General features: G+C 61.5%; 49 protein-coding genes (2 of these 49 running past the window's edge). 8 read left to right on the top strand and 41 right to left on the bottom strand.

What is annotated here, in order from left to right; genetic code table 11:
• From P0D96_RS21770 to P0D96_RS21700, 15 genes are all read right to left on the bottom strand, one after another.
• A protein-coding gene (locus P0D96_RS21770; RefSeq protein ID WP_408315263.1) for a sigma-54-dependent Fis family transcriptional regulator crosses the window boundary here: on the bottom strand, positions 1-498 show its start. The gene continues 1,494 nt to the left of window position 1, outside the view; only the first 498 of its 1,992 coding nucleotides appear in the window; it begins with the start codon at positions 496-498; its stop codon lies off the left edge, out of view.
• Between the two features lie 355 nt (positions 499-853).
• Complete coding sequence (locus P0D96_RS21765; protein WP_408181366.1) at positions 854-1,060, bottom strand: hypothetical protein; 207 nt, start codon at positions 1,058-1,060, stop codon at positions 854-856.
• Positions 1,061-1,160: 100 nt separating this feature from the next.
• Positions 1,161-2,798: a molecular chaperone GroEL gene (locus tag P0D96_RS21760; RefSeq protein ID WP_132377168.1), complete on the bottom strand. Its 1,638-nt coding sequence runs from the start codon at positions 2,796-2,798 to the stop codon at positions 1,161-1,163.
• 42 nt (positions 2,799-2,840) lie between these two features.
• Positions 2,841-3,725, bottom strand: a complete 885-nt coding sequence (locus P0D96_RS21755; protein ID WP_408315234.1) for an iron-sulfur cluster assembly protein — start codon at positions 3,723-3,725, stop codon at positions 2,841-2,843.
• Positions 3,722-4,747, bottom strand: coding sequence for an amidohydrolase family protein (locus tag P0D96_RS21750; RefSeq protein ID WP_408315232.1), 1,026 nt, complete (start codon positions 4,745-4,747; stop codon positions 3,722-3,724). The genes P0D96_RS21755 and P0D96_RS21750 overlap by 4 nt, the downstream gene beginning before the upstream one ends.
• An 82-nt stretch (positions 4,748-4,829) precedes the next feature.
• A complete protein-coding gene (locus P0D96_RS21745) occupies positions 4,830-5,183 on the bottom strand; it encodes an MmoB/DmpM family protein (protein ID WP_018434416.1) in 354 nt (117 codons plus the stop codon).
• A 44-nt stretch (positions 5,184-5,227) separates the two neighbouring features.
• The gene (locus P0D96_RS21740; RefSeq protein WP_408315230.1) at positions 5,228-6,310 is read right to left on the bottom strand and encodes an aromatic/alkene monooxygenase hydroxylase subunit beta; all 1,083 of its coding nucleotides are present in this window, start codon (positions 6,308-6,310) and stop codon (positions 5,228-5,230) included.
• A 60-nt stretch (positions 6,311-6,370) separates the two neighbouring features.
• Positions 6,371-7,453, bottom strand: coding sequence for an NADH:ubiquinone reductase (Na(+)-transporting) subunit F (locus P0D96_RS21735; protein ID WP_408285889.1), 1,083 nt, complete (start codon positions 7,451-7,453; stop codon positions 6,371-6,373).
• A 57-nt stretch (positions 7,454-7,510) separates the two neighbouring features.
• Positions 7,511-9,181, bottom strand: coding sequence for an aromatic/alkene/methane monooxygenase hydroxylase/oxygenase subunit alpha (locus P0D96_RS21730; protein ID WP_132377163.1), 1,671 nt, complete (start codon positions 9,179-9,181; stop codon positions 7,511-7,513).
• Positions 9,182-9,650: 469 nt separating this feature from the next.
• Positions 9,651-9,854, bottom strand: coding sequence for a hypothetical protein (locus tag P0D96_RS21725; protein ID WP_408181359.1), 204 nt, complete (start codon positions 9,852-9,854; stop codon positions 9,651-9,653).
• Between the two features lie 39 nt (positions 9,855-9,893).
• Positions 9,894-10,988: a WD40 repeat domain-containing protein gene (locus P0D96_RS21720; RefSeq protein WP_408315227.1), complete on the bottom strand. Its 1,095-nt coding sequence runs from the start codon at positions 10,986-10,988 to the stop codon at positions 9,894-9,896.
• On the bottom strand, positions 10,985-12,007 hold the full coding sequence (locus P0D96_RS21715; RefSeq protein ID WP_408315226.1) for a CobW family GTP-binding protein: 1,023 nt from the start codon (positions 12,005-12,007) through the stop codon (positions 10,985-10,987). Before P0D96_RS21715 ends, P0D96_RS21720 begins: the two co-directional genes overlap by 4 nt.
• Complete coding sequence (locus P0D96_RS21710) at positions 12,004-12,321, bottom strand: hypothetical protein (protein ID WP_408315224.1); 318 nt, start codon at positions 12,319-12,321, stop codon at positions 12,004-12,006. Before P0D96_RS21710 ends, P0D96_RS21715 begins: the two co-directional genes overlap by 4 nt.
• 36 nt (positions 12,322-12,357) lie before the next feature.
• A complete protein-coding gene (locus P0D96_RS21705) occupies positions 12,358-13,401 on the bottom strand; it encodes an NAD(P)-dependent alcohol dehydrogenase (protein ID WP_408315222.1) in 1,044 nt (347 codons plus the stop codon).
• A 1,082-nt stretch (positions 13,402-14,483) separates the two neighbouring features.
• Complete coding sequence (locus tag P0D96_RS21700; RefSeq protein ID WP_408181349.1) at positions 14,484-15,668, bottom strand: hypothetical protein; 1,185 nt, start codon at positions 15,666-15,668, stop codon at positions 14,484-14,486.
• Positions 15,669-17,424: 1,756 nt separating this feature from the next.
• On the opposite strand from P0D96_RS21700, the gene P0D96_RS21695 reads away from it, so the two are divergent.
• Positions 17,425-19,323, top strand: a complete 1,899-nt coding sequence (locus tag P0D96_RS21695) for a serine aminopeptidase domain-containing protein (protein WP_408315220.1) — start codon at positions 17,425-17,427, stop codon at positions 19,321-19,323.
• Between the two features lie 137 nt (positions 19,324-19,460).
• Here the strand turns inward: P0D96_RS21695 and P0D96_RS21690 are convergent, their stop codons facing one another.
• The 5 genes from P0D96_RS21690 to P0D96_RS21670 form a co-directional block, all read right to left on the bottom strand.
• Complete coding sequence (locus tag P0D96_RS21690; RefSeq protein ID WP_408315218.1) at positions 19,461-20,822, bottom strand: sigma-54-dependent transcriptional regulator; 1,362 nt, start codon at positions 20,820-20,822, stop codon at positions 19,461-19,463.
• The gene (locus P0D96_RS21685; RefSeq protein ID WP_408315261.1) at positions 20,812-22,677 is read right to left on the bottom strand and encodes a sensor histidine kinase; all 1,866 of its coding nucleotides are present in this window, start codon (positions 22,675-22,677) and stop codon (positions 20,812-20,814) included. The genes P0D96_RS21690 and P0D96_RS21685 overlap by 11 nt, the downstream gene beginning before the upstream one ends.
• 91 nt (positions 22,678-22,768) lie before the next feature.
• The gene (locus tag P0D96_RS21680; protein ID WP_408315216.1) at positions 22,769-24,160 is read right to left on the bottom strand and encodes a 2-hydroxycarboxylate transporter family protein; all 1,392 of its coding nucleotides are present in this window, start codon (positions 24,158-24,160) and stop codon (positions 22,769-22,771) included.
• Positions 24,161-24,230: 70 nt separating this feature from the next.
• Positions 24,231-26,936 (bottom strand): CoA-binding protein, encoded by a 2,706-nt coding sequence (locus P0D96_RS21675; protein WP_408179213.1) that lies wholly within the window; start codon positions 26,934-26,936, stop codon positions 24,231-24,233.
• A 42-nt stretch (positions 26,937-26,978) separates the two neighbouring features.
• Entirely contained in the window at positions 26,979-28,271 is a 1,293-nt protein-coding gene (locus tag P0D96_RS21670) for an ATP citrate lyase citrate-binding domain-containing protein (protein WP_408315214.1), read from the bottom strand.
• A 685-nt stretch (positions 28,272-28,956) separates the two neighbouring features.
• Here P0D96_RS21670 and P0D96_RS21665 point away from each other — a divergent pair.
• Complete coding sequence (locus P0D96_RS21665; RefSeq protein ID WP_408315212.1) at positions 28,957-30,921, top strand: APC family permease; 1,965 nt, start codon at positions 28,957-28,959, stop codon at positions 30,919-30,921.
• A gap of 31 nt (positions 30,922-30,952) precedes the next feature.
• Here the strand turns inward: P0D96_RS21665 and P0D96_RS21660 are convergent, their stop codons facing one another.
• From P0D96_RS21660 to P0D96_RS21625, 8 genes are all read right to left on the bottom strand, one after another.
• On the bottom strand, positions 30,953-31,873 hold the full coding sequence (locus tag P0D96_RS21660) for an alpha/beta hydrolase (protein ID WP_408315210.1): 921 nt from the start codon (positions 31,871-31,873) through the stop codon (positions 30,953-30,955).
• Between the two features lie 49 nt (positions 31,874-31,922).
• Positions 31,923-32,912, bottom strand: coding sequence for a substrate-binding domain-containing protein (locus P0D96_RS21655; protein WP_408315208.1), 990 nt, complete (start codon positions 32,910-32,912; stop codon positions 31,923-31,925).
• Between the two features lie 25 nt (positions 32,913-32,937).
• Entirely contained in the window at positions 32,938-34,299 is a 1,362-nt protein-coding gene (locus P0D96_RS21650) for an MFS transporter (protein WP_132377152.1), read from the bottom strand.
• Positions 34,300-34,313: 14 nt separating this feature from the next.
• A complete protein-coding gene (locus P0D96_RS21645) occupies positions 34,314-35,375 on the bottom strand; it encodes a porin (RefSeq protein ID WP_408285911.1) in 1,062 nt (353 codons plus the stop codon).
• A 135-nt stretch (positions 35,376-35,510) separates the two neighbouring features.
• Positions 35,511-36,500, bottom strand: a complete 990-nt coding sequence (locus P0D96_RS21640; protein ID WP_408315206.1) for an ornithine cyclodeaminase family protein — start codon at positions 36,498-36,500, stop codon at positions 35,511-35,513.
• A complete protein-coding gene (locus P0D96_RS21635; RefSeq protein WP_408179205.1) occupies positions 36,497-37,051 on the bottom strand; it encodes a hypothetical protein in 555 nt (184 codons plus the stop codon). Before P0D96_RS21635 ends, P0D96_RS21640 begins: the two co-directional genes overlap by 4 nt.
• Positions 37,052-37,094: 43 nt before the next feature.
• A complete protein-coding gene (gene dapA / locus P0D96_RS21630) occupies positions 37,095-37,988 on the bottom strand; it encodes a 4-hydroxy-tetrahydrodipicolinate synthase (RefSeq protein ID WP_408179204.1) in 894 nt (297 codons plus the stop codon).
• Between the two features lie 28 nt (positions 37,989-38,016).
• Positions 38,017-39,144, bottom strand: coding sequence for a cupin domain-containing protein (locus P0D96_RS21625; RefSeq protein WP_132377147.1), 1,128 nt, complete (start codon positions 39,142-39,144; stop codon positions 38,017-38,019).
• 266 nt (positions 39,145-39,410) lie between these two features.
• Here P0D96_RS21625 and P0D96_RS21620 point away from each other — a divergent pair, with 266 nt between their 5' ends.
• Entirely contained in the window at positions 39,411-40,646 is a 1,236-nt protein-coding gene (locus P0D96_RS21620) for a citrate synthase (RefSeq protein ID WP_408315259.1), read from the top strand.
• A 23-nt stretch (positions 40,647-40,669) separates the two neighbouring features.
• On the opposite strand, the gene P0D96_RS21615 is transcribed toward P0D96_RS21620, so the two are convergent.
• From P0D96_RS21615 to P0D96_RS21595, 5 genes are all read right to left on the bottom strand, one after another.
• On the bottom strand, positions 40,670-41,578 hold the full coding sequence (locus P0D96_RS21615) for a LysR substrate-binding domain-containing protein (RefSeq protein ID WP_408179202.1): 909 nt from the start codon (positions 41,576-41,578) through the stop codon (positions 40,670-40,672).
• Between the two features lie 75 nt (positions 41,579-41,653).
• A complete protein-coding gene (locus tag P0D96_RS21610; RefSeq protein ID WP_408315204.1) occupies positions 41,654-42,601 on the bottom strand; it encodes a PDR/VanB family oxidoreductase in 948 nt (315 codons plus the stop codon).
• A 22-nt stretch (positions 42,602-42,623) separates the two neighbouring features.
• Positions 42,624-43,988 (bottom strand): MFS transporter, encoded by a 1,365-nt coding sequence (locus P0D96_RS21605; RefSeq protein ID WP_132377144.1) that lies wholly within the window; start codon positions 43,986-43,988, stop codon positions 42,624-42,626.
• Between the two features lie 69 nt (positions 43,989-44,057).
• Positions 44,058-45,107: an aromatic ring-hydroxylating dioxygenase subunit alpha gene (locus tag P0D96_RS21600; protein WP_408315201.1), complete on the bottom strand. Its 1,050-nt coding sequence runs from the start codon at positions 45,105-45,107 to the stop codon at positions 44,058-44,060.
• A 161-nt stretch (positions 45,108-45,268) separates the two neighbouring features.
• Entirely contained in the window at positions 45,269-45,727 is a 459-nt protein-coding gene (locus P0D96_RS21595; RefSeq protein ID WP_408315200.1) for an MEKHLA domain-containing protein, read from the bottom strand.
• Positions 45,728-45,981: 254 nt separating this feature from the next.
• On the opposite strand from P0D96_RS21595, the gene P0D96_RS21590 reads away from it, so the two are divergent.
• Entirely contained in the window at positions 45,982-46,191 is a 210-nt protein-coding gene (locus P0D96_RS21590) for a DUF1059 domain-containing protein (protein ID WP_408179197.1), read from the top strand.
• A gap of 132 nt (positions 46,192-46,323) precedes the next feature.
• Here P0D96_RS21590 and P0D96_RS21585 read toward each other — a convergent pair whose 3' ends face one another.
• The 3 genes from P0D96_RS21585 to P0D96_RS21575 all read right to left on the bottom strand — a co-directional run bounded on the left by P0D96_RS21585 (position 46,324) and on the right by P0D96_RS21575 (position 49,156).
• Positions 46,324-46,698, bottom strand: a complete 375-nt coding sequence (locus tag P0D96_RS21585) for a tautomerase family protein (RefSeq protein ID WP_408179196.1) — start codon at positions 46,696-46,698, stop codon at positions 46,324-46,326.
• A 95-nt stretch (positions 46,699-46,793) separates the two neighbouring features.
• Positions 46,794-47,594, bottom strand: a complete 801-nt coding sequence (locus P0D96_RS21580; protein ID WP_408179195.1) for an acetoacetate decarboxylase family protein — start codon at positions 47,592-47,594, stop codon at positions 46,794-46,796.
• Positions 47,595-48,100: 506 nt separating this feature from the next.
• The gene (locus tag P0D96_RS21575) at positions 48,101-49,156 is read right to left on the bottom strand and encodes a methyl-accepting chemotaxis protein (RefSeq protein WP_408179219.1); all 1,056 of its coding nucleotides are present in this window, start codon (positions 49,154-49,156) and stop codon (positions 48,101-48,103) included.
• A 967-nt stretch (positions 49,157-50,123) separates the two neighbouring features.
• Between P0D96_RS21575 and P0D96_RS21570 the strand changes: the two genes are divergently transcribed.
• Entirely contained in the window at positions 50,124-50,564 is a 441-nt protein-coding gene (locus P0D96_RS21570) for a YkgJ family cysteine cluster protein (RefSeq protein ID WP_408315197.1), read from the top strand.
• 186 nt (positions 50,565-50,750) lie between these two features.
• The gene (locus P0D96_RS21565; protein WP_408315195.1) at positions 50,751-51,350 is read left to right on the top strand and encodes a short chain dehydrogenase; all 600 of its coding nucleotides are present in this window, start codon (positions 50,751-50,753) and stop codon (positions 51,348-51,350) included.
• Between the two features lie 176 nt (positions 51,351-51,526).
• Here P0D96_RS21565 and P0D96_RS21560 read toward each other — a convergent pair whose 3' ends face one another.
• The 4 genes from P0D96_RS21560 to P0D96_RS21545 form a co-directional block, all read right to left on the bottom strand.
• Positions 51,527-52,561, bottom strand: a complete 1,035-nt coding sequence (locus tag P0D96_RS21560; protein ID WP_408315194.1) for an alpha/beta hydrolase family protein — start codon at positions 52,559-52,561, stop codon at positions 51,527-51,529.
• A gap of 22 nt (positions 52,562-52,583) precedes the next feature.
• Positions 52,584-53,891, bottom strand: a complete 1,308-nt coding sequence (locus P0D96_RS21555; RefSeq protein ID WP_408315257.1) for an MFS transporter — start codon at positions 53,889-53,891, stop codon at positions 52,584-52,586.
• 124 nt (positions 53,892-54,015) lie between these two features.
• On the bottom strand, positions 54,016-55,197 hold the full coding sequence (locus tag P0D96_RS21550; RefSeq protein WP_408315193.1) for a CaiB/BaiF CoA transferase family protein: 1,182 nt from the start codon (positions 55,195-55,197) through the stop codon (positions 54,016-54,018).
• A 63-nt stretch (positions 55,198-55,260) separates the two neighbouring features.
• Positions 55,261-56,067, bottom strand: coding sequence for a citryl-CoA lyase (locus tag P0D96_RS21545; RefSeq protein WP_408315191.1), 807 nt, complete (start codon positions 56,065-56,067; stop codon positions 55,261-55,263).
• Positions 56,068-56,236: 169 nt separating this feature from the next.
• On the opposite strand from P0D96_RS21545, the gene P0D96_RS21540 reads away from it, so the two are divergent.
• Positions 56,237-57,199 (top strand): LysR substrate-binding domain-containing protein, encoded by a 963-nt coding sequence (locus tag P0D96_RS21540; protein WP_408315190.1) that lies wholly within the window; start codon positions 56,237-56,239, stop codon positions 57,197-57,199.
• Positions 57,200-57,227: 28 nt separating this feature from the next.
• Complete coding sequence (locus tag P0D96_RS21535) at positions 57,228-57,473, top strand: hypothetical protein (RefSeq protein ID WP_408315188.1); 246 nt, start codon at positions 57,228-57,230, stop codon at positions 57,471-57,473.
• A gap of 142 nt (positions 57,474-57,615) precedes the next feature.
• On the opposite strand, the gene P0D96_RS21530 is transcribed toward P0D96_RS21535, so the two are convergent.
• Positions 57,616-57,671 carry the final stretch of a hypothetical protein gene (locus tag P0D96_RS21530; RefSeq protein WP_408315187.1) on the bottom strand. The gene runs 1,339 nt beyond the window's last position, so the window shows 56 of its 1,395 coding nt (coding positions 1,340-1,395); its start codon lies beyond the right edge, outside the window; its stop codon occupies positions 57,616-57,618.

Here is a 57,671-nt window from a genome sequence, read left to right as displayed (position 1 = left end):
GGCATGGATATAGGTCGGCTCGCGGGTCGCCAGCGCGGTGCCGATCCCATTCGTGCCGGCTCTGCCCTCGCCCCAGTCGCCACCGATCGTCAGATGGATTTTTTCGCCCGCCGCCTGCGTGCGCAAATCGCCGGCCGCTTTGAGGATCACGCCGTCCTGATTCGTGAGCAGCAGGATTGAATGTGAATCGGCGAAAAGGTCGGCCGTGACCGTGAACAGGCGGTCGGCCGCTGCCAGCAGGTCGCGATGGCGCCAGCACAGCGCCGCAACCGCGTCGCCGTGTACCGCGATCGGCGCCGAGACCGCGGTCGGACTGACACCGGACTGCAAGCTGCGTTGCCATGAGTCGATGAGCGCCGGGGGAGCAGACGTGGACGGCTCGCCCGCCAGAAAACGTTCCCACGCGAGCATCGTACCCCGGTCGGAATGACGGAGATTGGCGCGCTGCGCGTTGGCCACGATGCTGCGCATCGCGGCCTGATTACCTAGACCCAACATGCTGCCAATCTGATGTCTCCTCGCCACAACTTTCCTCCTGGGCGATGGGTTAACGCGGAACCGGGCTCTACGGCTGGCTTCGTCTTGACTAGCTAGGATGTTATGGCTGGGCGTATCTGGTGGACTTCTATTTTTTCAAACCCAGCAGCTAACGCGCGTGCAGTATAGCCCTGGATCTTCAACATGTCTTTTGGGGGAAACACGGTCAGCGCACCGGATCGCGCCCCTTTCTTAGCTTCTTTTGTCGTGCCCCTGAATTCGTCACGCACGTTCGCTGAACGCGATCATCCAGGCGTGCGTTCTCCTTCTCGCCGCAATCCGCAAGAGCGACCGCCCAGGCAGGCAAGCATGTCGACTACGCCATTGCTTTAATGATCGCTCCGGCGACGCCGCGTAAAAACGGAGCGATCGTTGCGCTTACATCATTTACCAGAATACCTGTCCCACACAGTGTAATGCTCCAGCCCAGTGTGAGCTTGAGCAGGCGCGTCGAAGGCATCGCGCAAAGATAACGCGCAGTCATCGCAATTGCGCTGAAGTGGCGGGCCGTTCCTGTAGCCATCGTTCGTCTCCTTCTACCGGTGGCCGCCCGATTCGTGCCGGCAGCGGCCTTGCTGTGCCGGTCCCCGGATACGGAGACCGGCTATGTCGAACTCACGCATCTATTGGCGGCCGAGCAGTTCTGCGCCTGCGCCTAGTGCCGGTCCGGCGGTCGGATCGATCGTCTCCGGCTTCTTGGCGATCAGCGTCTGGGTGGTGAGAATCAACCCCGCAACCGATGCCGCATTGCGCACCGCGCTGTAGCTGACCTTTACCGGATCGATGATGCCAGCCTCGACGAGATTGACGAATGCGCCGCTACGCGCGTCGAGACCCATGCCGGGTTCTGCCCGCACCGCTTCACTTACGATGGCCGCGCCGTCGAGGCCGCAATTCGTCGCGATGTGAAAGAGCGGCTTTGCCAACGCGCGCTGCAAGAGCCGCGCGCCTTGCTGCACGCTGCCGTGGCTACGCGCAATGACGCCCTCCAGTTCGGACGAGACCCGCAACAGGGCCATGCCGCCGCCCGGCACGACGCCTTCGGCAATCGCCGCGCGCGCCGCGTGGATGGCATCGTCGATCAGATGCAGTCGACGCTTCTGTTCGACCGGCGTCGCTCCACCCGCGAGAATCAGCGCGGTGCCGCCCGACAGTTTTGCAAGGCGCACCTGAAACTTGTCGCGCTCAACGTTCTCCGGCGCCATCTCATACTGACGCGCCACCTGCTGACGGCGCGCCGCAACCGCCGACGGATCGCCCCCGCCGGCCGTGATGATGGTCTGGTTCGACGAAATGCGCACCTGCCGCGCGCTGCCGAGGTCGCGCAATTCGGTGGCTTCCAGCTTTCCGCCCAGGTCGCGGGCAACGACCTTACCGCCTGTGACGATCGCGATGTCCTCGAGCATCGCCTTGCGCCAGTGTCCGTACTCCGGTGGATGAATCGCGGCGACAGGCATGCCGCCGTTGTCGCGCCATGCGAGCAGCGTCATGACGCAGGCCGGCGCCACCTCCTCGGCAATGATCAGCAGCGGACGTTTACTCCGGCTCGCCAATGCCTGAAGCGCTGCGACTTCTTCCTGCGATTGCAGCCGCTGGTCGGTCATCAGAATGAGCGGGTTATCCAGCACCACCTGCATTCTCTCGATGTCCGTCACCATATGGTGTGACAGGTAGCCGCGATCGAAAGCCATCCCGTCTACTACTTCCAGACGGGTTTCGACGGTGGTGCCGTATTCCACATCGACAATCCCATCGGCGCCCACCCGCTCCAATGCTTCGGCCACCAGCTTGCCGGTGAATTCGTCGTTGGCTGCCACCACCGCCACGGCGCGCACTTCGTCACCGCTGCGCAGAGGCGTCGCAGCGCGTTTGAGCGCGTCGATTGCTTCGTTGACGGCTAGTTCCAGACCTTGCACTAGTTCGACCGGATTGGCGCCTTGCGCGAGGCAAGCGAGCCCGTCCTGGACCAGTGCGTCGGCCAGAACGGTCGCGGTGGTCGTGCCGTCCCCGGCAACTTCATTGGTCTGCTTGGACACTTCGCGGACGACTTGCGCACCGATATTCTCGAATGGATCTTCGAGTTCGATCTCGTTGGCAATGCTGACACCGTCGCGCGAAATGATCGGCGTGCCGATTGGCCGGTCGATGATCGCGTTCATTCCACGTGGGCCGAGCGTGCCTCGCACTGCCTTGGCCAGTTTCGCAACGCCTCGACCTAGCGCCATACGCGCGTCGTCGTCATGCAGCATGATATTCGGCATGATCCTGCTCCTCCTGATCCGGTTAGTTCGGATTGATGTTTTTTACTCTGCTGCGCCGCGTGTCTCTCGCGGTGGCGCGAACGTGCCTCCGGGCTTCGAACCGCCAGTGCGGACGAAATGCACCGGTTTGATCTCGACCGCTGACGCCGGAGTGCAGCTTTCGCCATAGCGGGCAGCCAGAAGACCGCGGCATAACGCGCCGTTGAATTCGGCATTGACGCCGACCCTTCGCAACGCGCGCAGGTATGCACCCAGCCCGTCAGGATTCAGCGGCGCACCTTCAGTGTCGATAAAAGCCGGTTCATCCGTCTGCTCTGCTTCGTCGATACAGCGCCCCACTACAAAACGCCGCTCGCGATATCGCGCGACCAGGCGCTGGGTTTTCCCGTCGTCGTCCGTGCTTGTGCTTGCGAGCGCAGACAGCTGCGCCATGTTCAAGCGCACCAGCATCGCAGGCTCGTTGCCTTGCGCCAGCAGCCAGCTTAAAAGCGCTTCCTGCCGCCGCTGAAAAGCCTTGACGAGAAAAATGCGCCGCACGTCCTCCACTTCGCCATTCGCTTCGTTGCCGAAGGTTTGCTGGAACGACCGTCCGGTGGCTACGCCTCGATTGATCTCGGCGGCATACATATGCTCGTCGAGTGTGATCGTGATGTCTGTCACCCATGGCAAGGCCGCTATCGCCTGTCGCATGTCGTCCGCCATCAGGTAGGCGAAGTTGGCCGCACACCAGTAGGTCGGCAGGCGAAAACCGATCGATACAGAGCCGCCGTCGACCTCCACCGCGGTGACGAAACCCAGCTCCGTCACCGACTCATCGAGTTCCGGGTCGTCGACCGCCGCCAGCCGGGACCAGACCTCGGCGACCCGGTCGACAGCGCTCCTCGACACGACGACAGCCGGTGCTTGCACAGCGCGCGCGGTGCTCATGCGCCGACCGCTGCCGGTTGCCGGACGTCCTCCAGCAGCGCCTTTTGCGCCTCGATGTCGATGCCGTACAACCGCGCCGCATTGAGCCCGAGGATCTTTTTCTTGGCCGTCAGCGACAACTGCACGCCGGTTTCCTTACTCACCGACTCGGGCAGTTCGAAGGCCATGAACTTCTCGATCAGCCATTTCGGCGACCAGATGCCATAGTCGCTGCCGTAGAGGATCTTGTCCTCGCCGATCCAGAACAGCAGTTCCGAGATCACGTGCGCGAAGTACTCAGGTCGGGTATGGATGAACGGTAGCACCACGGCGAGACCTCCGTAGACATTCGTCTCCTGGGTCGCGATCCAGCAGAAATCGTCAAGCCGTGGCAAGCCGCAGTGCTCGACGATGAAATTCAGGTTCTGAAAGCTGGTGGCGGCATCGTCAACATCGGCCACGTCGAACGCGTCGCGATTCAGCGGCAGAATCGTCGGTCCCTTGTGCACGTGGATGTTCTTGATGCCCAGCTTCTCGCAGCGTTCGAAATAACGCTGCACGCCGGGGTCCGATAGCTTGTAGCCCTTGCTGTCGCCGCGCCACTCCGCCGTGTAAAGCTTGACGCCCTGAATCTTGTAGAGGGACGCAAGCTCCTCGAGACGATCGAGTCCGGCTTCCCCATCGCGCGGATCGAATGCGCCGTTGACGATAAAGCGGTGCGGAAACTTCTGCTTGAGCAAGTAGTTGGCTTCGGTCGTGTTGAAGCCGTTCTTGTAGAAGTCCGTCAGATAGGTTGGCTGACAGATCGCCATGTCGTCGTAACCCGTGACGAACAGGTCGTTGTACATGGCTTCTTCGCCGTACTTGTCGAACTTCTCCTTCGGCCACAAATACTCCTTGGGGCTCAGGTTCGAGTGATACGCGTAGAAGCAGTCAATGAATTGCTGACCGTGCACGTTTTTAAGGTTGGCCTTGCTGCCGTCCCATAGATGAACGTGTCCGTCGATGACGAAGATTTCCTCACCGTCCGTGGTTCGATACATGGCATTCGTCTCCTTGGTTGCATGGGCGGCCCGTAGCCCTTTGAGGACACGCGGCCGCCTGATTAGCTGGCGGGGTGTTCGCTCACTCGTAAGCCATCGCATCGTCCATATTGCCGAACAGCACCACCGTCTCGTCGTCGATCATCACCATCCGCCCGTAGTGGGTCGAGGTGGAGATTTCGAACAGATGCGGCGTCATCTCGCGACCGAGCACTTCGCTGATCTCGCCCATCTTGAACTCGATCTTGCCCTGCCCGTCGATACGGATCATCGCGGGCAGATAGGTCACCGTGATGCCCGGCTTGGCGGACATCAGTTCGGCAATCGCCCGGGCCTCGACGCTGTCGTTCATCGTCACGCCGCATTGATGCGAAATGGTCTGTTCGAAGCGGACGTCCTTCATCGACTTGAAAATATTGTCGGTATGCACTGACATTGCGTACTCCTCTTCGCGGTTGGTTCGATGGGTTCGAGAAGCGCTCAGGCGCGGATCGACGACGGAAAGTGAACGCCGATTTCTCTCGCGATCATCTCCGCCCGCTCTATGGAACTGTTCAGACAGTCGTTGAACTGGGCCGTCTTCACGTGCGGAATCGACCAGATCGGCTGCAACTGTTTTGCTGCCGCCGAGGCCAGCGCACCGTGTTTTTCCAGCCACTCGCCGAACAGCTTGCGATTGGCTTCGCCGTGTTGCGGGTCGTTGGCGAGCATATGGAACAGTTCGACGGCATTGGCCAGATTGCGCTCATAGTCGCCTTCCGCCGCGGACACGACGGTCGGAGTCAGAAAATCGTTTTGCGAGGCGGCGAACTGCATGATGAATCCGCTGCGAAACAGATCTGCCACGAGCGGCTCGAATACGATGTTCACGGCGAAGTACTTCTCGAGAAAATCGGTGGCGCCGCCGATGGTCTCTATCGCCCGGCGCGTGTCCTGCCAGATTGGGTCGGTGAGCCAATGCTGCTTGCCGGCATCGAGGTCGAGGTTGGGCAGGTCCAACGCGATCTCGCCTAAATAAAGCGTCAGGTCCTGAGCAAAGCGCAGCTTGTACGACGCGTTCGTGAGGATGGCGCTATTGATCATCTGGGTGTAGCCGTAGCGCTGCGCATGCATCGTGGCCGTGCCCAAGCCGAACTCCGCATGCTTGTATGCGCCCAGATGCTGTTCCAGCACCTTGATCCAGGTTTTATCGAAGCGCTTTACCGCACCCGAGCGCCGCGCGTTCTGGATCGCGCCGGTGATCATGCCGACAATGGTCGACTGACGCTGGTAATGGGTGCGCTCCCACTCTTCGTCCACCGCGCGGAACCGATGCCAGTCCGAGCTTTTGGCCGCCGTCCAGGTTTTCGAATACGTTGGCGTGCCGTCAGCGAATGCAAGAATCCAGTCTTGCAGCAGATACCGATTCGGGTCCGGCTGTACATCCACTGTCATGTCTTCGTAGTGGCTCGCCTTGCGTCCCTTCGGCTCGAAGTAGTTGTACTTGCGGCTGTCCCAGCCGGAAAACTGGGCCGCGCCGGCCGCGCCCGACTTCACTGGCGACTGCTCTGCCAACGTACTCATGTTAGTCCTCCATCGTGTTTCGGTTATAGGCACTTCGAATAGGCGTGTTGCCAGATTCGGTCAGCGAACCGCCTGCGTAAACTTGTCGAAATAGAGCCGCTCTGGCGCGACACCCGCCATCTGAAGAACCGGCATCACCGCCTCGATCATCGGGGTGGGACCGCATGTGTAGGCGTCGATCTCGCCAGCGAGCGCCTCTTCGCGCAAGGTGCGGCTGAGCACCTCGTGGATGAAGCCGGTCTCACCCATCCAGCCGTCATCTGGTTCGGCATTCGAGAGCGCCGGAATAAAGCGGAAATCCGGCAGCTTTTGTTCCAGCTCCTCGAACTCGTCGAGATAGAACAGATCGCGACGGCTGCGCGCGCCGTAGAAAAAACGGATCGGTCGCTCTTCGCCGCTTTGCACGTGGTCGCTGAGGATCGACCACAGCGGCGACATGCCCGACCCTCCGCCCACCAGAATCATCGGTCCGGGTTGGTCCTCACGACGAAAACAGGTGCCGTACGGCCCCTTCGCGATCAGCCTGTCGCCCGGGCTCAGACCACCGTCAAGTTGCGACGAAAACGCGCCATTGGGATACTTCTTGATGATGAATTTCAGCGTCGATTCGCCGTCAGGCGTATTCGCCATCGAGAAAGATCGCGTGATGCCCGCGCCCGGAATCGTCAGGTCGACATACTGTCCGGCCCAAAAGCGCAACGGCCTCGACAACCTCACTTCCAGCAGCCTGATGTCGTGCGTGAGCGCGGTGATCTTCGTGAGCGTCGCATCATATTCGCTCACCGCGATCGAGCGGCGCATCAGGTCTTCGTCATAATTCAGTAGCTCGACGGTCAGATCGCTATAGGCGAGCGTGCGGCAAAGCAGGATGTGGCCGGATTCGCGTTCGTAGTCGGGCAGCGCGAACGTCGAGTACTTCTTGAGTTCGACATCGCCTTCGATCAACAGCGACTTGCAGCTGCTGCACTGCCCCTCCTTGCATCCATGCATAACCGCAATGCCCTGGCGAAACGCTGCATCGAGCACTGTCTCGCCTTCCGCCACCGACATCTGCACACCGACCGGCTCGAAGGAAACGGTATGGAATACTTTGTCGTCGCCTGTGTCCGTCATCTCGTGCCTCGTCTCTTGCGTGTCGCTCATCTTGTGCTCCTGATCCGTCCGGCGGCGATATAGGCGCCGCCGGATCGGATAGCTTCGTCAATTCACCGGATTGATCTTGAAGCCGGCGCGATACTCGGCAATGTGTTTCTCGCGCTGCTCCGGTGTCATGGCGCGCAGCAGCACGATCGGGCTCTGGATCGTGTTGCCGCGCACGTGGTCGAGCGTCCACATCTGCTTGTCGTCAAAGCGCAGATGGGGCTGCGGCACGAGCGTCTTGCCGTCGCTGCGCACAAAGCCGAGATCCTTGATGCAATCAGCCAGATCCCAGCCGTGGTAGCACTCTTCCCATTGGCGGCGTCCGCTGAAGCGGCCCATAGCCGGGGTCGGTCTGCCCTCGTATTCCGGCGCGAACGCCACCTTATGCGTCCAGCGGCACAGCTCCGAGCAATACGTATACAGTTGGCCGTCGACCTCGTCCACCACGAAGTCTTCACGGATCAGACAGGGCACCAGACAGCTCCAGCAACGGTGCGGATACACGTAACCGTTTTCCTGATCGAACAGCATGTTGGTTTCGCCCGGCACACTCTTCTTCGCGTACCACTTCCAGAAGTCGCCGAATTCGGCGTACCAGCCCGGGTACTTGTGTTCGAACCATTCGAAGTCTTTTTCGGTCTGCGCTTCAATGCGCCAGAAGTTGACGGGCCAGCCCACGGAGAAGAACTGTGCGACTTTGTGGACATAGTTCTGCTTGACAATGCGGTCCCAGGCGGCGGCTACGTCGTCGTGGTGAATCTTGATGCCGTACTTTTCCAGCGGCAGCATGTAGGTGCGGTAGTAATCCTCGTAGATCCACCGGTGCCACAACTCGGCGTACGATTCCTTGTTCTTGTCGCGGTCCGTGGTGCCGTACTCGATGAAGGTGCCAATAGCGGCATCGACGATCGCGTGGTTCTGCCAGAACGCATAGCGCAGGTCACGCTCGAGCAGCAGATGGTTGTCCGGATCGTTGATGATCGACATCACCAGCGAGTGACCATTGCCGATGTGGCGGCTTTCGTCAGACTGCACCGAAAGGAACACGGTCGGCAACGCGTAGTCGCCGTTGCGGGCGGCTTCCGATGGCATCGCGACAAACAGCGTGTTCGTGAACGCCGTTTCGGCCACCACCTGCAGGAACACGTTAGCGGCCGTAACCGCATCGCCGGTGAGGAAGCCCTCGGCGAACTGACGGCCGATCGTGGTGGCATAGCACTTGCCAAATGCGGCTTCAGTAATATCGAACCCGGCCGGATCGATATAGTTTTCCATGTACCACTTTTTCAGATTCATCTGGATCGTGGAGTGCCGGAACTCGTCGACCATCTGCATCGTAAAGCCGGTGCGTAGCTCTTCACCCGGTGCGAGCCGGCCGAGCATCGCCATCGAACGCGCCGCAGAAATCTCGGGGAACGGAATGATGGCGAGGAACAGCTTCATCCATTCGACCCAACGGGGCTGGACGTTGCGGAACATGTCGCCGCGCAATGCCGCGTCGAGTGCGCCGTAGACGCGGTTGTCCTTTTCCTCCTGCATCGGAAAATAAGAGCGCAGCACCTGTTTCATCGGGTCGCGTGGCGCCTTGCTGATCTTGTAGTCCGTCGGGAAGGTCATGGCCTCCTGGACGTAACTCGGAGTCCAACCGAGATCGGCAACGCGGCGTGCCGCTTCGCCAATGCTGATCCCGCGCTGGGACGTGATCTTGTTGAGCGTTAATCCATCAGACATTGAGCTCTCCTAGTTCCATTTCGATAACTGTCGCAATGCGACGCTTCGGGCAGGGCCGGCTACCGCCAGGACCAGAGTCAACAACACGGGCGGGCCGTCTCTTTGGCAAGCGAAAAGTTCGGGAGAAGGAACGGAAGGACAAGCCTGTTGGGCCGGTCTTCATTGATCGTGTCTCCTGCTGTTTTCGGCTCGCGTTTTGTGACGTCGACGCTTCCGGTTTGACCTGCACTGATAGAGCGATAAGCGTGCCAGAAGGAATTCTTTATTCCGCATCAAGCCTGGTAACGAGCACGGGCTTTTGCCAGAAATTCTTGCAGTGCGCCATGTTGTGTTCTGCGACAACTCCGCCTCACGACGCTGTCCGATATTGGGACGTTTGGATCGGGTGGCGAGTGCTGAATCGATCGTCTATATTATTTCGGATACCATATTTTCAGTGACGGCTATCGGGGCGAACCGTGGCACGCTGCTACGTCGCAACGCTGCCGTGGCTTTCACCCGTAAGAATCACGCTTCGGGCAGCGCCGTCGGGCTCTTTTCCTTCGGCGACAAAGCGTGCCGTAAGAATTAGCGCGCCTAGCGCGAAGTCCTTGCCGTACGCTTCGATCATCTCGTCCGACACGGCGCCAAGGCGCTCGAAGAACTGCTCTTTGGGTGTGTGTCCGTTATGCATGTTTGTCTCCGTTTTGACATGGATGGAAGCACCGCCCGTTTATCCGCGGCGTCCGAAGCGGAACAGCTCGTCGGGCAGAAACACCAGCGCCAACTCGCCCGCCTCGGTTCCCAGAGCGAGCCGCCCACCGTCCGGCGACCAGGCCATCGCGCTGACCGCACTGTTGCCGGAATCCTTGATAAACAAAATGTCGCTACTGCCTGGCTGACACAGCAACACCGCACCGCTGTGATAACCCACCGCAATCAGCGGATGAGCCGGATGGCAGGCCACCTGGCTTACCGGCGCCTTGCCGAGAACGCCGCATTCGTGTGGTTCGTCGTTCGCGCCGGGCGGATCGAAGCGCCAGCACACTGCGCGCATGCCGCCGCTGGTGGCGAGAAAGCGGCCGTCAGCGGAAAACGATAGCGAGCGCGGCTGGCCGGGATAGCCGCCCATCTCGATGTCCGCGCCGTCGGGCAGCCGCCAGCCATGCAGCGCATTCTCTTCCATACCGCTCACGAGATAGCGGCCATCAGGGCTCCACGCCACGTTGCGGTGATAGCCCGGCCACGCAAGCTGACGCTCCCGGAGCGTGTCGGCTGCCCACAGCGTGACGCCACCATGATGCGAGATCGCCAGTTGTGTACCAGTTGGGTCGAAAGCCAGCGATGTCGCCGATCCGGGCAGCATCAGGCAGGCAGGTTTGGCCCCAAGCCAATGAATCCGGCGACCGCTTGCATAGACTCGACCACCCGCCTGGCTGGCGGCCACGCGGTCGATCCATGCGCCGGCTTCATGCGCGACGAGTTCGCTCGTGCCATCGAGGCGCAGATGGACGAGACGGCCATCATCACCACCGCTCAAGAAGCCGCCCGCAGGGTCGGCGGCAAGGGCCAGGCACGTGCCCTCATGCACGCTGAAGCGCGCGAGCGGCGCGGGTGGTGCCTGCGCCTGCACGACCTCGACGCCGCCGCTCTCGCGTGGTTTGAGTCGAGGGCCGCCGTCCCAGACACCCGTGGCGAGCGCAAGCGTGCCGTCACCGAGGGCGAATCCAGCGGATTGCCCCGCCGCGTCCCACACGACTTCGACGACGGACGCGTCGGTGACCCAACACGCCCCGAGCAGTTCGATCAGAACGGGAGGCGCGTTCATGAGTCGATCTCGCAGTACCGGATGCTCTCCCGCAACTCGCGCCGGTCGAGATTGCGGCCGATAAACACGAGGCGGCTGTCACGGTGTTCGCCGGCTCGCCAGGGCCGGTCGAAATCCGTATCCATCGTCATGTGCACGCCCTGAAACACGAAGCGACGCTCCGATCCGGCGAGATCGACAATCCCTTTTGCACGCAACAGGTTCTGGCCTTGCTCGACCACCAACTGCTGCAGCCAGGAGAGGAAGCGCGTGCGTTCGAGCGGGCGCTCGACACGCAGCGATACACTGTCGATACCGTGACTATGGCGACCCTGTTTGACGGGGGCGCCTGCACGAAGCGGCACGTAGTGGTAAGTCCGCTCGCCGCGTGATGATTCACCGCCCTCACCCGCCGATGTGGCAAGCGCCATGCGCTTGAGATCGAACGCGCCGCGATCGAGCAGCGCGGCAAGCGGTATTTCGCAGCGCACACTGGTCCGCCATTCCACGGTCGGGTTGATGCGCCGCACGGCGTCCTGAACCGAAGCGAGACCGGCCGGATCGACGAGGTCGATCTTGTTGATCAGTACGATGTCGGCCTGCGCGAGTTGCTCCGCGGCCTCGCGGCTGTCTGCGAGGCGCGCCTGCAAATGCGCGGCATCGGCCACGCAGATTACGCTGTCGAGCCGCGTGCGCTGCCGGATCTCATCATCGATAAAGAAGGTTTGCACCACCGGCGCGGGGTCAGCCAGACCGGAGGTTTCGATCAGGATCCCGTCAAAACCGTCCTTACGCTTGACCAGCGCCGCCACCACGCGAATCAGATCACCGCGCACCTTGCAACAGACACAGCCGTTGTTCAATTCGATGACCTCGTCTTCCGCGCCGACGACGAGACCACCGTCAATGCCGATCGCGCCGAACTCGTTGACGATCACCGCATAACGCCGGCCGTGCTGCTCGCGCAGAATGCGATTGAGCAGCGTGGTTTTGCCAGCGCCGAGAAAGCCGGTGAGCACCGTAACCGGAATCCGATTCATTGCCAGCCCCCTTGTGTCTCAGACGAAGCTCGACTGTCCAGTTGAGCCAGCTCGTTCGCAAGCCGCTCCCGCTCGGATTCGATCGCCCGCAACGCGCTTTCGGCCTCGCCGAGGCGCTCGCGCAATTGCTCGATATGCGACGTTCCTTCTGGCGACACACCGTCGCGCTCCTCGCAAGCCAGTGCGCACGCCAGTTCGATCTCCGCGCCCGCGCGTCTGCTTTCTCCGCGCAAGTGGTGGGAATTGACTTCGGTCAGTGCAATAACCAGACGCATGCGCTCGAAAAGCGCGGCTGCATCACGTTCCACAGTCACGGCGATCTCCACGTTGAGGTGCGCCCGTCGAGGCGACTACGGAATCAACACCGCCCGGCCTTTGACCTTGCCGTGGTGCAGATCCTTGAGCGCCTGGTTCGCCTCGCTCAGACGGTATTCGCGGGTTGACAGATGGACGAGGCCACGGTCGGCGAGCGCCATCAGTTCGACGAGTTCGGGATACGTGCCGACCAGGTTGCCGACGATCGTCTTCTCGCTGGTGATCATGTCGATGGTCGGCAACTCGATCTTTCCGCCATAGCCAACGATGTAATAGAAGCCCGCGTTGCGCGTCATGGCGAGGCCCTTTGCGATTGCGTCGCCTTCGCCGACAAAATCGATCACCGCTTCGGCGCCGTTGCCGCCCGTCAGTTCGAGTACGCGCTCCACTTCATCACCGTCGCCCTTGACCGTGTGATGCGCGCCGCAATCCTTCGCAAGCTGCAGCGCGACCTCGGAGCGGTCGACTACGATGATTTCAGCCGCGCAAAGCGCGTTCAAAACCTGAATACCGATGTGCCCCAGACCACCGCCGCCGATCACGACGGCAAACTGACCGGGGAGCAAATGGCGCGACGCTTTTTTCGCAGCGCGGTACGCGGTCAAGCCGGCGTCGGTATACGGTGCGACGTCCTTCGGCGCGAGCGATTTCGGCAACTGGATCAGCGAGCGTTCGCCCGTCGCCAGATATTGCGCGTAGCCGCCGTTGGCATTGATGCCGGGAAACCGGCTCTCCGTGGCGTGCATATCGTCGCCACGACGGCAGGCGAGGCAATGTCCGCTCGTTACGAGGGGATGGCAGATGACCGGGTCGCCCACCTTGACACTCTCCACCCCGCGGCCCACTTCTTCGACCCAGCCGGCGTTTTCGTGGCCCATGATGTAGGGCAACGTCACATCGACCTTGCTGCGCCAGATGCCTTCCACGACGTGCAGATCGGTGCGGCACACACCGGCGCCGCCAATCCGGACGATGACATCAGTGGGTCGCTCGATCTTCGGATCGTCGACATCTTCGTAGCGCACGAATTCTTCACGAGTCAATGACTCGTCGTACTGATGTAGCACGGCAGCTTTCACTTTTGTCTCCTCCGTTTATGTATGGCCGGCAAATGCACGAACCATACGAGCGGCGCTTTTGCGCGGCGCCGACACAGACTAGGCAATGTCCATGCCAAAGGAGAAGGAAGCGATCGCGCCTCCCTAAGAAGGCGCGTGAGCATGGGAAGCGGTGCTATCCGCAGCGACCAGATGGCTCGCGTGCTGGAGCACTGTCGCAAAATCGGACGCTTAGTGTGGGTGGGGATCGGCGGCTTGTCCGAAAATGGGACGCATCCGGCATGAAGGCTTGCTGACGCCGCGCGGAATTTCGAATTGCCAGTAGCGGGACATCATCGCCCGGCTAGCTGCGTGCCTGCGCTCTTGCCCGACATACCCGGCGTCGTCCAACTCGCCTGTTTGTGCGTTCTCGAAACGCGAAGTACCACGATGTCTGATCCGCCTGGTTTCAGGATGTGGGAATGCTCAGTTCCCTGCCCGTCTCGGCGACGCGACCGCTAAGTCAAGGCAATTCCAGGCGAATTTCCGAGCTCGATGTCGCGATGCATCGAAGCCGGCATCGTGACCGATAAGGTGCCGCAGACTGCGACGCGGTCTTCGGCGAAGTGGCTGGTCAGTGTGACGCCCTTCGCCTTAAGGCGCTCACCCATTACTAAGTCCACTCACGAAGCGCCGCGGTGTCAGTTCCTTGAACGGAAAGCTAAACCGCCAAGTTGCACTGAATAACGCGGAGGACCCATGCGGCGAAGCTATAAAGCGGAAATGGTATTGTGAGATTTTTCACAGACTTCGCCCATTAACGCCAGAATGCTGCGTTTTTTTATTTGATTGGCGGATTTAACCGAACAGACCGGCGGATTCAACTGAGGTATAACGCATCAACTTAGCTCTTGCGCGCCAAACATATGAATCGATCGTCGGATGAGAAATCGCTCGAAGAAACTTCCTTCCGACAAGAAGGCTTTTCTATGATTCCGGCAAACTGGAGCGTCGCTGATTTTTAACTACCCATCGCCATTTTCCTCTGGAGAATGTTCCACCAGACGATTAAACAGCCGGGGCGCGATCCATTGCGGCATCGCGCCACCGACTAAACAATCACATCACCCGATGCGCGCGTTGGTGACCGTCACCGTCGGGCCGCCCTTGTCCCAGTCTTCCAGGCTCATCGCGCGTTTCCAGACCGGATTGGCGCTGGTAATCGATCCGTTCACGACGTAGCCGTTCAGATGGAGGCCCTGAACGTTGAACGAGCCGCCGGGACTGCCCGTATCCGTATGACCGGTAATGCTGATGCTGACCGTCTTGTTGACCGGACCTGGCAAGAAACCGAAATAAATGAGAATCCCGCCACCGGCGCAATTATTCGTCGTCGGGCTGACGATGCGAATGTTTTCAAACACGGCGGTATTATCATTCGGTTCGATATCAAGACCGCATCCGGGTTGCGTTCCTCCTATATTTTCCCAAAGCGGAGTATTGAACGTAATCCCGCTACCACTAATAATCGATACACCCTGGCGACGGCATCCGGTCGCATGGTGAGAATTGACCGTAATGTTTTTGCTGTAGGAACTACTCTGCCTATCGCTATTATTGATATAAATTCCGTCGCCCCAGCAATTAATCGTGGTCGGGGACGTAATGGTGCAATTCGTCGCGCCATTAATCGAAATCCCCATTCCCCATTCCCCCGACTTCGCCGAATTCAATTCCTTGCTGCCGTCGAGATACGGGCTTTCGAGCGTGACGTTGCTTACGTCCGCCAATCGAAGAATTTCATAAGTGTCGGTATTATGCGGGAGCAACTTGATCGAAGCGCCGCTTGCAAATCGCACATGGCTATTGGTACGCAGATCGAGACCGGCCGAATCGATCCGGCTCTTTCCGGTAATCAGCAGAATCTGCCCGATGGAGCCGTCGATGGCGCGCTGAAGCGCGGCGCGATCGTTGGTCGTTCCATCACCCTTTACGCCGAAAGACGTGTCGAGAAGAACGCCATCGGTGTTTGACGGCGTGCTCGCTGGCGTGCTCGGCGCAGCCGGCGTGCTCGCGCCGGCCGGGGAACTGGCGCCGCTCGGGGAACTGGCGCCGCGCGGATTCGAGGCACCGCCGCCGTGCCGGCCTCTGTTCGCTACCGCGTCGACATTGGCGGGATCGCTGCCGCCGCCGCATGCGGCGAGCACAAGTGCACCGCTGCCGGCCAATAACGATGTCAGAAATTTACGACGGACCGCGAGTTGAGTGTCAGAAACTGAGAGTGTTGCAGCTGGTGTATTCTTAATCATTCAAGTCGTTCCAACTATGCCGGCGCGATCGAAAAGCCAAAACCCAAGCAGACGACCTCGACCGCACAGGCGTTTAAAGGGAAATTAAGCGAGATAACGGGCGCAAAAAGCCCGAACGCTTACATACGCACTACCCCGCGTATTCGGCGATGCGAATACGCGAAGGTGCGAGCGAATTCCCGAAGAAATCTCCGCTTAAAGCAAAGAGAACTTCAGGATTGGTAAAGCAGGGTCTTCCGGAAGGTATCGCCAGACCTGCATTTCGATGACGCAAAGCGCCGATGAGAGCAGAAGAATAGCTAGACGGTAAAATATTACCGTCTTTTAACAATCGTATCAGATTACCAAAGTCAGTTCTACGTCACACTTGTTACAACATGTACGTCATATCATCATACTTTTTACCAAACACGGAACAAATTTCCTGAACATCCCCATTTGTATGGATGTCAATACCGATGATTTTGGATGTTGATTTTAAACGTATGAAGAATAATCGGGTACACGCATTGTGTCAGTTAAATCTGATTTTAACCGTATGAGTAATTTGGTTGAAAGAAAATAATTGAAGAGAGATTGCGCCTGAAACTCCTGGGTTCCAGGCGCATGGGAAGCGCGGCGACTCACACTGCTCTCGCAATTCTCGGCAAGCGCCGATCAGTCTGCGCGCGAGCATATTCGCGACCGTCGCGAGGTTCGACGACGAGACAGGTATGTGCGCCGTCGACGTTCTTCACCATCAGGCCCAGCCGGGGGAAGATCGGCGATCACGTCCGGCACGAATGCAGCCGGAAATCGATTGGAACTGCGGCCGCTTGATGTGTGAGCACAGCGCATCGAGTGCGAACTGTTCGCCGGGTTCGACTCCCGCGTCCTCGCTCATGCTCAGATATTCCGAACTCATGCCGAAACGGTCGCGCGCTCATCGGCGACGAGCCGCTATAGCGGTCAACGCCGACGACTCCTCCGGCGCGATCTCCCGACCGAGAAGGCTTTGCGCGTAATTCAACTCGAGCTTGGGAAGAAGCGCGCAAAACGCTCGCCGGTGTGAAGACCTCAAGCGCCGCGCCAAAGCGCGACATGCGTGTCTGAGCGACTCGCTCCGATATGTTGTGAAACAAAGGTTCGCGCGCGTACATGCGCACGCCTCCCCTGAAGAAGTTCTCGCGATTCGTCCGCGCACCCGTATTGGAACAACGCGTCATAGCGTATTTATCTGTCGTCCGGCTGGCACCGGCGAACAGTCGCATTCCAACAATGCCCCGTACTTGACGATGAGCTCCGCTCCCTCGCATACAGATTACTGCGCCGGGCAACAATGCTATGTGCGAACTCCCACAGTCCCGAGTGGCATCACGATAAAGCGCGCGGGTTACGGGTAAAGCCTCAATCGACTCTTCGAAAGAGATATGCGTAGTCCTCGGCCGCGTCCCCGAGCACTCGTTGAAAATACAACCTTTCCATCCACCGTGGAGCTTTAGCGCCACACGGTGGCAACTGCTTGCAGCGCGATCTCATCAATGCCCTGTGTCCAGGTCAACTTCGTTCCCTGCTTCTGCAGTGTTGTTTAGCGCACCGAACTCATTTCTAAAGAGCGATCCAATCGATCGAAATGCTCAAAACAAAAAAGAGGTTCGACACTCATGCGCTACGAGACAAGAACATTGCGCGGCGAAGTTGCAAAAGAGGCTGCAACATCCGCTCTTTGCCACCCGGCCATAACAGGCGACGATAACCAAGCCGGTCGAGGTAACCCATGAGGCCGATCGCATTCGGTGGACGATTTGGATGGCTTCATCCTGGGCATGGCACACATGGCGTGGTGATCTGCAGTCCTTTTGGCCATGAAGAGCCGTGGTGCCACAAGGGCATCCGTTACCTCGCCGAAGAGCTGTCCGCGTACGGCATTCCCGTGCTGCGCTTCGACTATCTGGCAACGGGAGACTCCGTAGGCGTCGACGGCAATGCCCATCACCTCGATGCCTTCGTGTCCGATACCGTAGCGGCCGTCGAGCGGCTCAAGGAACAAACCGGTGTGACGAGCGTGACGCTCTGCGGTTTGCGTTTCGGTGCGGCCGTGGCAGCATTGGCGTCGCGTCGATGCGCGGCCGACTCGCTCGTGTTGCTCGCGCCTGTCACACGCGGGCACGCCTATCTGCGCGAACTGGCGGCAGTGCGCAAGGTCTGGCTCGACAATCTCGTCCCGCCCTTGCGTGCCGCGCAGCGCGACAGGCCGTTTAACGTGCTCGGACAGGTTTACAGCGACCGGCTTTGCGGTGAACTGGAAGCGCTCGATCTCTCGAAGTCAATGGACGAACACGCTTCGTTACCCGCACGCGTTCTCGTGCTCGATGCACGTTTCCGCGCTAGCGCCGCACTGTGTTCGACGCTGCGCGGACGCGGCGTCGAGGTCGAAACGAGCATGCTGGAAGGCTACTTCGAATATGTGGATGAGACGAAGTCGTCGGTCGTGCCGGCTCGCTCGTTTGACCGGGCCGTGCAGTGGATCGTGGACGGCGCCCCGGGCACGCGCGTCCAAAGGTCGGGGAATAAAGGCGCACGGCCGAGCGTATCACTCGACGACGAAGCGATCATCGAAACGCCCGAAGCCCGCGAGCACCCGGTCATCTTCGGCGCCAACGGCCTGTTCGGCATCCTGTGCGAACCGCGCGGCAGGCTCGCGTTCGGGCCCGTCATGCTGATCACCAATACCGCCGGCAGCGTGCATCACGGCGATAGCCGGCTGTCGGTTCGCATCGCGCGTGAAATGGCTCGGCGCGGCATCGCATCCATGCGTATCGATGCGCGCGGCATCGGCGACAGTCCGCCGCGCACCGCACAAGGGCCGCTCGATCTGGTTCCGTCGATTCATGCATCCACAACCATCGAGGATGTCGCGACGGCAGCCGCCTGGCTCAAGCGCAAGGGCTATCACACGGTCATCTCGTTCGGGATCTGCTCGGGTGCCTACAGCGCCTTGCACGCATCGCTCGTGGAGCCGACGCTCACGGCCGTCATCGCGGTCAATATCGCGCGCTTTTACATACCCCCAGGCATGTCGATGGCGGAGTTGGAGGAGGAGCAGCGCAACTCGATGAAGCGTGTCGGGCCTGCGATATTCAAGCCGTCCAAGTGGTGGCTCGTCCTGAGCGGAAAGCGCAAGTTCCGGCCCATCGCGCAGGCCGTCGCTTCGAACCTGATCGCGCGCCTGCGTTCGCATACGCTGGGCGTGACCGGCAACGGTGCCGGCGCGGCCGAAGCCGCTACGGACCCGCATAGCGTCGTTCATGCGCTCGAACGCAAAGGCGTGCAGACTCTCTTCATCTACGGTTCAGGCGACGAAGGGATGGAGCAGTTCAACGCGCATTTCGGCAAACGCGGAAAGAAGCTGGCGCGCTTTTCGAATGTCAAGGCGGTTGTTTATGACGAGCTCGATCACGCGCTTTTCGATCCGCGAGCATCGGCGAAGGTCATTGCGCTAAGCGAGGCGTTCATCAAGGATCTGCACGAGAAGGCGGTGGCGCCCAAGGTCGTCGATCCGGTGTTGGCCATGTCGCAGCAGCGTGGGCAAGAAGCCGGAGCTCGGGCATCCGACGATGGCTCAAGACAGGCTCCGTCTGTCTTGACCCGCGCTCCACTACGGAGAAGGTGGTGAAAACGATTTGTGCGGGTGCCTTTGCAAGCGGTGTTGGTAATAATCATCGTGCTGGCCGATATGACTCACTATGTCGCGTGCGGCACCGTATCCCGCGCATTGTGGAAAGGCACATGATCCATAGGTCTGACCGACTCTCACACGTCGAGCCCTTCGCTTTGCGCGTCTCCAGCCGAAAACTTCAATTGGCGCACCTTGTGATACAGCGTCTTTTTCGGCATTCCCAGTTCCGCGCTGGCCTCAGCAATGTTTCCATTGTGCCGGCGCAGCATATCTTCGATCAGCATGTGCTCAAAATGCGCAAGTTGCTCCGCAAGCGTTCCGCTTTTGATTCGCTGACTGCCGTTCGGCAACAGACAATCGCCGCCGAGACCCAGCACGAATCGGTCCGCGACGTTCTGCAGTTCCCGCACATTGCCCGGCCACTGGTGCGACATCAGCTCGGAGATCTGCGATGCCGACACAATCGGAGCGGACTGCCCGAAACGAACCGCGGCAGCGAGTACAAAGTGCTCGAATAGCAGCGGTACGTCTTCACGACGTTCGCGCAAAGGCGGCAATTCGATCTGCGCGACGTTCAGCCGATACAGCAAGTCGGCCCGGAAACGTCCATCTGTCGAAAGCTCGGCGAGATCCGCCTTCGACGCAGCCACGATCCGGCAATCGACGGCGATCTCCTCGTTTGCGCCCAGCCGTTCAATTCGGCGTTCCTGCAGTACTCGCAGCATCTTGATCTGCAGTGCGATGGGCATGGTTTCGATCTCATCGAGAAAGAGCGTGCCGCCGTTGGCCCATTCGATTTTGCCAATGCGATTCTTGATCGCACCCGTGAACGCGCCGGCTTCATGACCGAATAACTCACTTTCGAATAGCTGCTCCGGTAGACCGCCGCAATTGAGCGCAACGAAATGATGATCGCGGCGGCCGCCGAAATCGTGCAGCCCGCGCGCAATCAGTTCCTTGCCCGTGCCAGTTTCTCCCGTAATCAGCACTGACACAGATGTATCCGCGAGCCGCAGGATCTTCCTACGAACCTCGACGATCGCGGGTGACTTGCCGAGCACAAGGCCTTCTATGCCTTTCCAGTTTCGCAGCGCCGCGCGCAAGCCCTGTACTTCGAGCGTCAGACGGCGCTTCTCGACAGCGCGCGCCACTCGACTCGCGATGTGGTCCGACGAGAAAGGCTTTTCAATGAAGTCGTAGGCGCCCGTTCGCATCGCACCCACCGCGGTCGCGATGTCCGCGTGCCCGCTGATCAGTACGACCGGGATCTGCGCATCGACCGCGAGGACGCGTTCGAGCAACTTCAGGCCGTCGATGCCCGGCATCCGAACGTCGGACACGATCACCACCGGCGCCCCCGGCGTGGCCTCCGCCAGCGCCTCAGCCGCAGCCGCATAAGCCCGCACAGGAAATCCCGCCAGGGCAACCGCCTGCTCGACGCCGAGACGAACGTTCTCATCGTCCTCGACTACAACAACGCAAATCTCATCGCCCATTTGCTGTCTCCTGTGCCGTCGTCTCGGAGAATTCGATCGTGAATTGTGCACCGCCGTCGGTTCGATTGGCGGCGAAGATTCGCGCCCCAAAGCCGTTGACAAGACGGGAGGTGATAGCGAGTCCGAGTCCCAGGCCGTGCCCTCGCGGCTTCGTGGTAACGAATGGTTCGAACAGATGCGACAGCACCTCTGGCGCGATGCCGGGGCCACTGTCACTGACGCTGAAGAGCACGCGGCCCGGCTGCTCATTTCTGGAAGCTTCGATGGAAATAATACGCTCGGCCTGGCCGGCGACTGCATCGAGCGCATTGCCGAGCAGGTTGACGATCACCTGCTGCAACTGGCTCGGCTCCGCGCATATCGTCGTGCCGGCCGGGATGAGGACGTCTAGTTGCACGTGTTCGTCGCGAATTCGCGCTTCGTAGATCAGCACCGCATGCGTCACCGCCTCATTCAGTGACACGGCAACCCGTTCGAAATCAGGCTTGCGGGCGAAGGTCTTGAGTTCACTTGTCAGTACCGCCATGCTGTCGACCAGCCGCGAAATACGCTGCAGGTTTCCGATGGCAGGTGCAGGTTGATTGCGTTCGAAAAACGTGACTGCATTTTCGCAAAGCGTTTTGATGGCAACGAGCGGCTGGTTCAACTCATGCGTCAAACCGGCCGCCATCTGTCCGAGCACGGCAAGCTTGCCCGCATGCACGACCTCCTGCTGCGAGTCCCGCAGAAGCTGCTCAGCGCGTGTGCGCTCGACGATCTCCTGCCGCATCCGCTCGTTGGCCTGCGTCAGTGCCGCCGTGCGCTCGCGAACCGTGATCTCCAGTCGATCATTGGCGCTGCGCAAGGTGTCCTGTGCCTTTAGTTTTTCCGCAATTGCGCGACGGCGCTGGATCGCATAGAGGCAATAAAGACCCACGATGAGGAAGGCCCCCGTGACGAACGCGAGCGCGATTTGCTGCTGGTGCCGCGCACCGGCGATGTCGAGCAGAACGAGGATCGAATCGCCGGCCTGCGGCGCGGTTCGCGACATCGCCAGATAGCGCCGCTCGTGGCCAGGGTGAGCCCAGTCGGGAAAGCGTGCAAACCACGCCGAGGTACCCCAATCATCGAGACGCCGATACGGCAGCGCTTCAACGCTGCGGCCCGCGTATTGCCGCGACGCCTGGATCCGGTGCTGCTGCTCAGCGGTAATCGGTCTAAGCGCGGTGAACTTCCACGCCGGAATCGTCGAAATGACAATTACGCCATTAGCGTCGATCACCATCGCCGCTTCGCCCGGCGTCCTCCACGCGGATTCGAGCGCGTCGACGCTTACCTTGACTGCCGTCACACCGATCGGCCCACCCGCATCCCTCACCGCGCTCGCGAAATAAAGGCCGGGCATGCCGGTGTTGGTACCGATGCCGAAAAAGCGACCCGCGCCATGCGCGAGCGCGTCCTGGAAATACGGTCGATAGGACACGTTTGTGCCGACGAAGCTCTCTGGCCGATTCCAGTTGCTCGCGGCAATGACCAAGCCGTGCTGGTCGATCACATCCACGGCAACGCTGCCGGCCTCGTGATTCACTGCGTCGAGATAGGTATTCACCGTTTGTAGAAGTCCGGCCGCCGGGTCGGGCATCGCGCCCAACAATGCACGCACGCTTTCCTGTCGCGCGACGATGGAGGGCATCATCTCGTACCGGCCGAGTTCGCTTTTGAGGCTGGCGGCATACAAGTCGAGCCGGTGTGTGCCGATTTCCGCCAGCGCATTGATCGACCGGTCCCACGCAAACTCGACCGCGGCGGCAGCCGCGCCGAAGTAAAGCGCGGCTGCCGCCACCAAGCCCCACAATGGAATACCGCTTTTCCTCATGCTCAAGGTCGCCCCACCGGTCGCCCGATTGCAGAATGACCGCCGACTCCGACGTGCAGAGCGGCGTCCCGGCGGTCGCCAATAGCAATGATCATCCCATGTGCGCCAGCACGATCAACGTGATCGTGACGACAATCGCCCCGCCGATGCGGGTGGCGATCTGCGCAAACGGCATGAGTTGCATGCGGTTGGCGGCTGTGAGGATGGCAACGTCACCGGTCCCGCCCTGCCCACTGTGACAGGCGTTCACGATCGCCGTGTCGATAGGGTACATCTTCAACATGCGTCCGACCACAAAGCCGGTCCCCATTAGGGTTGCCACTGTTGCGACGATGGTGATGATGTTGGCTAACGTGAACGCCGCCATCAGTTTGTCCCACGGCGTCATCGCCACGCCGATCGCGAACAGCAACGGATAGGTAACGGCCGTCGAGAAGAACTTGTAGACGACAAAGGCCCCTTCCTGCAACGGCGGCGACACTGCCCGGGCGAGCTTGACCAGCACCGCGAGAAACAACATGGCCACCGGCGCCGGCAGCCCGAACATGTTGCGACACATCAGCCCCAGCAGGTACAGCGTGATGGCGGTGATTCCCGCCGCTGCGATATGGGAGACGTCGACATGTCCGCGAATTTCCTCCTGCACCGGATCCATTTCGTCTTCCTCTCCGACTTGCAGACGGCCCTGACCCGTGAGATGTGGAAGCCGTTTTCCGACCATGTCGAGCGCCCCTGCAAAGATGATCGCGGTGAGACTGCCGAGCATCACCGGCGGCAGCACCTGGGCGAACAGTTCGCCCTGCGGCAGATGAAGGATTTCCGAATAACCGATCGACAACGGTATTGCGCCTTCGCCGATGCCGCCCGCCATGATCGGCACCACCACATAAAAGAACGTATGGCGTGCGCCGAGGCCGAGTGCCGTGCCGACCAGCGTCCCGACAATACCTGCGGCGACCGAGCCGAGGGCGAGCGGAACGAAGATCTTGACGAAGCCCCGGATCAGCACGCGGCGGTCCATGCTCAGGATACTGCCCACGATGATCGACGCAATGAACAGATAGAGGAAGTTGGTCGACTTCGTGAAATCCGTCGTGAGCGTGAGGATCGGCTTGGGCAGCAAATGGTAGTAGGTCAGCGCCGAGGGGATGAAAGTCGCGAAGATTGCGGCAGCTCCAATGTTTCGGACGATCGGCAGGCGCTTGCCGATCTCCGCGCAGGTGAAACCAAAAAAGGCCAGCACGGCGATCGCCATCGAGATCTCACCCGGCACCTTTCCGGTGATCGCGAAGCCCGCGATCAGCGCAAGCAGAATGACGTAGACCGGCAGCGGAATAATACCGATCCGGTATTCCATCAGCTTCCACCAGCCCTCAGGCCAGAAGTGCGGCTTGATTTGGGGTTGCTGCGCAGGCGTCGGGTGTGATGTGTGTGAAGTGATGTGCACGAAGCGTCTCCTCGCGGTTGAAAACCGGTGCTGCATTGCAATAAGCGGTCGAATGCGGCCCGGTCTTTGTCTGATCAGTGGATGGTAGTGGCAGCCTTCAGCCCGTTCATGCGACGAATCGGACATTCGCCTGAGGCGTGCGAGTGTCGAGATTTCGACCGCGATTCAGGTGGTCGTCGATCTCCGCGGCGCAGCCGATCATCCGGCCATACAGGAAGACAGTGAAGGCTGCGGTCTCGAGTGCTTCATTGGGGAAGTCGCCCGCGCGATGTCGCGCCCACAGCATCTTTAGCAGCACCGAAGCGATCACTGCATCGACGTTGACCGCGAACACGTTGCGCGTCACGTTCTCGTCGTAGAGCGCCTGCACCAGCTCCCGATAGTAGTGGTGGAACACGTTGTATTCGCCGCGAGCCTCGAAGCGCTGACGTACGAACACCTCACGTGGATCGACGTTGACGGGCTTGCCCTTGAACACCGGATGGTTGATGCAGGGCAGCGCGGTCGCTTGCTGTGCGCCGGCCTCCTTGCGCTGTGCCCGCTCCTCGCCATAGGCACGTGCGAATCCGGCGGCCATCGCCTTCAGGTCGATACCGTGCGCCGGGTCGCCGGGGTCGGACATCGCGATCTGCTCGAAGCGCTCGAGCAGGAAGGCCACGCCCTCGAAGCCATTGCCGCCATGTGCGTAGCCCGCATGCGTCAGAAAGCCAACCATTGCCTTGTTCAGTTGCACGCGCTCCGGCGTCTCGGGACCGTCCGCCGATACCGCGCCCTTCGCTCCCTGCGCGGAGATCGCCCCGGGTCCGTTAGTGAGCAGCAGGCCCACGAGTGTCTGGAATCCGAAGAGTTCGGCTTCGTCGGGCTTTCCCCCGATCAACGCGGCGCACGCAACATCGGTCAGTGAGCGTTGTCCTAGCACCTCGTCCATCGCGATACCGCAAAAACGCCCCACTTCATGTTGGCTTGCATCGACCGACGCGCCGATCAACGTTCCGAACAGGCGCATCCACCATGGCAGATTTTCGACGGTCATCCGCGATACGCGCTTACGCATCAACGGTCCCCACGCGAGCGTCGTGGTGATAGCAGCCAGCACGGCATCCGAACTCGGATGCCCGTCGAGGCTCTGTAAATAGCGGATGAACACGGACTGCGCCTCTCTTTTCGTGAGACCCGCGAGCATCGCCGTGGCCTTTTCGTCAGGCGCATCGCACGTGAGCAACGTGCGCGCCTCGGCATCGGAATGCATCGACGTGACGTCGAAAGCTTCGTCAAGCGCATCACGCAAGCCCGCCGCGGTGCCGAGTTCGACCAGCGCCCGCGCGGCCCGGCGCGCGCCGTCCGCGCGACGCGGCCCGACAATGCTCGCCGCCGCCGCGAGTACGCTGTTTGGCGCGTTGCCCGCGTCGCGTGCGGCCTGCGCCGCTGCGAGCGTCGCGTCGCCAAGCAGATTGAGCTCGGCTCCGACCGCGACGCTGACAAGCCTGGCGTCGTTCACGCCTCCCGGCTCATGCAGCAGCGCGAGACAAAGGTTGCCCTCGAGTGAATACTGCGCGGCCTGCAGCACCGGAACGCCATGCAGGCTCGTCACCTGCGTGCCCGGGTCCATCTGCGATGCGCCGGAAGCGTCCTTCATGTTCTGGCGCGGAAACACGATGCCGACCTGCTGGTTCAGTGTGGCGATCTGCGCGTCGTACGGCGACAGCGCTGCGACAACGGGCAGGTCGAGCTCGGGCGGCATGGCAATGCCGTTCGACGAACGAAACCACGGTTTGAGCGCGAGACTTCCTTCCGGCTCGAAATCCGGCCGCGCGCCGTTTTCGCGCATTACCGCAGTCAGCGCGGCCGGGATGTAGGCGATGTTGGTCACCAGCGCGCCCTTTGCACTGCATACCGGATCGTCCGGTGTGAACGGCCGGTCGACGCTGAACTTCTCCATGAACCAGCGCTCCTTGGACGCCGCGTCGTCATTGCCGCCGGCCAATGCTCCCGCATGGCCGACGGCGCGCGTCAGCTTCTGCTTCCAGCGGCCGACCACACAAGCTACCACCGGTTTGCTGAATTCCGCTTCGAGCTCGTAATAGCCGCCCGGCTCCGAGTACAGGACGGCCGCCTTGCTGCGCGCGTCGTTGGCGAGCGCGAACGCGAACTCCGGCGCCGCAAAGTGGATATAGACGTCCTTGCCGCTCGACATGAGCGTGGTCGTCCCCCACCCGGCCATTCGCAGGTAGGTGGCGATCGTCGTGGTGAAGTTGCCCGAGTTGGAGAAGATCGCTATCGAACCTTTCTTCAGCGCCTCGTCGGGACTATCGCCGCCGAGCGCACCGCCGATGCGCACGCGGTTCCATGCATCGGCGATACCGAGGCTGTTGCCGCCAAAGATGTCGATGCCGTTTTGCTGCCCCATCGCCCGTATTTCGCGCGAATCATGCACAGAGAGTTTCTCGGTGACGATGAAGATCTTCTTGAGTTCGGGGTTGACGCGAATCAGTTCGGCCACGCCATCGCGTGCGGCGGATGGCGGCAAGTAGATCACCCCGCAATTGAAACGGTGGCCGTCCTGCAGCCCTTCCAGCACGCTGTTGTACACGGGGATATTGCCAAGCGAAGTCTCGAGCACCTGTCCGCGCCGCCCCGGCGATGTGCCGAAAACGACGTTGCCACCCGAGTACACGTGCCCCACCGGCGTGACCTGCCGCGACTCGCCGCCGAGTATGTTCAGCACGCACACGCGGTCCTCGCGGCTGGCCGCCTGCGCGAGCGAACTGATGCCGACGTAGTATTTGAAATCTCCTGCACCTTGCCTGTACATGGTCTTCCTCCAGATTGATCTATGCACGCGAGTCGTGGCGGCTCATGCCTGGGCGGGCGCGCTTTGCGCACTATTGAGCCGCGCGGCGACCTGTTCGCGGCCGCCTGCCTTCATCCATCCATCCGCTGCCTTCGCGTACTGGATGACTTCGCTGATATCCGAATCGAATCCGAAGATGCTGTACGGCAGGCCGAGCGCATCGCAGGTATCGCGCATCGCACCCATGCCGCGCACGAGATTCGGTCCACCACGTCCGATCACAACGTAGAGCGGCGTCGGCCCGTTCTTGCTGAAGTGCTCGCGCAATGCATCGGCCATGGCGCGCAAAGTCTCGAAGATATCGGTGTTGTTCGACTTCCCGCCGATGATGAACAGCACGTTGGTCTGCTTCAGCCAGTGCTTGAAGCAGATGCGAGCCACTTCCTTCATCTTGTCGTAGGGCGGATTTCCACCAAAGTCCGAGGAGATGATCGCGTCGTCACCGAGCATCTCCGACACCAGCGAATTCGCCCCGCCGCCGAATGTCGGCGCGAGGATGGTGCCGCTTTCGTTGATCACGTAGACGTCGCTTTGGCCCTGGTAGGTCCGCAACTGGTTGATCTCCGATTCGAAATCGGAATAGTCGACCGAGAACACATGCGCGGGTATGTCGAGGCGCTGCCAGCGAACGTCGTCGCGGTCAAAGCCGCATTTGAAGTCGCAGGCGACGGGCGTCAGTCGGCCGTCACGACCCGGCTGCATGCGAATCGGGTTTAGTTCGAGGGTAGTCATGCCGAAGTTGTGATACAGCTCCCAGAGCTTCGGCAGGTGTTGGACCAGCGGCGAAATAATCTCTTTAGGCGCATTCAGGCGTGACAGCGCGTTGGCGACGACGAACGCCTTCAGACCGGTTAGCGGATCGAATGGCACGTGCGCGATCATGCTGGGGTCGAGTTCCTCGATATCGACGCCGCCGTGATGCGTGATCGTCATCGTCGGCGCCCTGAAACGCGTCGAATCGGTGATCGAGAAATACACTTCGTGCTGAGCCGGTACGGCGCCTTCGAAGGTCACGCCATTGGCCTTGGCCGTCTGATTGCCATGCCGGTGTTCGGCGAAGTACAGGCGCTCCTTCTCCTTCAATGCGGTCTTCAGGTCGCTCGCGCGCCCGATCAGTCCTGCCTTGCCCTTTTTGCCTATCCCGCCCTTGAACATCGGCTTCACAAACACGGAACCATGGCGATCGATGAGGGCCTTGATCTGCTCTTCACTCGCGTCCGGGCCGAGCACTTCGGCAGTTGGAAAGCCGCCGAACTTCAGCAGTTTTGCGCCGTACAACATTCCGGTGACTTGCATATCGTCTCCTTTCAGAGTTGCTTCTTGAATGAAACTGAGAGTTGGCAGCGTCGGGGGCAAGCATTGAAGAGCCCGTGACGGACGCATCTTTCCCGCCGGCCGCGTGAGGCGGTCGGTGCTGAAGTCGGTTGGGAAAAGGTGATTTGCGGTGCGCTAGCGCCGCGCGTTTGCGCAAAGGGCGATCAATCGAATCATGGGTGTCGTCTCCGTAATCGCGCCCTGAACGGACGCCTTGATGGCGTTGAACGCCTATGCATCCACTAACGCAAGGCCCATGCCAAATGATCGACGGTTGGCGAACAGACGTATGCCTTTGATTTATATGGCTTTAGTGTTGATTGAAAGTGCCGGATCGGCGGGGAAAGTCTCGAACCTCAGAATTCGCCCGCGGCGCAGGCTTAAAGTTCATCCAGCAGAACGTTGAGATTGCTCGGCAGATGTCGCTGTGGATTCAGATGGGCAGATACGGGGTTTTAATTCTATTCGCGGAAATTTTATAACGAATATATCTCGCCAGAAGTATCCTCTGCACTCCCACCGAGCATGACAGATTCCCTTGTACCTGTCGGGTGGAACCTGCTTTACGCGGCCGTATATCCAGAAATGACTAAAAACAACGCCGTTCAAATCGTCCGTTTTGAAGACGTGATTTATCCCCGGACGCTCATACGGTAACTCGTCCGCCGTGACCGCCTTCCGGAAAATAAAGAAGCTGATTGCCGGCGAGGCGCTGGATCCGCTCGACCCGCGCACGCGCCAGGCCATCGCGATTACGCCGTTGTTCGCGTTGATCGGTCTCGGCGCCGATGGACTGTCCTCAGCTTGCTATGGGCCCGAAGAGGCGTTTCTCGCGCTCGGACAGCACATGCCGCTCGCTCTGTTTCTCGCTGCGGCGACGGCGGCCACCGTCTTCATCGTCTCGTTCGGTTACAGCCAGATCATCGAATTGTTTCCCGCCGGTGGCGGCGGTTATCGCGTCGCGACCGAACTGCTCGGCCCGCGCTGTGGCGTCGTGTCCGGTGCGGCGCTGCTGGTCGACTATGTGCTGACCGTCGCGACGTCCATTGCGAGCGGTGTCGAAGCCCTATTCAGTCTGTTGCCGGCGACCGCCCAGGCGTTCAGGCTCGTCACGGAGCTAGGCCTGATCGTGTTGATGAGCTGCCTTAACTTGCGCGGCATGAAGCAGTCGATCCTTGTGCTGCTGCCGGTTTTCCTTGGCTTCGTCGTGATTCATGCGGCGCTGATCGTATATGGCGTGGCAGTCCACAGCGGTCAACTGACGGCTATCGTGCCGGCCGCCGTGGGCGAGGCGCGCGGCATGTCGCATGCATTCGGCCCGCTCGTGGTCGCGGCGTTGCTGATGCGAGCGTTCTCGCTGGGAGGCGGCACCTATACCGGCCTTGAAGCCGTGTCGAACAACGTCAACATGATCGTCGAGCCGCGCGTGCGCAATGGCAAGTGGACCATGTTTTCCATGGCGGCGTCGCTCGCTTTCACGGCGGGAGGCATCATCATGCTTTACATGCTTTGGCACGCCAGGCCGGTCGAGGGCAAAACGCTCAACGCTGTCGTGTTTGGCAGCGTGATCGATCATCTCGGGATGGGCTCGTCGCTTGCACGCCACGCCCTGCTGGCTGCAGTGCTTGCGTTAGAGGCAGGGTTGCTGCTCGTCGGTGCGCAAGCGGGATTCCTCGACGGACCAACGGTCTTGTCGAACATGGCAGCGGACTCATGGATGCCGCGTTGTTTCCGCCAACTGTCGACGCGGCTGGTACGACGGAACGGCGTCGTCGTCATCGGCGTTGCGAATCTCGCGATCCTGCTATGGACGCACGGCGATGTGACGACGCTGGTGGTGCTGTACAGCATCAACGTATTCCTGACCTTCAGCCTGTCGTTCCTCGGCCTGTGCATCTACCGGTGGGGCCGCCGCGACCGCGGAGGCTGGTTGCGGCCTTTTGCGCTGGCGGTGCTCGGTCTATCGACGACGGTCACGGTGCTCGCCGTGACGCTTGTCGAAAAATTCACTGCAGGCGGCTGGCTAACCGTGCTGGTGACAGGCGTAGTGATCGTGCTGTGTTTTCTCGTCAGGCGTCACTACAGGGAAATCTCCATGCAGTTGGCGAAGGAAGACGCCCTGTTTGCCGGCGCGGCGCCCAAGGTCGATGGCGATGCGGCGCTCAGGCCGGACCCATCCCGGTCAACTGCGATCGTGCTTGTCGACCGGCATCGCGGTACAAGCATGCACGCGTTGCTTTGCGTTGCGCGCATGTTTCCGGGGCGGTTCGACAACATGATCGTCCTGACAGTCGGCGAAGTGGACGCGCAAAGCTGGGAAGACACGAACCATATCGAGCATTTGCGGCAAGAGATGTCGTCATCGCTTGCGTACTATATGGCCCAGAGCCGCTATCAGGGGTTTGCAGCCGATTGCCGGATCGAGTTCGTCACGCGTCCGATGGACGGACTGGTGCGACTTACCGAAGCCACCATGGACGAGTTTCCGAACAGTGTGTGTTTCGCCAGCAAGCTCGCCTTCAGTCGGGTCAACTTGTCGGCGTGGCTGCACAATCGGACTCCGGCCGAGATCCGGAAGCGCCTACAGTCGCAAGGCAAACGGATGGTGCTCCTGCCGATGAAGATCGGTTGACGGGCGGCCCTGGCGTAACGACCTGTCACGATCAGCCAGGCACCCGCATCCCCGCACAACCGTCGAGCCAGTCGAGCACGATCCGAAACACGTCGTCGCTGTTGGTGTCCATCATCATCATGTGCGTGTTGCCGCGCATGCCGAGCGCCGGCAGATCAATGCGTTCGCCTCGTCCGCCCGCTGCATTCCACGCAGCGATCGAGGCGCTCGCGCGAGCAGAATGGGCACGCCACGCTTCGTCTTCTTCGATAAAGTCGCCGAACACGACGAGCGCCGGCGTGCCCGGCAAACCGGCATCGAACGACGCGGGCACGCCGTGCGGTTCCAGCGCGATGCATGCGCGCACCAGGTCGCGCGCCGCATCGGCCGCGTCGAATACGAATCCGCCACCCTGGCTAAAGCCGAGCAGCACGCACGGGCCAACGCGTGTCACTACATCGATCAGCGCCTGCCGTTGCAGCGCCATCGTGCCAGGCCAACGCGGCACCGTTTGCGCTGACAGACCGCGCAGCGCGCCGAGCGGGAAACGGTGGCCAGCGTAGCCGAAGCGGTAGATCTTCGCGGACTCCTCATCGCTGCGCGACAACGGCTGGTCGGGCCAGACATCGTCGAGTGCGCAGAAGCCCGCGCGTCCGCGTTCGACGTTATCCACCACGTACACCGACACGCGCTCTTCCAGCAGCCGCTGGAGCCAGCCGGGCCTGCCGTCGGGCGTGTCTTCCCACATCGCGCCCGTCAGACCGCCGCCATGCATCAGCACGAGCGGCACCGGATAGCGCGGCGTGGCCTGCAGGAAGTACTGCACGTAGGCCGCCTCGATCCAGTAAGTGCCGTTCGGATCATAGTCGCGCGTCGATGTCGAAGAGAGCGTGACCCGATACGGCGTGCGGCCACTCACGCTCACACGCCGCCCGCCGACGAAGAAGCTACCCGTCTTGCGCAGCGTGATCATCGGCCGCACCGGTTCTTGTCACGGCTCGCCTGCCTGCCGCGCTTCGTGTTCATACGCGCACCGCACTGAGCGTTTCAGCGGGAAACAATTCCTCCGGCTTCAGCAGCCGATGGCACACGCCCTGCTCGTAGCCGAACTTGAGGAACGCTTCGAGCGTCGTGCGGTTAGGTTCGAGCCCATATGGCCAGATGTCCGAGCCAAACAACGCTTGCGCTTCGGCGACACGCGACGGCATCCACGGCAGCGGAAAATGCGAGCAGGTGATATCGCTCAGCCGGTACAGGCTGTTGCGCTTCGCTTCCTCGAAGGCCTTCAGCAGATTGCCGGCAATCCAGCGGTGTTTTTCGAAAGTCTCGCGGCGCAGCACGATCAGATGCATGATCGGGAAGATCCGGGTCGCCTCGTAGTACGCGCGCTCCGCATCGATGAATTCGGGGTAAAGCCGCACGATCTCGTCCGCGCGGCCGCTGTCCGGCTCGGGCGGACGCGCGCTCATGACCGCATCGATCTTGCCGTCGAGCAGTAGCGACGTCAACGAATGCCCGGGTTCCGATCGATACGACACGCCTTCCGGCACTCGCACGTCGACCTTTTCCTTACGCCCCGCCTGGTTCACGCCACCCTGCACCCATTCGATCTCGGACAGCGGAATACCCAGCGAATGTTCGATCCAGCCGCGCGAATAGATCGCCGCGGTTTGCGCCCACTCGGGAATGCCGACGCGTTTGCCGCGCAAATCCTCCGGACGTCGCACTGCGCCGCCACGGCGCACGTAGAGCGACGACTGCCGGAACGAACGCGACGGAAACACCGGCAAGCCGACGAGGCGGTCGTCGCCTTGCGAACGCAACGACGAGTATTTGCCGAACGACATCTCCGAGATGTCCCACTCCTGGAAATGCGTGGTGCGATAAAAAATCTCCTCGACGTTCAGGACCGAGGGCAGCAGTTCGATGCCTTCGGGCTGCACGCGCCCGGAGACCAGATCGCGCACGTGGTCGTACTCACTGACGGCGAGGCTTAAGGACAGTCTTGACATAACGGTTCTCGTAGAAGCGAAAATTTCAATGGGCGTTGGTCACGACCGCATGCGGTTGCGACGGACCGACGGTCAGCACCAGGGTCGCCGTCATCAGCACGGCCGCGCCGATCGCGACGAACATGATGCCGGGACCGCCCGACCACTGCTGCAGGAGGCCGGCCACGGCCGGTCCGAACATCGCGCCGACGCGTGATAGTCCGAGGAATACGCCGACGCCCGTGCCGCGCATTTCGGTCGGATACGCCGACGCGACGAGGTTGTTCAGCACCATCTGCGAGCCGACCACGAAGGCGCCCGCGCCGGCCACGGCAAGCAGCGTGGTCGTGCGGTCGGTCGCCCAGGCCAGCAGCGCGACCATCGCGGCGCCAAGCAGATACGATAGCGCAAGGACCTTGCGGCGGTCGCCGACGCGGTCGGCGGCGAAACCGGCAATCAGTCCGCCCGCCACCGCCATGCCGGCGAACAGCGAGCCGTAGGCGAAGCTCGAAGACAGATTCTCGCCGCGCTTGAGCATGATGGTCGGCAGCCAGCCCGACAGACCATAAGCGGCGAACAGGCTCAACGCGCCGGCGGCCCAGAAACTCAAGGTACGCAGCCGGTAATCCTGGGCCAGCAACCGACCGAGCGGACTCTTGTGCGAAAGCGTGCCGCCCGCGGCGAACTCGCCCATGTCGTACGCCGCGGCGCGTTCCGGGCGCAACCTGTAGAGCAGCGGCTTCAACTCGTCCCACCGGCCGCGATTGGCGAGAAAGCGCGGCGACTCCGGCAGCCATAGCTGGATCGCCATCGCGAACACCAGCGCAATGCCGCCGACGTAGTAAAGGCTCTGCCATCCGTAATGCGGCGTGAGCCAGGCCGCGATCAGCCCCGCCGACGACGATCCGCTCACCCACCCGAGCGAGAAGAACACGATCGTGAAGACGTTGGACGAGCGCGTCGGCGCGATCTCGTTGATGTAGGTGACGGCGAGCGGCATCAGCAGGCCGAGTGCCAGCCCCATCGTCACACGCAATGCGATGTACGACGCGAGATTGTGCGCGAACAGCGCGATCGCGAGACTCATCACACCGGAGCCCCAGCAGCCGAGCAGCAGGATCTTGCGGCGCCCGAAGCGGTCGCCGAGCAGCCCGCTGACGGCCGACCCGGCGGCGAACCCCGCAAGCCCGCTCGACAGCATCACGCCGATACGCACCGGCGACAGGCCCCACGGTCCGGTGACGTAGTGAACGATATACGCCGAGTTGTACAGATCGTAGCCGTCGAACAACAGAATCAGCGAGATCAGGATACCCAGACGAATGTGGAAGCGGCCGAGGCGCGCCTCCTCCAGTTCCTGCCGAACATCGATGCGGCTGGCCGGCATCGACACTTTAAGTTGAGCCATGATCTTCTCCGCTCTCAGAAACTGTGTTTGATGCCGACCATCGCGCCGGTCTGGTTGCTGCCCGTCGTCACGTCGCCGATCGCGCGCACGCCGATGTTCAGGCCGTTGGAATTGCTGACATACGAGACCTCCGCGTAGAGGTCGGTGCTCTTGGACAGAAAATAGTCGGCGAGCAGCACGCCGCTCGATGTTTTCTGCCCGCTGCCGCGAATGCGCTCCTGATAGCCGCCGAGCGATAGCGTAAGCGGCGCGCTCGCCTGCCACGTGGCGCCCAGCCAGTACAGCAGCGAGCTTTGCAGCGTCGTGCTGTTGCGGATGTTGAGCCAGCGCGTGCCGACATACGCCTTCACCGGCCCGAACGCGTACGAGCCGCCGCCCACCACGCGCATCTGCGTGGCGTCTTGCGTGGCGATCGAGGTGCCCTGCATCTGGTCGTACGCGACCCCGACATTGGCGGGGCCACCCGCGTATTGCAGCGCAAAGCTATATTCGCGACCGACCTTCGAGTGGCCGGGCACTTGCGCGCCGTTAGGAATCGTCGAATCGAAACCCGTGCTATACAGCGCGGCAAACGTCACACCCGAAAACCTCGCCAGATAGCGCACCGAATTGTCCGCGCGGCCTACCAGCGTCGGATCGTAACCCTGCGCCGAATAGCTCGGATTGAAGTTGAGCGGATCGTACACGTACATCAGTTCGTAGAGAAGATTGTACTGACGGCCGAGCGTCACCTCGCCGTACGGTGTGCTCAAGCCGACGTACGCCTTGCGGCCGAACATCCGGCCGCCCTGTCCGAGCGCGCCGTTGTTGATCGAGAAACCATTCTCCAGGTCGAACACGGCCTTGAGTCCGCCGCCCAGGTCTTCCTGGCCGCGCAAGCCCCAACGCGAACCGGCGAGGCTGCCGGACTCCATGCGCACGGCGGTGCCGGAGGTGCCGTTGGGTCCGGGCACATGATTGACGACTTCGATACCGACGTCGGCGATGCCGTAGAGCGTTACCGAACTTTGCGCATGCGCGGCCGGTACGGCGGTGCATGACACGGCGAACGCCGCAAGGGCGTGGCGTTTCTTCACGTTTGTGTCTCCAGGGGTTATTGTATTGATGTTTATTGATTCGGATTCCGAATCTGCTTGCCGGGACGTAGCAATCCGACTGCCGACAAGACCGCACTACACGACACGCGCGATCCTGCCGGGATCTAAGCGTCGTCAATCCAGCCGCGGCGGCTCGCGGCGCGGCTGCGGCAGCGGCGCACCGAGTCCAGCCTGACTTGCGAGCGCGTACAGACGCAGACCGAGCGCAAGGTCCGACACGCCCATGCCCATCGCCTTGAACACCGTGATATCGTCCGACGCCGTCCGCGCGAGACGTCGCGCGACCACGTCGCAAAGCGGCGTCACCTGGCTCCAGCCATCCCGCGCGCCGTATGCGCGGGCGAACTCCGTCGACAGCCGCTTTGCCGCGCCGAGGTCGTCGACCACGGCGCGCGTGCAGCGGGCGAACACATCGTCGGCGAGTTCGATTCGCTCTTCCGTGATCGCGCCCACCGCATTCACGTGCGTGCCGTATGCCAGCGCCGCGGCCGGCAGAAACGCTTCGGTGGCGCGGGTCACGGTCGTGACGATCGGCGCATCGCGGACCGCCGCTTCCACTGAAGCCGCTTCGACGATTTCGAAGTCGAACCTGCCGCGCGCCTGCTCGACAAACGCGCGGCGCTTGGCGGGCGTCGGACTGTACACGCGCACCAGCTTCAGCGGTCGCACCGCGGCCACCGCCGCGAGTTGCGCGAGCGCCTGCTTGCCGGTCCCGATCAGCGCGAACACCTCCGCATCGGGCCGCGCGAGCCACTTCGTCGCGACGCCGGAAATGCCGCCGGTACGCATCTGGCCGAGCGCGAACGCCTCCAGAATCGCCCGCAGTTGGCCATTGCCGCTATCGAACAGAATCAGCAGCGGACACGCGCCGCCCTCCGTATGCGCCCACGTCTTGGTGCCGACGATCCCCGCCTGCTGATACGCCGCGCCGATCGCGTGCAGATTGTTGTGCCCCCACGCGACGTGCGTCTTGCCCATGTTGCGCGCCGCCCCGCTCGCCTGCTGCGCGAGCCCGTCTTCGAGCGCTTCGATGGCGCCGGAGAGGTTCATCAGCGAAACGATCTGTTGCTCGGAAATCCACACTGGCGTGCTCGTCGCGTTCATTGCTCGCCCTCGAAGATGGAAGGCACCGGCGGCTTCAGCCCCAGCGTATTGACGGCCAGCGCATGCGTGACGTAGCGGCCGATCAGCATCACGAAGGCCATCGCTTCAGCGGGGCTCAGCAAGCGCGCGAGCGTGTCGAACTCCGCTTGCGCTTCGAGCCCGCGCGTACGCAGCGCCTTGAGCGCGTAGGTTTGCGCGACTTTCTCGACGTCGCTCAGTTCCGTCGCCGCGGCGGGATCGAGCCGGTTGACCTGGGCGATCCACGTGCGCGGAAAACCGAGCTTTTCACTCAGCCGTTCGTGCTGGTGGCGCTCATAGCGATTCTCCATGTAGCTCGCCACGGTCAGTGCGCCGAGTTCGGTCAGACGGTCGGGCAATGCATGTTTGAGCGCATCGGTGAAATGCATGAATTGCAGGGTCACGTCGGGCGCATGCCCCACGCACTTGAACAGCTCGCCGAGATAGCGCAGCCGCTCGACGCGCGGCGTCAGATAGGCGGCCAGATCGGGCCGCATCTCGGCCATCTCCAACCGTGGGATCCTGTCGCTCATCGTTGTCTCCGGGATCGTTGTGGTTCGGGTCGTCGCAACACGTTCAGAGCAGCCCGGCGCGATCGAGCACGCCATCGAGCCGCGTCTCGAGTTCGCGCGTGGCGGGCATCATCGGCAGGCGGTGCTCGTTGGCGGGAATGAGCCCCATCCGCTTCATCATGTACTTGATGGGGATCGGGTTCGTGTCGTAGAACACCGACTGGTTCAGCTCGAACAGCGCGAAGTGCAATTTGCGCGCGGCCGCGTAGTCGTCACGCTCGACGGCTTCGACCAGATCGGCGACCTTGCGCGGCGCGAGATTGCCGACCGCGTTCATCAGACCGCACGCGCCGACCGCGAGCATCGGATAGCTCAACTCTTCGAGGCCGACGAACACGCGCCAGTCGGGCCCGAACGCGTCGAGCATGTGCGTGACGAAACCCATGTCGTTGACCGCGTGCTTCATACCGGCCATGTTCGGCACGCGTTCCCGGATCGCCTTGACGGTCGCCAGATCCATGCTGACCGCGGCGCGCCCCGGGATGTGATAGATCAGCAACGGCCGCTCGGTGCGCGTGCCGATATCCGCGTAATACTCGACGAGCCCGCGTTGCGGCGGACGGATATAGTACGGCGTGACCACCAGCATCGCGTCGACACCGGCCTTGTCGGCGTGCTGTGTCAGTTCGACGGTTTCGGCATGCGACTGCGAACCGGTCGCGGCCAGCACCGGCACCCGGCCCGCGGCGGCTTCGACGGCCACATCGACCAGACGGTTGCGCTCGGCGACCGTCAGCAGGCTCGGTTCGGCCGTCGTACCGTTGACGAGCACCCCGTGCCCGCCGTTGACGATCTGCCAGTCGACGAGCCGCGCATACGTTTCGTAATCGACCGCCTGGTTGCGGAACGGCGTGACGATCGGCGTGATCGAGCCCTTCAGCCATGAGATATCGCGCATGATTCGGATTCCTTGTCGATGGCGCCGCTTATGCGGCCTTGGCGGAGTTCGCGCGATTGGTCGAAAAACCCGTCTGCGTGCCGAGCAGCGCGGGCGGCTCCTTCAGGCTCTCCTGCCACAGCAGCGATTGCATGTAGATGTTCAGCGGCTGGTCCTGGATGGTCAGCTCGTACACGTAATCGTCATACGACGCGTGGTTGTGCACGGCCCAGCCCGGTGCCGACAGCATCAGGTCGCCGGCTTTCCACTCGTAGCGGTTGCCCGCCACCATGCTGTAGCCCGAGCCGGAAAAGTAGTAGTTGATCGCCGACGACACATGGCGATGCGGACGGTCGACGATCTTCGGCGGCCGGATCGTCATGGTCGCGAAGAAGTTCGGCGTGATGCCGTTGGTGCGGCCCGTGACCGGGTTGTACATCATGTACAGCCGCCGGCCGACGTACTCGCTGCCGAGCGCCTCGAGCTTGTCGAGTTCGCTCTTCACCTGTTGCCACGGAAAGTGCAGCGGACGCGAGTCGACCACTTGCGGATTGATCAACGTTTCGTACGGCATCAGCAGACCGCCGTCGTCGCCGATCGCGAACGTGCCGAACGGATTGCGGCGCTTCGGGTCGTCGCTCGCATGCGCGGTGACCGTTTCAGTCGGTACTTCGAGTTCGACGCCGAACTCGGGCACGTACACCTCCATGTGCTGCAGCAATGGGATGTTCGAATAGACGAGCCGCACCTGGATGTCGCTGGTGTCGTTCGTATGCGAATAAGCCACGAAGGCCGGATGATTCCAGACGTCGTATTGACGGAACGCGATGGTGCGGCCCGCCACGCGCGTCGAACCGCCGCCGCGAATGCAGAAATTCACTTCGGTCGCGTTGTGGCGCATCGACTCGGTCGTTTCGCCGGGCAGCAGCACCTGCAACGACACCTGAATGCCGGGCGCGAGTCCCGGCGAACCGTCGCGCGCGGACGGATGAACGATCAGGGAATGACGGCGGCCGTCGTGCGGCTTCGGCAACGCGGCCAGCCGCGCCACCTCCGCGTCGATCTGCTCGCGGCTCACGATAACGGGCGCCCAGTAGTGATTGTCGCGGGGGCGCTGGCCCGTCTGATCGACGAAACTTGCTTGCGCCGGATCGAATTCGCGTCTCAGGTCATGCATCGGAAGGTCTCCTCAAGGCGACTGTCCGAAGCGGAGACGGACAGTCGCGGGAATGGAATCGAGGATTGAAAATTACTCGCCGGCGATTTATCAATCAAGATTGATATTTCAAATCAACATAAAATTGTTTCGGATCCTCGGCGGCATTGAGGCGCAGCGGAATCGCTGATTTATCCGCGCCCATGTGGACTTTCAATCGGACGTCGCGTACTCTTTGGCGATGAATTTATATTGATTGTATTGATTCCATGACCACCAAAGATCTGATGACACGCGAGGAAGTGCTGGCGCGGCTCAACATCAAGCCGGCCACGCTTTACTCGTACGTAAGTCGTGGAATGATCGGCACCGCGCCGCACGACGACGGCCGGCGCAGCCTGTACGTGCGCGCCGACGTCGAACGCGTGGGCAGCCGCAAGCGCGGACGCATGCCGAAGGCCGCGGCGGCGGAATCGACGATGCGCTGGGGCGAGCCGGTGCTCGCGTCGGCGATCACGCACATCACGGCGCAAGGGCCGCTGTATCGCAACCGCTCGGCCGTCGAAATGGCGAAGGCGGGCTCGTCGTTCGAGTCCGTCTCGCAGTTGCTGATGACCGGCGTCTGGCAGGACGGCGTCACCGCATGGGGCGCGCTCGACACGCCGCAAGCCGTGCTGCCGCTGTTCGGCGCCTACGCGGGCAAGCTGGAAGGCAGCGACATCGCCAATCTGCTCGGCATGGTGCCGCTCGCGCTCGGCATGCAAGGGCGCGGCGCGGCCGAAATCTCAGACGGCAGCGCCGTGCAGGCCGCACGCCTCATCATGCAGACAATGGCGGGGTGCCTCGGCTTTCTGAGCAACCAGCGTGCATTCGTGATGCGCGAGCGCGGCGAGAGCCTCGCCGCCTATCTGTTGCGCGCGGCGGGAGGCACCTGTACGCCCGGTGCGGTCTTCGCGATCAACGGCGCGCTCACCGTGCTCGCCGACAACGAACTGGCGCCTGCAACCTTCGCCGCGCGCGTCGCGGCGTCGACCAATGCCGATCTCTACAACTGCATCGCGGCGGCGATCGGCTCGCACGTCGGCTTCTCGACCGGCACCGCAACCGAGAAAGTGGAAACGCTGTTGTTGCGCGACGTGGCCCACTCCGACCCGGCCGCCCGCCTGCAACTCGTGCGCGAAGTCGGCGCGAGCCTGTTCGGCTTCAACCATCCGCTGTATCCGGAGGGCGACGTGCGCGCCAATCTGGTTCTCGAACAGGTGCGCGCGCTGGAGAACGCGACGGCCGACACCGCCCCGACGCTCGAATTCCTCGCGCTCGCCGAAGAACGGCTGTCGATGCATCCGGGCGTGGCGATCGCACTCGTCGTGCTGGCGCGTGCGCTCGGGCTACCGGACGGCACCGCTACCGCGCTCTGGATCATCAGCCGCACGGCCGGCTGGGTCGCGCATGTGCTGGAGCAGCGCGCGCAAGCCTTCCTGCTGCGGCCGCGCGCGAAGTACATCGCGGGGTTGCGCATGTAGCCGCGTGATCGGCGGCGAAGTATTCAGCCGGACATATCCGCGGCGTTGTCGCGCGCCATCTCGGCGAGCAGCCATGTGCGAAACGCGGCGACGCGCGCGAGCGATTCCTCGTCCAGCGGATACACGAGGTAGTACGAGCCCTGGCCGCGCGCGGTATGCGGCAGCGCCTGCACGAGCCGCCCGGACGACAGCTCGGCCCGCACCATCGCCGGATCGACGACGGCCACGCCGAGGCTTTCGCAGGCGGCCTGAATCACCATGATGCGCGACGCGAGCAGCAATTGCCGGCCGCCGACGGGCAGCGGATCGCGCGCGGCATCCGCCCACAAGGTCCAGTCGTCTGGCCGCGTCTTTGCGGTGAGCAGCGTGAAGCGCGCGAGATCGGCGACGCTGCACAGCGGACCGTTGGCCGCGATCGCCGCGGGCGAGCACACCACGACCAGCGACTCCGCGCGCAGAAAATCGCATTGCGCGCCGGGCCAGCGGCCATCGCCGTATGCGATCGCGCAATCGAGCGCATCGCGTTCGAGATCCACCGGCGCGATCGACACGCGAATCTCCACGTTGGCGAATTGTTCCTGCACGGCCGTGAGTCTCGGCAGCAGCCAATGCATCGCGAAGGTAGGCAGCGAATTCACGACCAGCGGCGCCGCGCGTTCGTTGGCCGCCACGCGCTGCCATGCCGACCACAGCCGCTGCAGGCATTGATCGACTTCGCCGTGCAGCAGCCGCCCCGCTTCCGTGAAAGCAAGGCCGCGGCCGGTGCGCGTGAAGAGCCGCGTGCCGAGCCGGTCTTCGAGCACGCCGAGTTGATAGCTCAGCGCCGATGGACTCAGGTGCAGTTCGCGCGCCGCATGTACGAGATTCAGATGGTGGCCGATCACCTGGAAGCTGCGCAGATGATTGATCGAAGGCAGCGTTTGCGTACTCAAGGGAAAGGCTCCGTCGACGGGCATCACGCATCGTACTCACGCGCGCCGCACGCCGCAATCCGGGTATGCCGCGCCTCACAGGTCGAGCACGAGTTCGTCCGATCGCGAGCGCGAGCAGCAAGGCAGGAACTGGTCGTTGCAGGCACGCTCGGCGTCGGTCAGATACAGATCGCGATGCTCGGGTTGCCCGCCCAGCACGCGCGTCAGACAGGTCCCGCACACGCCCTGTTCACACGACGTCGCTATCTGCACGCCTTGCGCGGCGAGCGCCTGCACCACCGTTTGAGTGGCGCCCACCTGCACCACCCGGCCGCTGCGCGCGAGCCGCACGCTGAACGCACGGTCGCTAGCGGTATCGGCAACGGGCGCGCCGAAGTACTCGCGATGCAGTTCGCGATCCGGCCAACCCGCCTGCTTCGCGGTCGAGAGCGCATGCTCCATGAACCCGGCGGGACCGCACACGTACAGATGCCAGCCCGGGCGGTAACGGCGCATGACGCGCTCGAAGTCGAGCCGCGCGTTGGCCGGCGCGTCGTCGACATAGAGCGTGCAGCGACCTTTCAGCAGCGGCTCGGCGAGCCGGTCGAGAAAGGCCGCGCGCTCGCGTTCGCGCACGCAGTAATGCAGCTCGAACGAACCGCCGGCCCGCGCGAGCCGCTCGGCCATGCACAACAGCGGCGTGATGCCGATGCCGCCCGCGAGCAACACCGAATGCCGCGCATCGCGCGCGAGCGGAAAGTCGTTACGCGGCCCTTCGACGTGCAAGCTGTCGCCCACCCGCAGCGCATGCATCGCGCGCGAACCGCCGCGCGATCCGTCAGCGTGCTGCACTGCGATCACATAAGCGTCGTCCTGTTCCGGACGCCCGCATAGCGAATATTGGCGCACGAGGCCAGCCGGCAGATGCACGCTGATGTGCGCGCCCGCCGTATAGGGCGGCAGCGGCTTGCCGTCGAGCGGCGCGAGTTCGAATACGCGGATGCCGGCTGCGGTTTCTTCGATTCGTGCGATGCCTACTTTCATATGAGTTTTGAGTGTGAAGTCGTCAGGCGCTCTGGCTCACGCTCGTCACCGCGTGGCGGCGCGACAGCGTTACGCATAGCATCAGCAGCACGCCGATTGCCGGCAGCAGAGCGACGGCGAAGAGAATGGTCTCGGGTTTCCAGCCGTTGGCAAGCACCGCGCCCACCAGCATCGGCGAGCCGATCTTGCCGATCTGGCCGGCGGCGCCGCCGAGGCCGAGCGCGGTGGAACGCACACGGGTCGGAAAGATCAGCGCGAACAGCGCAAGCGGCGCGGACTGGCCGATTCCCCCCGTGAAGCCAATCACGAAGCCGCTTGGCAGCAGCACGCCGAAACGCGTGACTTCGCAGGCGACCACCACGGTGGCGACGGCGAGCAGCAGCAGCGACGGCAACAGCGAGCGCGTCGGCCCGAAACGGCTCACGACGTAACCCGCTACGCCGAGTCCGAGCATCGAGCCGATGTCGAGGCTCGCGAGCACGTACGACGTGTGCACCACCGAAATGCCCGCAGTCTGCAGAAGCGGCGTGAGCCACACCGTCATCACCTTGATGGTCGCGTAGCTGAGCATCAGGATGCCGAGCAGCAGCAAAGTGATCCCCGTGCGCCCTTCGCTGAAAATCTCCCGCACCGGCACGCCGCCGCGCGCGGGCTTTTGTGCCGCCTCGGACCCGGCGCTCACGCGCAGCGGCTCGACGTCGATCGCCTCGTTGGGATAGAGGCGCTGGAACACCGCGCGCAGCTTGTCCATCTTGCCGCGCGAGGCAAGGAAATGCGGCGATTCCGGCAGCCACGCGATGATCGCGAGCGCCGCGGCAATCGACAGCACGCCACCGACCACATAGACCGCGCGCCAGCCGTAATGCGCCAGCACGTAGCCGTTGATCATCGCGCCCACCGCCGCGCCGAGCGAATAGTTGGCGAACAGCAGCGCGACCGCGAGGCCTTTCGAGCGGCTGTGCACATATTCCGCGCCCAGTGCGAGCACGCATGGAAAGATGCCGCCGAGGCCCACTCCGCCGAGAAAACGCACGATCAGCAGTTGTGTGTAGTTGTTCACGGACGCCGTGCCGAGCGTGAGCGCGCCGATCAGCAGCGCCGCGACGATCACGAGTGGGCGGCGCCCGACCCGGTCGGCGAGGTAGCCGAACACGAAGGTGCCGATCAGGCCGCCGAGCTGCAGCACCGAGAACACCACGCCGAAGCTCGCCAGCGGCACGTTCAGCGCATGCGCCATGGCCTTGGTGGCCACGCTGATCGACTGGGTGTCGAGCCCGTCGAGAAAGATCACTGATCCGCACAATACGAGAATCAGGCGCTGGCAGGCCGAGAGCGGCCGGCTGTCGATCAGCGAGGCGGCGGCGCCCGGCGAAGCGGTTGATTGCATGTCTGTCTCCGTAAAGCGGGCGCTTTGCGTCCCGCCTGTTTTGTTTTTTAAGCGTGGTCCGCGCGCACCTCAGGCGACGGCGGCCGGGGCGGGTTCGTCGACGCGCGCTTCGGCTTCGATCATCGCCGCGAGCAGGCGCCGCACGCGGATCGCGGCGGCGTCGGTCGCCAGCAGGATCGGCCGCATCGACAGCAGTTCGCGATCGCCCATGCGCGTCTGCACGCCTTCGATCATCGGCTTGTCCTGCTCGTGAAAGCCCATCTGCTGCCAGCGCGTCGTTTCGTTGTCGGCCTCGGCGTCGTCGAGGCGATAGTTGCGCGAACTCGCGTAGAGATATTGCGTCGAGGCCGCGCCGATCGGCGTGACGATATGCGTGCCGATACGCACGAGGCCCGCTTCGCGCGGTTTGCCGACGGGCACGACGCCGGTCTCCAGCATGCAGCATCCCGGCGCGTGCCAGCGAATGTTCAGCCAGTATTCGACGGGCGCGTCGGGGTCATCGAGAAACGGCCGGAACGATTGCGGCGCGCGCGTGGCCGGTATCGTGCGGCGGCTTTCCAGCGCACTGCCGTCCTGCACCACGTCGTGTTTCGCCTTGAGGAAATCGTCGACCTGCTGATACGGCGCATGCAGATAGTTGACGTGCGAGAGGTCCATCAGGTTGTCGACGACCAATTCGTAGTGCGCTTTTTGCGTCATCTGGTCGCCGACGGTTTTCAGTTGCGGCGACAGCAGATGCGAGAAATCGGGAATCAGGCTCGGGTCGGCGCGCGACAGATCGCCCGCCCAGATCCAGATCAGCCCGTGCCGGTCCGCGGCGGGAAACGCGCGCACGCGCGCGGCCGGTGGAATGCGGCCGTCGCCATGGGGATTCAGCGAGCACGCGCCGCTGCAATCGAATTGCAGGCCGTGATAACCGCACTCGACGCCGTCGCCGACGCGCTTGCCCATCGACAGCGGAGCAAAACGATGCGGGCAGCGGTCGATCATCGCGACGGGCGAGCCGTCGTGCTTGCGATACAGCAGCACCGGCTCGCCCAGCAGATCGCGAGTGACGAACCCGGACCCGACGTCACGGCTCCAGGCGGCCGCGTACCACGTGTTTTTCAGAAGCTTCATGACTCGTCTTTCCTCGGATAACGCTGGTATTGGGGATATACGCAGGTTATCGGGGGAAGACGGACAGAACAAACGCAATTATTTGCTGGCTGAATCGCAAATTTTCGATGGCTGGAGCAGGGAGCGAAGCGGACACACCGCGCACCCCTCGGTATGCACGATCAAATGTCGCGCGTGCGCGGGATGACAACCGCCTGGCCGTGCAATTTGCCTTCCCCATCGAGAAGTTGCCACAGTGTTGCTTCCTCGATCATGAAGCGCTGGCCTGACTTGGTGATGCGCACGCCCTTGTAGCCCGCCTCATAGCCAAGCCGCTGCACGCGTGCGAGGAACTGTTGTCGCTCCTCGCGATTCGGGGCTTCAGCCGAGAGCCGGGACGGCAATCGGGTAATTTCATCCCAGCTATATTCAAAGCGGCGCTGCGCGGCTTTGTTGCCGTAAATAAAGAGCGGGTCGGGATCGGTGTTGTGCGCAAGCACTGCGAACGGTGCGCTCTCGTAGAGCCATTCGGCAGCTTCGACCACGGGCATGGCGTGCGGCACCAGAGGGTGGCCAAGCACCCGGGCGTAACTGTCGGCAAGGAGTTGGTAGAAAGCTGGATTGCGGTGGAGTGGGGTCATCTAAGGCGTCTCTACGGTGATCGTGGGCTCTGTGTAAACACGGAGGCGTTCACGATACAGCATCTTCAGGCGAAGTTTGTTGAGTCCGGCGGTGGCAAGGGGTGGTGATCCATGACCTCAGGACCAGCAATTGCGGGGGAAATGTGAACCTCGCGGACAGCAGCGTCGCCCGCTTTGGCGACGTGGCTGCCCGCGTGTCCACGGCGTGTCACCGTGCACCCATATTCCTGTAAGAAGTGACAAGGAGATTTCAAATGAAAACCATGACGTGCAAAGAGCTCGGCGGTAAATGTGAGCAGAAGTTATCGGCTGAATCATGGGACGAAATGGTACAGGTCATGACGAAACACGTCATGGACAAACACCCGGATGTCGCCAAGGAAATGGAAACAATGCACAAACAAGATCCGCGGAAGTGGGGTAAAGAAATGAAACCAAAATGGGACGCAGCGCCTGAATGCTGATCGGTCGCCCCGTCTCGCACGCCGCATCTGCGCGGAATGCCGATGCGACGCCCTGCAACACGTTGCAATGCGGGCTTTGGAATTGCGTTCATCAGGAAGCGCAGACGCTCGTTGGCGCCGCCGCCCTCACCTCTATTCGTTCGCGATGTCCGGCATGACCTGTCCCATTTCCATCGCCTGACTGGCCGGCACTTCCTGAATGCCGATGACAAGCTGGTCATCGGGCGCTCCCGTCGCGGTCTGAAACAGTTTCCAAAGACGCTGTAGCAATTCCCGCTTGTATGCAGGCGACCGCCCGGCGCGCATCAAAAGCGTCAGCGCGGCAGTTGCCGCGGGTTCTCCGGCGGTGAACCCGCTGCCCGGCGCATAGTCCTGAAACACGACATGCACCCAATTTTTCGGCACACCCGCGTATTCGGAATGCAGGGTCGTCAGCTCCATTGCGAGCTTGGCCTTGGCATCACTGCTGAGTGCGCCGTCCTGAGTAATCAAGGTATAGAGCGGCATGGAAACGAATCCCCTATCGACGTTTCGCGGACATTCTCATCGACGGTGGCCCACATAAGCTGCCTCCTTGCCAACTCACGGGGCTGTCCAGACGATCAGCCGACGTAGTTCTTCAGAATGCGCAGGTCGGTCACGGAATACGCCATACCCAGCCGATAACCCCGGCCGACGCGCAACGGCGCGATCAGATGCATGTCCTCGCCATCGACTTCGGGAAGCTTCAGTTCCGCCGATCCGGTCCAGACATCCACGATCGCGAGATTGTCCGTGAGCGACATGGTCAGTTCGTCGACGGGTGGTTTATCCTGACTGCCGGCCGCGAGTTGGGGAAAGTAGCGGCGCATCGTCGTCGGCCGATTGAAAACGGTCGTCGGGTCAGCGACAGGTTCCTCGAGCTGGATACGGGCGGTTGCCAGCCGCTCTCCGTGCGCGGACACGCTGGCGCCGAAGCGACTTCCCTTGGCAAGCGGCGCAGCCGCCGCGCTGGGAGCGGAGAAACTGCGGGTCTGATAGACACTGGCGAGTTTCTTGGGAAAACCCTGCGCCCATCCGCGGGCGATGGCGGCATCGTTGTCGACGAAGATGTACGGGCAGTAATTGATCGGCAGCCCCTCGAAGACTGCCTCGACCAGAACGAAGGCCTCACGGTATTGATACCGGGCAGGATCCGTCACTTCGTCATTGGAACCGGTGAACTGCCAGTCCAGAAACCAGAAGAAGGCGCGCCCTCCTGATTTCTCGTCCACCGTGACGCCTGGCGGCAGAAGCGCAGCGATTGCTTTCTGGTCGGCCCAGTATTCGATGGCAAGACAGTCGCTGGAATAGTGCCACGGAGGCAGTGTCGCCAGTGCGGACTTTCCTTGCGGAGTGATGGGAACGGAAAAAGCTTTTGGCATCTCGTTTCGTCCTGAATTGGCGCGACCCTAAGTCGCCGTACGTGGAATCGTGGCGTTGCCTGGAAACGCCGCGTATCACCTGACGCGGACGGTTCGAGCGCACAACTCATGGCCACGATGCGATTAGCGGCAGCGCTGCAGTCAGCGTGCCGCGAGTGAGGAATAGTGCCGTGCCTCGTCTGCTAACACTGTCCAAATCGCACCATCGACTAGCGCATTAGCACGGTATGTACGCCTTAAACCGCAAGCCAGTAACGCCTGCGCTTACCTGACCCGGGCGCCGCAAGGATCTTCGCCCAACGAGCGAAGGTCGCGATCTTCGATCTATGTGACGGGCCGCTTTGCTCTACCCACCCCTGAGCATAGTCAGCGCGCTGGAGCACGGCTATTACATAAACCTGTAGTCACCTGCGCCCCTGCGTCCCTCGCGAACCAGGCCGCGGAGCGTGCGCGAATGCCACCGTTGCAGATGACCCAACCCGCGTGTGTTCATGCCAATGACACGGTTACGGTGTTCGATCCGGCTGTTGCTCGATGACGCCGAACCAGCCCATACCGCGATAAGTTTCATAACCCGGAGTCAGCGCATACCCGACAAGCGATCCCCCGGCCGTTCGGTAGGTTCCGATATCAGCCCTGTTCGGTGGCAGGTCGAAGCGCATACTCTCGCGGCCCGCTGTTGCGGAGGAGGCGATCACTCGACCACATGCGTCGACGATCATGCAGCGCGTGCGCTCCCGTTCCCCACTGGTCAACCGGACGCTATTTACGACGGACGACGCCTGCTTGGCCCAATCGAAGAACACCGCCAGAACGCCGACGACCTTTCCGTTATTCGCACCGTCCTGGCGGATCGCCGTCGCATAGGTGGCAACCTGCGCGCCGTTCAATCCCGCGGCTACGTCAACGTTGGCGGTTGCGTACTCATCGCCGGACCGCGTAGCGAGCGCCGCGGCGAACCAGTCATGCTGGGCTGCGTTCACTGTGCCGACGACTGGAAACAGCGAAGGTCTTCCATTTGCAACGACACGACCCTCGATATCCAGCACCCAGATGTCGAGGTATACCGTGTAGCTATCCAGGATGACCGACAGCCGCTTTGCCGCATGCGCGGCAGCCGACGCCGATCCGGTCGTCATGCAATCGACAACCGCTGCATCGGTTGCCCACCAACGCACGTCGCATGAACGTTCGTAGAGGTTGCGGTCGATCACGTCGATCATGTTCAACGCAAGGTCGGTCAGACGCCGGCCTTGTTGCCGCTCGAGCTCCGTCACCATGCGTTCGCTGATGCTGGCCAATTCCTTACCGAGTTCGCCAGTGAGTTGCCCGATCCGGCCGGACACGTTCTTGACCTGGTTTGCGACGACCGCAAAGCCGCGACCGGCCTCTCCTGCACGAGCGGCTTCGATCAACGCGTTGATGGCCAGATAGGTCGCCTCGCGATTGATCAGGTCGATATCGGCGATCTTATCCGTGGATATCTTGCGCACTTCGCGGGTCAACTCGGCGATGACCGCCCCTTCGGACGATTGACGAGGTTTTGCCTGCTCTATGGACATTTTCATATATCCCAGTTGCGTGCGAAGTGGGGAGCCCGTGGCTCCTCGCCGACTCGGAGAATTAATCGGGATTAACGGCATCCCGATACGAATACTTAAGGAAGACACAACCGATATATTGGCGCTTTGATGCGTCATTTTCGTATGCACCGACGCTGTGCATTTTTTGTTGCCCATTGCGCCGGTCGCGAGCGGCCGCGTTGGAGTTCGCCAACGTGCAATGTCACTCAAGACCAGCGTACTAATCCGCACCGGCAACCAGATAGCGTCGGGCTCCATGGCAGAGCACGTCACCGTCGATTGCGTGCAAGTGTCAGCTAAATTGCCGCTGCCGACGCCAACCCCGCTTGCTATTGCGTTTTTTTATTCGAAATTAGCAAGACCTTCTTTACAGCCTTTTTACTTGCCGTTGCATTTGGAGCACGCCTAGAATCTCAAGAACATCAAATAAAGGAGTGGCGGCTTGCGCAATCGATGTCGTCGATTTTCTCGCAGTTTCGCTGTCTGACCTGCAGGACGTCGCGCGCTCTTCTTTCAGCCGTCGTCTTGCCAGCCGGCAGACGGTGCACGTCGTAGCTAATTCCCATACACGCTTGATAGCGCTCATACGAATGCAGCTTTTGCGCGCGTTCGCGTGGCGCCATGTCGCGGCCGTCAAGTCGCGGCTGTGCTCATTCGCACCATTTGGATTACTAGAAGCTCAATGCTCGGAGAAATATGATGAACCTAGGCCTTCTCCTTTCACAACTGCCCCACGTCCAGGAATCGCGCACCCACTACGACGCCATGCTCGCAATGCATGCTCGCGAACCACGCAAATTTGCTGCGTTCTGGCAGCGCCTTAAAGCGCTCTTCTCATAGTTTTCGGCGCTTTTTCGGCATTCATGAAAAGCCCGTATGCGACGCAGCACAGCCGGGGGCTGCTAGCCGCGGCAACCAGCCGTACGATAAACGGCTCAGTACGAATATGACCAACAGCAAAATCGTTCAACTACTTCATGTCCAGGACGACAACCGTGTCTTCGTGGATATGGCTGACGACGAAAGCAACCCGTGCTTGTCGTGCGGAGCATGTTGCCAGCACTTCCGGGTATCGATGTATATGGGTGAAATGGCGAGTTCGCCAGGCGGCACGGTACCGGATGAGCTCGTATCTGCCGTCAATCCAGTCATTGTCTGCATGAAGGGAACGGAGGCCGGCTATGGACGCTGCGTCGCTCTGCGCGGGGTAGTCGGCAAGCCTGGCATCCGGTGCGAAATCTACCCTCTGCGGCCGTCGCCATGTCGCGAATACCGCGTATGGCTCGAAGATGGAACACCTAATCCCGATTGTCAGCGACTGCGAAAAAATATTGGACTAGTGCCGCTGAAGCCCCGGTCCGCTGTGCCAGGTATCGCGCAGTGCTAAATGGCGGACATGGCGTGCTGCTCCTCTACGAGAGTCAACGGGCCATTTTCGCCCGTCCGCGGCGCAGCACGACGCGTAGCGTTCACGTTGCCGCGAGAGGTAGTACGATATTCAAGTCCTGTCTCCTCACGCCTTGCGTGATGTGTCGTTCCGCGCCGCGGGACCTTTCCAGACATAGGAGAACCTATGCGTGTACTAATAGTCGGCGCAACCGGACTGCTCGGCAAAGAGATCGTTCGCCTGCTTTCGCCCGAACACCAGATCATTGGCGCCAGCCGTACGGGCTCAGACCTGTCCGTCGATCTCGCAGACAAAGCCTCCATCGTGTCCATGTATCGGCAACTCGGAACCGTAGATGCCGTGATTTGCGCCGCAGGTGCGGCGAAATTCGCGCCGCTCGGAGCGCTGACGGATGAAGATTTTTCGTTCAGTCTGGCCAACAAGCTGATGGGTCAGGTCAATCTCGTCCGATGCTCCGTCGGCCATGTTACGCAAGGTGGATCCCTGACACTAACCAGCGGCATCCTGGCCCAATATCCGATGCAAGGCAGCCCCGCCGTGAGTATCGTGAATGCTGGGATCGAGGCGTTCGGCAGGTCGGCGGCACTCGAACTACAGGGCAAGACACGGGTCAACGTCGTGAGTCCGGGCTGGGTGTCCGAAACCCTTGCCGCGATGGGCCAGGCCCGCTCTGCCGGCGTTCCCGCCGAGGCCGTCGCCCACGCGTACAAACGGAGTCTCGTCGAGGACATCACGGGCCGGGTCATTCAGGTCGCGAAGTGGTAAGCGAGGGCGGCGAGTTCAACACCGCTCGCATGACACTGGCGAGCTTTATTTCCTGGGCTGGCGCGCGGATCGAAAACCACGACTATCACGCGACAGTTCACGCGTCGGCGCTCCCCGCCTCAACCTGACGTTTGAGCAACGTGTTCGTCCATGGGATGACCGCCTATCAGAGCCACTCAATGGACCTTGTGCTTAATCCAGTCTGTCACAACGTCTGCGATTTTCAGATTGTTTCGGTCCTGCATTAGCATGTGTGAGTTTCCGTGCATTCCCAGTTGCGTCGTCTCCACCACATCAACATGGCCGCCGGCAGCATTCACCGATGCAGCGAATGCCTTGCAAGCTGCGTAGTGCGCGGCCCAAGGGGGTGACTCAACAATGAAGTCGCCATAGAGAAGCAGAATCGGAATCGTGGCGTAGCGCTTAGCTTCCAGATTTGCAGCCGGGCAAGCGGTCGGCTCGACGGCCACGATCGCGGCGATTCCGTCCGCTCCTCCTGCGACGGCCTGGAACGGATAGATTCCAGACTGGGAATGGCTGATGAGTACGGTCTTTCCTAGCCGCCCGGATAGCAATCCGAGTGAAGGCACCGTGGGATTCGGCGTCGACATGGAGTAAGCCCAGTCCGGAACCATCTGCTTCCACAACTCATCCTGTGCCTCCAGCGGGAATTGAAGACCGGGGTACGCTTCCGGATACCGTGGACCAAACCTGAAGAGCGCCCAGGCGAATTCCCGGCCGACCGAAAAACCAGAAGGGAGTGCATCGGGCGGAAGCTTGCCAGTTTTGACCGCGCCCACGGATGCTGCGTTCGCGGCAGACCGCCCTCTTGCAGCCTGGTCCACCACGTATGTCGGGAAGCCTTTTCGAACGAAGTACTCGGCCCACCCCATGCGGCCATCTGGCGTCGTCTCCCATTCCGCACCGGTCAGACAACAGCCGTGAATGAAGACCACGGATGTCGAACTCGGGTGGACAGGCACCTGGTACTGGACGTACATCTGCTCAACAGTGACTGTTCCTTTCGGGTCCGCCTGCGGCAACGTCGACAAGGTATCTGACGTGATATCCCGGCCGCCTACGAAGAAGCTTCCTTGCTTCGCGATGGTTAAAGGCTTATCAATGTCGATACTCTGCGCGAACGCCGGGCAGGTGGCCGTGCACAACGCGGCCAGTGTCAACGCTCGTTTTAACTTCGCGATGAGCGACATACGGGTCTCCTTGAACCTTCTTTTATTTCGCTACGCCATTGCGCATCGCCACCGCGATCACTGTTGCGCCGCACGTCAGGACGAACGCCGCGAGATACGAACCGGCGCTTATCGAATGGGTGACCGCCGTCAGCGAGCCAATCGCGGTCGGAGCGGTGAGGCTGCCCAGTTGACCGATGCTCGAAATCAGCGCGATTGAACCGGCAGACGCCGTGCCCGACAGGAACGTAGCCGGAATCGTCCAGAAGATTGCGGTACACGTCAGATAGCCGATGGCCACAAGCGCCAGTCCGGCGATGGCAGGGCCGAACGACGAATGCGCTGCGCCAAGAAGCACCGCGCCCAGGGCCGACACCAGAGCACAACAGGCGAAGTGCAGGCGACGCTCGTCGCGGGCATCCGAATGCCGGCTCACTGCCAGCATGCCGATTGCACCGATGAAATACGGAACGGCGGACAACAGGCCGATATGGAAGGGATTGGCTACGCCAGCCTGGCGGATCACGGATGGCGCCCAGAAGTTGAGGACACTTCCGGCCCATGTGATGGTGAAGTATCCAAAGGCACAAACGTACACTCGCCAGTTCCTGAGGGCCGCCCCGAAGTGCGAAATCTGATGGGATGTCGAACCCGGCACGGCTTCCAGCTCGCGGACAACGATGGCCTTTTCATGCGCCGATAGCCATTTCGTCGTCTCCGGGCTATCTGGCAGATACCACAAGGCGCACACCCCAACCAGCACCGGCGGGATACCCTCCAGAAGGAACAGCCACTGCCACGCATGCAGCGCCTGCCACCCTTCTGCGTTGCTCAGAATCCAGCCCGAGACCGGGCCGCCAGTGATACCCGCGACCGCGATCCCAAGGACGAATGCGGAAAGCACCCGCGCACGATACCGGTTCGGAAACCAGGTTGTCAGGTAATAGATGATTCCCGGGAAAAAGCCTGCCTCGGCAACACCCAGGGCAATGCGGGCCACATAGAACTGCGTGGGATTACGCACGAGCATCATGGAAATGGATACCAGGCCCCACAACACCATGATTCGGGCGATGGTTCGCCGAGGTCCAATGCGGCGCAGAAGCAGGTTGCTCGGCACTTCGAACAGCACATAGCCGATATAGAAGACCCCGACACCAAGGCCATATGCAGCTTCAGTCAGCCCGATGTCGGTCTTGAACTGGAGATGGGCAAAACTGATGTTGACCCGATCGATATAGTTGAGGACATAGCAAAGAAAGAGAAACGGGATGATTCGCTTCGCTATGCGGCCGAATGTGCGCTCGACATCCGCAGGCGCCGTCGCAGCGGCGTCGACGGATGACGGCATGCCGGCCACCCGCTCCTCCGCAAGCGTTCCCTGGGGCATTTTCATTGACGTGTCTCCACTTAATAGTATTTGTGCGCGTATTCAAACAACGTATCCATTGTCCTCAATGGAGGAACATCGGCAGCTACAGACTTTGCTGCATCTTTTTCGCGGAGCCGGCCCGCTTCTCAAGCCTCTCACGCACCGGAGACAGAATCTCGTCGTTGTGCTCGCCAAGGGTTGGAGGCGCAACGACGTCCAACGGCCGCTCATCATCAAAAGTCACTGGCGAGCGCACTGTCCGGAACTGCCCCATCACCGGATGCTCGGTTTCTATAAGCAACTCGAGGTGTTTCGCCTGCGGGTCTTCCAATGCCTCGCTTGCGTCGTACATGGGCGCGTGAGGAACATCATTAGCCTCGAGGCGCCGGCACCATTCTTCACGGGTGCGTGAGATGAAAATCGAGCCGAGCACTTTGATCAGTTCTTCCTGATGCTCAATCCGGCCAGCCCGGTTTGAAAAACGCGGATCTTCGAGTAATCCTGGCCTCTCTATTGCATTGGCAAGCCCCGCCCAGAACTTCTCAGGTGACGACATGTGAAGTGCCAGCCATTTTCCATCGGCGCACTCCATCACATACGACTGGGAGACGCTCGGTCGGCTGTATGGGCCCATCACCTCGCCTGCCGCATAAAAATGCGTAAATGCGTCGAGGTTGAAGTGCGACATCGCCTCGAGCATGGAGACTTCGACCTTGCGGCCAACGCCGGTGTGGCTGCGCTCATGGAGCGCGCCGAGAATGCCATAAGTCGCGTAGAAGCCGGTGAGCGAATCCGCAATTGCGGGTCCCACTACTCGCGGATTTGCCGGATTGATGAGCAGACCGAGAAAACCGCTGGCGGCCTGGGCGACCGAATCATAGGCCGGTCTTCCCGCTGCCGGTCCGGTCTGTCCAAACCCACTGATCGCGCAGTAGATGAGCCGCGGGTTAATCTCACGCAGGCGTTCATACCCGGCATTGAGACGCTCCGCCGCGCCCGGCCGGAAGTTCTGGATATATACATCCGACTCGCGAATCAGTTCGTCGAAGAGAGCAAGGTCGCTGTCATTTTTTGTGTTCAGCGTTACGCTGCGCTTGTTCCGGTTATATGTCTGGTAGTGAGGGCTATACAAGCCACCCTTGAACGCACGAAACGGGTCTCCGCTTTCAGGGTGCTCGATCTTGACGACGTCCGCGCCCAAGTCGCCAAGCAGCATGCCTGCCGCAGGCCCTGTAATGAACGTTCCTTGCTCGAGGACACGAAGACCTCCGAGAACTTTTGCCATTCACTGCTCCGAGTTTGCTATGTGCGTTGCGTACGCGATGACTGACCTGGACGTAGACCGCCTCTAAATACCCGGGACAAAACCGTCCGGCGCGTCGCCGTCGTAAACGAGTCCGTTGGTCGCCTGGTAAGAGAGCGCAAAGCCTATTGACCGCGACAGTTCCTCAGTGAGGTGCCCGATGAGCCCGGCGGTCCTTGCCAGAATGGGCACGCCTTTGAGCGCTTCCAGCGGAAAACCGACACCGAGCAGGACAGCGGGGATAGCCGCGGACACGTTCAACATGAGCGACTTGCCGACCACCTCGGGAATCACTGCCTCAATGGCCTCGGCGATGCGGACATACTCGAGATTGGCGCCTGCCTGTTGCGCAACCTTGAAGAGGGCCGCGACACGCGGGTCACGTGCCTTATGCAGGGGATGACCGTATCCCGGGATGGCTCGCCCTGCAGCCCGGTACTCACTCACGACCGAGGATGCCGCGCGCGGAATGTCGCCACTCTCTTCGGCGCGCCGACGCACTTCATCCAGCAGCCGGCCACAGGCCTCCGAAGCACCGAGGATGACGGAGCCGCAACCCAGAACGCCTGCGGCAACGGCGCCCTGCAGCGCATCGGGCGCCGCGGCGAGCGTCATGCGGCTTGCCTGCACGCTGGGCACGAGGCCATGCTCCGCGATGGCTACGAGCGTCGCATTCAACACAGCAGACGCCGGCGATGAAGGGAGCCGGCCGGTGACCAGCAGGAAAAAGTAGTCGGTGAACGAAATCTTTCCAATGAGCTCTTCCGAAAGGTCGCGCCCGCGCACGACAATCGTTTGAGCGTTGGATGTCGAGATCGCAGTCCGGGGAATCGTTTCCTTGCCGATTTTCATCTTGATGTCCGTTTTGTCGGTGTCCGCTCGCGACGAAGTCTCCTTTCATCGCTTCAATGTGGAGCAGTTTACGACTGGCCAAGCATCGACAAAAATGGTATTTTTCACTAGCTCATAATCGATGCCATCGATAGTTGAGCGTGCAGGACAACCTCTTTCGCCGGCCCATATGGAACTCCGCCATCTCCGCTACTTCGTCGCGCTCGCCGAACAGCTGAATTTCACGCTAGCGGCCGAGAAGGTGCATGTCACGCAATCCACCCTCTCCCATCAGATAAAGCAGCTCGAAGACGAACTGGGCAGCCGCCTCTTCGAGCGCGAAAGTCGGAAAGTGACAATGACCCAGACAGGCGAGGCGTTTCTTGAAAGAGCGCGCAACGCCCTTCGCGAAGTCGACGAAGGCCTGTGGTCCGTTCGAATGGCCGCTGAAGAGATGAGCGGCGTGGTGCGAATTGGCACGACGCACACCTTCAATATGCGCATCATTCCGCGATGCATATCGGTCTTCGTAGCGCGCCACCCCTCCGTGCGCGTCGAAGTGATGGAAATGTCGGGTGACGACATCGCAGAATCGCTCGCGCGCGGCGGTCTCGACATCGGCGTGACTTACAAACCGCAGAATGCCTCCGGCCTGCGATTCGAGGCGTTGTACACAGAAGAGATGATGCTGGCCGTCGGCCTGACTCATCCGTTCTCTAAACGACGCTTTGTTCGAATGTCCGAACTGCATCTGCAGAAGATCGTGCTTCTGCCCCGCTCGTTCGCAACACGTGCACTGCTTGACGAATGCTTCCGCATGGCGAACGCTACGCCCGTTGTCGTTGCCGAAATGAACGCCATTGCACCGATGATGGAACTGGTAAGCTCGACGGACATTGCGGCAATCGTTTCTGAACATGCAACGAGGCGTGAAGACGTGCGAATGATTCCAGTCGAGAGCCCCACGCCGACGCGCGCGCCGGGCCTGATGTGGCGGACCGAGGAAAGTCGTTCCCCGGCCGCGCGAGCCTTCGCGTCAATTATCCGGTCGGTTTGTGCCGAGGCGAGCCACGACAGGCGACGCGCAAGTTCGCGCACCGCTGCTCGAAAAAAACCGAATCAGCGCCAGGATTCAAACCCCGTTTCGAGTTAGTCTCACCGCAGACGCCACGAGAACATCAATGCAGAACGCGCCCCTATTCCATGTACTGCTCGACCATCTCGAATCGATCGACGCATCGTCGGCGGAAATCGCGCGCTTCATCGATCGCTGGCACCAGTTGAAATCTCATGAGGGTTTCCCGTGCCCGGTCTGCTACCTGCGCGGAGAAGACCATGCGCTAACCGTGCTCGCCGCGCAACCCGCGATCCAGCCGATGCTCTGCCCCGCTTGCGAGACGCTCTACAACGTGCCCATTGAAGACTGAGGCGCCTTAGGGCTCGTCGCCATAGTCGGCCGGATACGCTCACCATGACGCAGCCGTTGCCGCGACCTCGTCATGCGAGAGGTCGAGCTACGGCGAGTTGGTCCAAACAGTCTACCCATTACAGAGAACGTCACAACCTCTGCTAACCGCCCACGTACCGCGAAGGAAGTACTGGCGCATCAGCAGGAATCCGCACGA

The organism is Paraburkholderia sp. RL17-347-BIC-D, from assembly GCF_046027915.1.
GTDB lineage: Bacteria > Pseudomonadota > Gammaproteobacteria > Burkholderiales > Burkholderiaceae > Paraburkholderia.
Note: the sequence above shows the minus strand (reverse complement) of the source record. Positions and strands in the feature narration are given on the sequence as shown.

Coding starts and splice junctions, on each gene's coding strand:
- P0D96_RS21585 (WP_408179196.1), bottom strand. CDS start 46,698: ATGCCGCTCTATACCTTGATTACTCAGGACGGCGCACTCAGCAGTGAT.
- P0D96_RS21740 (WP_408315230.1), bottom strand. CDS start 6,310: ATGAGTACGTTGGCAGAGCAGTCGCCAGTGAAGTCGGGCGCGGCCGGC.
- P0D96_RS21750 (WP_408315232.1), bottom strand. CDS start 4,747: ATGTATCGAACCACGGACGGTGAGGAAATCTTCGTCATCGACGGACAC.
- P0D96_RS21625 (WP_132377147.1), bottom strand. CDS start 39,144: ATGCATGACCTGAGACGCGAATTCGATCCGGCGCAAGCAAGTTTCGTC.
- P0D96_RS21545 (WP_408315191.1), bottom strand. CDS start 56,067: ATGAAAATCGGCAAGGAAACGATTCCCCGGACTGCGATCTCGACATCC.
- P0D96_RS21620 (WP_408315259.1), top strand. CDS start 39,411: ATGACACGCGAGGAAGTGCTGGCGCGGCTCAACATCAAGCCGGCCACG.
- P0D96_RS21640 (WP_408315206.1), bottom strand. CDS start 36,500: ATGAACGCGACGAGCACGCCAGTGTGGATTTCCGAGCAACAGATCGTT.
- P0D96_RS21725 (WP_408181359.1), bottom strand. CDS start 9,854: ATGCATAACGGACACACACCCAAAGAGCAGTTCTTCGAGCGCCTTGGC.
- P0D96_RS21600 (WP_408315201.1), bottom strand. CDS start 45,107: ATGAAGCTTCTGAAAAACACGTGGTACGCGGCCGCCTGGAGCCGTGAC.
- P0D96_RS21745 (WP_018434416.1), bottom strand. CDS start 5,183: ATGTCAGTGCATACCGACAATATTTTCAAGTCGATGAAGGACGTCCGC.
- P0D96_RS21610 (WP_408315204.1), bottom strand. CDS start 42,601: ATGAAAGTAGGCATCGCACGAATCGAAGAAACCGCAGCCGGCATCCGC.
- P0D96_RS21670 (WP_408315214.1), bottom strand. CDS start 28,271: ATGCAAGTCACCGGAATGTTGTACGGCGCAAAACTGCTGAAGTTCGGC.
- P0D96_RS21540 (WP_408315190.1), top strand. CDS start 56,237: ATGGAACTCCGCCATCTCCGCTACTTCGTCGCGCTCGCCGAACAGCTG.
- P0D96_RS21755 (WP_408315234.1), bottom strand. CDS start 3,725: ATGAGCACCGCGCGCGCTGTGCAAGCACCGGCTGTCGTCGTGTCGAGG.
- P0D96_RS21590 (WP_408179197.1), top strand. CDS start 45,982: ATGAAAACCATGACGTGCAAAGAGCTCGGCGGTAAATGTGAGCAGAAG.
- P0D96_RS21605 (WP_132377144.1), bottom strand. CDS start 43,988: ATGCAATCAACCGCTTCGCCGGGCGCCGCCGCCTCGCTGATCGACAGC.
- P0D96_RS21680 (WP_408315216.1), bottom strand. CDS start 24,160: ATGCAGCACCGGTTTTCAACCGCGAGGAGACGCTTCGTGCACATCACT.
- P0D96_RS21565 (WP_408315195.1), top strand. CDS start 50,751: ATGCGTGTACTAATAGTCGGCGCAACCGGACTGCTCGGCAAAGAGATC.
- P0D96_RS21580 (WP_408179195.1), bottom strand. CDS start 47,594: ATGCCAAAAGCTTTTTCCGTTCCCATCACTCCGCAAGGAAAGTCCGCA.
- P0D96_RS21650 (WP_132377152.1), bottom strand. CDS start 34,299: ATGGCTCAACTTAAAGTGTCGATGCCGGCCAGCCGCATCGATGTTCGG.
- P0D96_RS21660 (WP_408315210.1), bottom strand. CDS start 31,873: ATGATCACGCTGCGCAAGACGGGTAGCTTCTTCGTCGGCGGGCGGCGT.
- dapA (WP_408179204.1), bottom strand. CDS start 37,988: ATGCGCGATATCTCATGGCTGAAGGGCTCGATCACGCCGATCGTCACG.
- P0D96_RS21690 (WP_408315218.1), bottom strand. CDS start 20,822: ATGGGCGATGAGATTTGCGTTGTTGTAGTCGAGGACGATGAGAACGTT.
- P0D96_RS21760 (WP_132377168.1), bottom strand. CDS start 2,798: ATGCCGAATATCATGCTGCATGACGACGACGCGCGTATGGCGCTAGGT.
- P0D96_RS21635 (WP_408179205.1), bottom strand. CDS start 37,051: ATGAGCGACAGGATCCCACGGTTGGAGATGGCCGAGATGCGGCCCGAT.
- P0D96_RS21720 (WP_408315227.1), bottom strand. CDS start 10,988: ATGAACGCGCCTCCCGTTCTGATCGAACTGCTCGGGGCGTGTTGGGTC.
- P0D96_RS21555 (WP_408315257.1), bottom strand. CDS start 53,891: ATGCCGTCATCCGTCGACGCCGCTGCGACGGCGCCTGCGGATGTCGAG.
- P0D96_RS21715 (WP_408315226.1), bottom strand. CDS start 12,007: ATGAATCGGATTCCGGTTACGGTGCTCACCGGCTTTCTCGGCGCTGGC.
- P0D96_RS21765 (WP_408181366.1), bottom strand. CDS start 1,060: ATGGCTACAGGAACGGCCCGCCACTTCAGCGCAATTGCGATGACTGCG.
- P0D96_RS21735 (WP_408285889.1), bottom strand. CDS start 7,453: ATGAGCGACACGCAAGAGACGAGGCACGAGATGACGGACACAGGCGAC.
- P0D96_RS21685 (WP_408315261.1), bottom strand. CDS start 22,677: ATGAGGAAAAGCGGTATTCCATTGTGGGGCTTGGTGGCGGCAGCCGCG.
- P0D96_RS21575 (WP_408179219.1), bottom strand. CDS start 49,156: ATGTCCATAGAGCAGGCAAAACCTCGTCAATCGTCCGAAGGGGCGGTC.
- P0D96_RS21560 (WP_408315194.1), bottom strand. CDS start 52,561: ATGTCGCTCATCGCGAAGTTAAAACGAGCGTTGACACTGGCCGCGTTG.
- P0D96_RS21675 (WP_408179213.1), bottom strand. CDS start 26,936: ATGTACAGGCAAGGTGCAGGAGATTTCAAATACTACGTCGGCATCAGT.
- P0D96_RS21730 (WP_132377163.1), bottom strand. CDS start 9,181: ATGTCTGATGGATTAACGCTCAACAAGATCACGTCCCAGCGCGGGATC.
- P0D96_RS21535 (WP_408315188.1), top strand. CDS start 57,228: ATGCAGAACGCGCCCCTATTCCATGTACTGCTCGACCATCTCGAATCG.
- P0D96_RS21700 (WP_408181349.1), bottom strand. CDS start 15,668: ATGATTAAGAATACACCAGCTGCAACACTCTCAGTTTCTGACACTCAA.
- P0D96_RS21570 (WP_408315197.1), top strand. CDS start 50,124: ATGACCAACAGCAAAATCGTTCAACTACTTCATGTCCAGGACGACAAC.
- P0D96_RS21550 (WP_408315193.1), bottom strand. CDS start 55,197: ATGGCAAAAGTTCTCGGAGGTCTTCGTGTCCTCGAGCAAGGAACGTTC.
- P0D96_RS21655 (WP_408315208.1), bottom strand. CDS start 32,912: ATGTCAAGACTGTCCTTAAGCCTCGCCGTCAGTGAGTACGACCACGTG.
- P0D96_RS21695 (WP_408315220.1), top strand. CDS start 17,425: ATGAGGCCGATCGCATTCGGTGGACGATTTGGATGGCTTCATCCTGGG.
- P0D96_RS21595 (WP_408315200.1), bottom strand. CDS start 45,727: ATGACCCCACTCCACCGCAATCCAGCTTTCTACCAACTCCTTGCCGAC.